Origin of the sequence: Bradyrhizobium sp. BR13661 (assembly GCF_029892425.1) — a bacterium.
Classification (GTDB): Bacteria; Pseudomonadota; Alphaproteobacteria; order Rhizobiales; family Xanthobacteraceae; genus Bradyrhizobium.
In genome coordinates, this window is record NZ_JARXWB010000046.1 from 1 (window position 1) to 50169 (window position 50169).

The following is a 50169-nucleotide window of genomic DNA, read 5'->3' on the forward strand; positions in this document are numbered from 1 at the left end:
GCTCGCAAGCTTCTCACCATCCTCAACGCCATGCTCAGGGACCAAAAACCATGGCAACCCGCTTGACAAAGAACACAGTCGCTGAGGAGACCGCGGAGCGGTCGTCTCGAAGGACGAGGCGTGCGCGCAGGTCGCTCAAAATCCTCACATGCGATAGCCCTGCCCGCACGGGGGAAGGGAACGCAGCGGAGCTCGTGGCTGCATTCGTGCGAACGGCGAAGTCGTAAAGCCACGTGAGCCATCTCACATCGCGTGTCTCCCGCCGCCACTAACGTCATCCGCACGTCATCATGGAGACGTGCCATGGCCACCATCGCCGCCGCGAAAAAGTCCCGCTTGCGCAACGCGCTCGAAGGCTTTGCGCTGACCGTGATCCTGCAGAGCTTTCCGACCTTCGCCGCCGCGGCGTTGCTGCTCAAGCTATGCGGCAACCACGACCTCGTCGGCGACCCCGGCGTCGCCATCTTCGTCGCCCTCGCCGCGCTGGCTCACGCGACCGTTGCGGTCACGCTCGGGCCGAGCATTCCGGCGCTCTTCAAGACGCTGTACGAGCCGACATTCTTCGATTGTACCCTGTCGCTCCCCGACAAGATCATGGAATGGCGCACCCACCCCGCCGCCTCGCTGCAACTGCTCGCGATCGTGCTGATGCTGTCGGTGATGGCCGTGGTGACGGCGAGCGTGGGGTGAGGGGGCCATCGCTGACAGAAGCTTCGGCCGGCCCGCGCTGCAATGCGAAAGCCCGCGGACGGGACCAAGGACAAGGACGTCAACTTCTGATAGAATGAGGGAATTGCAAGATTTCCATTTGAGAGGTTGCCATGGCCGCGACCGATTTGACGATTGGCTGGAAGCTGACCAAGCAATTTGAACCGGAGTACTGGTTGAAGCCCGATGCCGCCCCGGGACAGCATTCGCCCGGGAACGTCATCCGCGCCTCGGCCGCAGCGATGGCCAATCACATGGTGATCGTGGCCCAGTCCGGCTCCGGAAAATCCTTCTTTCTCGGCCGCGTTCTCGAAGAGCTTCTGCTCAAGACCCGATCGCGCGTCGTGGTCTTCGATCCCAACTCCGACTTCCGCAAGGTCGCCAAGACCGTGTCGGCTAGGTTCTGGACCGGGAGGCCCAGCCCGACGGAGAAGGAGGGGTACGGCTACGATCGGGACCTGCGCCGCGGCTTTCTTCCGGACGAAGCGTCACGCGAGAGCTTCGCCGAAAAGTGGGACAACATCGAGAAGCTGATCTTCTCCATGCACCCGGACTCCGGTCCGCAACACAAGAAACTCCAGATCGATTGGCCCAACATCTCCATCGACATACTCATGGACGAGATGGACACCACGGTGCAGACAGAGGCCAAGCATTGCCACAACTTCGTGCAGATGGTCAGCGAGCTGATCATCCTGACGAAACCGGAGGCGGTGAAAAAAGCGCAGGACTTCCTCGATATCGCCAAGGAGCTTTGTCAGGCGACGCGAGGTCGAACGGAAATGGAGGTAGGTTATCATCTCAAGGAGAGATTTCCGGTCGATCGCGCGCAAAATAAGGCTCTGCCCAATGTGAAGTGGCTCAAGGTTCTGTTTGAGATGGCTGCGGTTCAATCATCCGCCGGCAGGCAGAATCGCGTCGAGGAGCTGCATCACAGAGCTGCTGTGCATCGGAGCTTCGTCTCCGACGCCACGGAGCGCTTCTATTTCAGCACGGCCTACGCGGTCCAGCAATCCGGCCTGCTGCCCGATAAGATTTCCGAGGCCGCGGATGTGCCCGATGCGCGTCTCCAGGTGATCGACCTGCCGTCCATCGAGGATCCCCGCTTCAGGGATCTGACCGTCGACGCGTTGATCGAGCTCGAATGGAAGCGTGCGCGGCGCAACTGGCACGACGCCTTAAGAAAGGCTTCGAAGGACGACGACCGGGTGCCGACCTTCATCGTCGTCGATGAGGCCCACAATCTGCTTCCGTCCCATGCGGAGACGCCCACCCAGAAGTGGCTTCGCGAGCGCTTCCGGCGCGTGGCGGCGGAGGGCAGGAAGTTCGGCCTGTTCCTGATCCTTGTTAGCCAGCGACCAGACAAGCTGGACGCGATGGTGGTCTCGGAATGCGAGAACAAGGCCGTCATGAAGATCGGGACTCAATCGGTCCTGGACACGACCGTCGCAATTCTCGGTCTCGGTGATATTGCGAACAAAGCCAAGGAGTGTCTCGAGTTCGATGTCGGGCGCGCGCTCATCGTCGGGCCATGGGCCGGCGAGCCGGCCTACGTGTACGGCGGCGCGCGCCGCACCGAGGAGGGCGGACGCAATTTACAGTCAGACTTCTGGGCCAGGGCGCCTGAGCCACCCGCAAAGCCAGCGCCGCCTCCACCAGCTCCGGCCGCAAAGACGCCAGCCAAACCGGCAAGCAGCAAGCCGTCCGCTCCTCCGCCGCCCCCAAAGGACGGCAAGAATTCGTCGCCGCCTAAGGAAGGGCTGTAGGTCGATGCCGGGCTGGCGGGTTTGGCCTTACGCGCCGGAGGGCCTGTATCGCTGAGTACGAAGTCGCCGGCGCTCTCGAGACTATCTGCAAGCCGAGCTTCTTCGACACCACGCTGCCGCTCTCCGACGAGATTGCCTGCTGGCGCACCGGCCCGATCCCTCACTGCACCTCGTGCCGATCGTGCTGCTGCCGTCGATAATGATGGGAGATGACGGCTAGGGTGGGCTGCGCGCACGCTGGCAGCTCTCTCAAACCATATCCTTGAGCCACCTTTCACCCGGTCAACCACGCCGCAAATCCCGTCACAAGTCCCGCGCCGGCAAAGCGTCGGGCGCGCCACAGCAGAGCTCCCACGATGGCACCGATCAGAGCGCAGGCTCGATCAGGCTGACGGAGTCGTTGAGAATGCCGATGTCCACGGCTACGCTACCTCTTCTTCCACCCCCCGCGCCGCCCCGGCATCCCGCCCGTCGACTTCGGCGCTGGTCCGAACTCCGGCCCCGACTGCCGCGAGTCCGTCGGCTGGATGATCCGGCTGTTTCCGCCGAACGGTTTTGACGGCAGCGTCTGGTTCGCGCGATAGGGCAGTGACTCCGGGCCGTGCATCTCGTCGAGATGCGGCTTGTGCACTTTCGAGCCGCTGCCGCCGCCGCTCGCCTTCAGCGCGGAGCTCACGGTCTTTTTCTTCATCGCACTGACGGGCAAATTGGCGGCATCGCCGTATTTCCTGGTGCCGGCATAGGCGCCGGCCTTGCCCGCCACGATGCGCTGCTTGGCGGTGGGATCGTCGACCACCGCGAGCTCGGTGGCGCGCAGGCGTTTGACTTCGTCGCGCAGGCGCGCGGCTTCCTCGAAGTTCAGGTCGGCTGCGGCCTCGCGCATGCGGGTCTCCAGATCGGCGAGCACGGCTTCGAAATTGTGGCCGATCGAGATGACGTCCTCGGTCATGTCATGGCCACCGACCTCGACCAGCACGTGGTCGCGCTCGTAGACGGAGTTGAGGATGTCGCCGATCTGCTTCTTCACGCTCTCCGGCGTAATGCCGTTGGCATTGTTGTACTCGACCTGCTTCTCGCGGCGCCGGTTGGTCTCGGCGATGGCGCGCTCCATCGAGCCGGTCATCTGGTCGGCATAAAGGATCACCTTGCCGTCGACGTTGCGCGCGGCGCGGCCGATGGTCTGGATCAGCGAGGTCTCGCTGCGCAAAAAGCCTTCCTTGTCGGCGTCGAGAATGGCGACCAGCGCGCATTCGGGAATGTCGAGGCCTTCGCGCAACAGGTTGATGCCGACCAACGCGTCGAAGGCGCCCAAACGAAGATCGCGGATGATCTCGATACGCTCGATGGTGTCGATGTCGCTATGCATGTAGCGGACACGAATGCCCTGCTCATGCAGATATTCGGTGAGGTCCTCCGCCATGCGTTTCGTGAGCACCGTGATCAGCGAACGATAGCCGGCTTGAGCTGTGGCGCGCACCTCGCCGACGAGATCGTCGACCTGGGTGCGGGCCGGCCTGATATCGACGGGCGGATCGATCAAGCCTGTCGGGCGGATGACCTGCTCGACGAACACGCCGCCGCTTTCATTCAGCTCCCAGCTGCCTGGAGTCGCCGACACCGCGACCGTCTGTGGCCGCATCATGTCCCATTCCTCGAAGCGCAGCGGGCGATTGTCCATGCAGGACGGCAGGCGGAAGCCGTATTCGGCCAGCGTCGCCTTGCGGCGGAAGTCGCCGCGGAACATGCCGCCGATCTGCGGCACCGTGACGTGGCTTTCGTCGGCGAACACCAGCGCGTTGTCGGGGACGTATTCGAACAGCGTCGGCGGCGGCTCGCCGGGCAGGCGGCCGGTGAGGTAACGCGAATAATTCTCGATGCCGGCGCAGCTTCCCGTCGCCTCCATCATCTCGAGATCGAAGGTGGTGCGCTGCTCCAGCCGCTGTGCTTCCAGCAGGCGCCCCTGGTTGTTGAGCTGGTCGAGCCGCATCTTCAACTCGGACTTGATCGACTTGATCGCCTGCACCAGCGTCGGACGCGGCGTCACATAGTGCGAGTTGGCGTACATCTTGATGAATTCGAGCTCGTCCTGCTTGTGGCCGGTGAGCGGATCGAACTCCTCGATGGTCTCGATGGTGTCGCCGAACAGGTTCACGCGCCAGGCGCGGTCTTCATAGTGCGCCGGGAAGATGTCGATGACGTCGCCGCGGACACGGAACGTGCCGCGGGTGAAATCGGCCTGCGTGCGCTTGTACTGGAGCGCGACCAGGTCGGCGATCAGCTGGCGCTGGTCGATGCGCTCGCCCTTCTTCAGCGCGAACGTCATCGCGGTGTAGGTCTCGACCGAGCCGATACCATAGATGCAGGACACCGAGGCGACGATGATGACGTCGTCGCGTTCGAGCAGCGCGCGCGTTGCCGAATGGCGCATGCGGTCGATCTGCTCGTTGATCGACGAGTCCTTCTCGATATAGGTGTCGGTGCGCGGAACGTAGGCTTCCGGCTGGTAATAGTCGTAGTACGAGACGAAATACTCGACCGCGTTATCAGGAAAGAAGCTTTTGAACTCGCCATAGAGCTGGGCAGCCAGCGTCTTGTTCGGCGCCAGGATGATGGCGGGCCGCTGCGTCTTCTCGATCACCTGCGCCATGGTGTAGGTCTTGCCCGAGCCGGTGACGCCGAGCAGCACCTGCGAGCGGTCGTTGCGCTGGATGCCCTCGACCAGCTCGGCGATCGCGGTCGGCTGGTCGCCCCGCGGCTCATAATGGGACTTAAGCTCGAACCGCACACCGCCTTCGGACTTTTCCGGGCGCGGGGGCCGGTGCGGGGTCCACACCTTGGTGGAGCCGTCGTCCTTGCGGAACTCCGGGCGGCCCTCGCGGATCAGCGATTCCAGCGCGTCGGCGGTGGCCTTGACGCCGAGCGCTTCCATCTTGGTGCGGGGCGGACGTGCCAGCGCCTCGGCATCGTCCTTCTCCGTGGGAAGGCCGAGCTGGCGGGCCAGTTCCGGATCGAGCGTCGGGATCGTGGCCGCAGTTCCGTAATTGGCCTGCGGCGCCTCGTCGAAGCCGCCCTCCGTCAATGCGCGTGCCCCCGCCGGCTGCGGATTGGGCCGCAGCGGCATCGGCCGCGTCTGATCCTGCGGAAACTCCTTCGGCGTCGAGGCGCGCGCCCGATGCGCGGCGGCCTCGCCTCCGGCACGGCGATCGCGCGAATTGTCCGGTGGCGGCTGCAGCCCGGTTCCCGATCCCAGCCCGGCATCGCCGCGATTGATCGCGGGATTGAGCAATTCGGCCAGCGCCGGCCCGATCGGCTGCACATCGGGCCGATGTGCCTTCGAGTTCGGTGCCTTGGTTTTAGGGGATTTTGGGGGAGCAGGTTTCTTCGCCATGAAGCGAATATGGGACGAGTCCGCCCTTCAGAAAAGGGCGAATACCTGTCCCTGCGCAGGCTGCTGACAGCAGGTTGGCAGCAGCCTGAAGGTTCGCCCCGCGTTCGGTCCTAGTTAGCGACCATGGCGTGATCGGCGAGGTTCACAGTCACCATATCATAGCGAGACTGAGCCAGCGTGCGCACGCCGACCTGGTGGAAGCCGATCTTCAGCTCCTCCTTGTCGACGTGAACGCGCAGATAGCCGTAATTCTGGTCGTCGTATTTCTCGAGCAGGAGCTGCTTGGCCCATGATGGCCGATGCCTGCCCTCGAGATATCCCACATCCGTGCCGGCGTTCGGCTCCTGCGCCGGTTGGCCACGCGAGGCCCGCACCAGCGGGTTGACGTTGTGACCGCCGTCGCCGCACACGATGAACGGGACGTCGATCTCCTTGCCGCCGAACTCGACGATCCTTGTATAGCGCTGGTAGTTGTGGGCGTGGGCCGCCAGGAAGGCGTGCGGATAGACGCCTTCGTCGTGGCAGACCTTGTCGATCTGCTGCAGCATCACCGTGCTGGACCCGTGGTTGCCGCCGGTTCCGCCGCCGGTGGCCGGCGGAGAGTAGCTGAATGGCGGGTGATGCGTGGCGAGCAGAACCGCGCCCTTGTAGCTTTCGGCCTTGATCTTCTTCAGCTGCGCGCGGAGGAAGTCGATCTGGACGTTGGATACGGTCGGCCACTTCCCGTCGAGATTCGAGATCACGCCGGGGTCTTCCAGCGCGTTGCTGAATAAGCCGATGATGCGGACGAAGGGAGCGTCGAGGGTGAAATAGACCCCGGGCTGGAGCATCCCGGTGCGATGCAGCGACCGCGCCTCCGCGGTGATGCCGAACTTCTGCGCGCAGAAATTGCGCTGGAAGATCGCCAGCGGCTCTTCCCCTTCCGGCGTATTCGGCACCACGAAGGAGTCGTGATTGCCGGGGATCGCGAAGATCGGGGCGGGATAATTGCGGAACGGCTCGTAGAACTGATCGTAATAATATTGCGCCTCGCCGAAATCGTAGACGACGTCGCCGAGATGGAACAGGAAGGCCGGCCGGTTGCCGCCCGTCGACGAGGCGGCATCGAGCGTCACCTGGTCGGAGACATGCAACTCGTTGGAATATTTGCGGACGTTCGATGCGCCGGAATCGCCGAGCGCGTGAAAGATGATCTTGCCGGCATCCTCGATCAGCTTGGTGACCGCGGGGCCGTGGCTCCCATAGGCGACGGCAAGCGGAACGACGGCATCGACGGCCGCGCGCGATGGCGGAACCGCAACGACGTCCTTGGTCAGGAGGTCACCGATCTCCTTGTACAATTGCCCATCGCTCGGATGCGCTGTCGCGAAGCCGTTCGGATCCGGCAGCTTGTCGGTTTCGCCGAAAATGGGTTCGTGAAAAATCGGGTCGGGAAGGTGGGTGTGAGAGTGTCTGGCCATTGCAGGATCTCCATGTCCGACAGGTCAGAAGCGTATTTTATGATTGTTACAACCTTGAGAAGACCGCCATAGAATCGTCCGGTGCCGGCATCAGCCGGCTACCGCCGCGGTCGCGGCCGGGAGCATTACGCCGCCGGCAGCGGCCCGTCGCCGTCCACGACGGTCACATGCGGCTCGAGGATGTCGAGATGGATGCTGCTGCAATCGGTGCAGCGCATGGCCCAGTATTCGCACCCGGCTCGGCCGCCGATCACGCGGAGCACCGCGAGATCGCCGTCGCATTCCGGGCATATGGCCAGCACCTTGCGGGAATAAATTCTCGGCTGCGAAGGGTCTTCGTATTCGATGACTGACATGAACCGGCTTCCCCTAATGTCCTTCAGCCTTGTTGCGATCTCGCCTGCCTATTCGTCGTCGGCCTCGTCGGCGTGCCGGCGGAAGCGGTCGATGTGATGCTTGGCGTCGGCGATGGCCGCATCCCGATCGGGCCAGGCGAAGCCGACTTCCATGGTCGGAAACAGCACGCCGTCGATGGCAACCGGGCTGAAATCGGCACGGCGGATCCGCGCGTGCCACAGTCCCTTGCCAGCTTCGAAGGATTCGATGTCAAAGCCGTCGTAAAGGGTCGTCATGTGTAGTCCCCAAATGCTCAGATGTCGTCGGAGGGTTAGAGGACCACGATTGCCGATTTCGATGTGTGAAGCGGTTCACAAGCGGCCGGCTTTTTCAGCCGTATCTAGCCCCGTCCGGCGGCGCGTCCGGACCGCCGCGGGCGCGCTGCGGGTTCTGCCGCCGCCCGCATGATCCAGCGGCGAAACGCGGCAAAATCGCGCTGTTCGGTCTGAAAGCTGCGGTAAAGCAGGTACCAGCGCATGCCTTTTGGCACCGAGAGGTCGAACGGCGCGACCAGCCGCCCGGCCGCGAGGTCGTCGTCGATATAGGGCCGGATGCCCATGGCGATGCCGAGCCCGTCGGCGGCGGCCTGCAGCGCCTGGCCGTAAAACTGGAACTCGGGCCCGCGCGGACTGATGCGGGCGAGGTTCGCGGCCTTGAGCCAGATCGGCCAGTCCTCGGGCGAATGTTCGACGCGGATCAGGCTGGGGCCCCTCAGATCGGCCGGCCGCTTCAGGCTGGCGGCGAGGCGGGGCACGCAGACCGGCGTCAGGTCGCCGGCGAACAAGGGTTCGGCGACGAGCCCCGGCCAGTCGCCGGTGCCGAGCTTGATGCCGCAGCTCCAGTCCTCGCCGAACGGCACCGACGCGCCGCCGGTGGTGAAGCGCACTTCGATGTCGGGTTCTTCGTTGCGGAACTCCGACAGCCGCGGGATCAGCCAGCGCATCGCAAAGGTGTGGCCGACGCCGATCGTGAGCACGCGCAGGCTTGAGGGCGCCGTCACCTGCGCGGTGAGGCTGGCGAGCGCATCGAAGATCGGCGTCAGCCCGCTCTGATAGGCGCGGCCTGCCTGCGTCAGCACGAGCTTGTTGGCCTTGCGCTCGAACAGCGCGACGCCGAGCCGCTCTTCGAGCAGATGCACCATGCGGCTGACGGCAGCCGCCGACACGCTCAGCTCGAGGCCGGCGGCAGCAAAGCTGCCGGTCCGCGCCGCCGCCTCGAATGCCTTGATGCCGTTGAGAAAGAGCAGTCGCCGCAAATGCAAGGCCCTTATACAAGACCCTCAGGAAAGCTGAGGCCAGGCCAAGATAACTCAGTTTGCGAGAACAGGGCAAGCGAGGCACAAATATCCTCGTAATTCATGCTGATTTGTTTCTTCGCCTCTCCCCGCAAGCGGGGCGAGGGGGAATGAGCAGTTTGCGTCCCTTACTCGCTGACAGGAGCTTTTCCTCGTGACGCCCATCATGATCGCTGCCCTCGGATTGCTGATGGTCGCCACCGCGTTCCTGTCGGGGCTGTTCGGCATGGCGGGCGGCCTGATCCTGATCGGCGTGTTGCTGGCCCTGATGCCGCTGCCGACCGCGATGGTGCTGCATGCGATCACGCAGATGGCCTCGAACGGCTGGCGCGCTTTGTTGTGGCGCAAGCATATCCGCTGGCGGCCGGTCGCGAACTACATGGTCGGCGCTGCCATCGCGCTCGCGGCCTGGTCGCTGACCCGTTACGTGCCCGACAAGCCGATGGCGCTGCTGATGTTGGGTGCCACGCCGTTCATGGCGCGGCTGCTGCCTGCGAATATCAAGCCCGATCCTGACAGGCTCTGGCAGGGCACCGTCTATGGCACGATCTGCATGGGCCTGATGCTGATGACGGGCGTGTCGGGCCCGCTGCTCGACACCTTCTTCCTCGGTGGCGATTTCGGCCGCCGCGAGAAGGTGGCGACGAAGGCGATGTGCCAGCTCGTCAGCCACTTCACCAAGCTGATCTATTTCGGCGGCATCATCGACCAGGCCGCGAGCCTCGATCCCGTGCTCGCCGGCGTCGCAATTCTCGCGTCGATGCTCGGCACCACGCTGGCCCGCCGCATCCTCGAAGCCATGACCGACCAGCAATTCGTCGCCTGGTCGAACAAGCTGATCACCACCATCGCCTGCTATTACATCGCCTATGGCGGCTGGCTGCTGGTTCGCACGCCGGTGCTGGCTGCCTTTACCAAGGGAGGTTTGCAATGAGCTGTAGCGCCGACCCGCTGGTGCTGGACTTCGTCGAATGGATCGCACGCGAGCCGCGCGCCTATGCCGAGGTGATCTCGACCTGGAAAACCTCGTGCCCGCGCCTCACCATCTGGGAGGACGCCGCCGATCGCGGCTTCGTCGCACGCGAGACGCTGCCCGGCCTCGGCCTGGTCATCGCGGTGACGGAAGACGGCGAGCGGCTGCTGCGAACCAATGGGCGGTAGGGTCTCTCCACAACATCATTGCGAGCGCAAGCGAAGCAATCCAGAATGGGAAACCCTCACCCTGAGGAGCGCGCATCTTGCGCGCGTCTCGAAGGGCGAGGCCGAGATCGGGCCTTCATCCTTCGAGACGCGCGTTTCGCGCTCCTCAGGATGAGGATCTGGCAGGGCAAGGATCTTCCATGTCGCTCAAACTCTACGAACTCGTCGGCACCGATGCCGCGCGCCCGTTCAGCCCCTATTGCTGGCGCACGCGGATGGCGCTGGCGCATAAGGGGCTGACGGCGGAATCGCTGCCCTGGCGCTTCACCGAGAAGAGCGCGATCGCGCCGCACGGTTCGGAGAAAGTGCCGGTGCTGCTGCATCACGACAAGCCCGTGGTCGATTCCTGGGCGATCGCCAATTACCTCGAAGACAATTTTCCCGACAGACCGTCGCTGTTCGGCGGCGAGGGCGGGCGCGCCATGGCACGCCTGATCAATGCGTGGGGCGACATCGCCATCGTCGGCGGCATCTTTCCGCTTGTTATCGCCGACATCCCGAACAATCTGGCCGAGGTCGATGCCGCCTATTTCCGAAGGTCGCGCGAGGCACGCTTCGGCGGCAAGACGCTGGAAGAGATCATGTCGAGCCGCGATACCGCCGTCGTCGCATTCCGCAAATCGCTGGAGATCATGCGGCAGACCTTCAAGACGCAGCCCTATCTCGGCGGCGCTGCGCCGAACTATGCCGACTACATCGTGTTCGGCGGTTTTCAGTGGGCGCGCGTGACCAGCCCCTTCAAGCTGCTTGAGTCCGATGATGCCGTCTACGCCTGGCGCGAAAAGCTGCTGGATGCGTTCGACGGCATGGCGCGGAAGTCGCCGGGGCATGCGGTGTAATTGTCGCGCACACTCTCTCCTCGATGTCGTCCCGGCGAAGGCCGGGACCCATACCGCGTGATCTGTCGGACGTGATCGGTAGGAGTACCGAACGGTGAGTCCTCGCCAAACCTCTGCCTGTGGTTATGGATCCCGGCCTTCGCCGGGACGACACCGAGGATGTGGTCGTCCTCTCGCATCTATCTAGCAGCGCTCGCCTCCGCCGCCGCCTTCCGCAAACAGTCCCGGCACAGGCAATCCTCGCCCTTGAGCGGCATCGGCAGCTTGGCCGTCTCCTCCGCGCACCAACAATTGCCCGACACATCGCAGCCGAACTCGGTGCCGCAGCGGGAGCAGTTAAGGCGGCGCGGGACCAGTTGCGGAATCGTGATTTCTTTCGGATTTGTCATGATTTACGTCGAAGCTTCGCCGTCATTTTCATGTCGGGTTCATCTCTCGTCACGGTATATTAGGCGCCGCGCTGAGGCTCGGAAAGCTGTTCATGACGGCGCGGAGGACAAATCGATGGCCCGCGATTCGCAAGCCGCTCTCGTCGCGCTCAACCGTTTCGGCTTCGGCCCCCGTGGCGGCGCATCCGGCGATCTCGTCAATGCGGCCTCCGATCCCCGCGGATTCGTGAAGGCGGAGCTGGCGCGCCCCTCGGGTGTGCTGCTGGAGGCGCCCGGCCTGCAATCGACGCCGCAGCTCGGACAGGCCGTGTTCGCCTATCAGGACCAGGTCAAGCAGGCGCGCGAGGCGGCCAAGGAAACAGCCAAGGCCGCCACGCCGACCGAGGCGCCGGCGCCGCAGTCGCCCGCTGATCCGAAGCCCGACAACCAGTTGCGGCGCAATCTCTCGCTCAACACGGTCGCGAGCGAGATCGCCGGTCAGCAGATGGCTGACGCGAAGCAGGCCGACACCGCGATGAAGCCTGACGGTGCGCAAGCCAATGCTGCCGCGCCGGCTGCTGCCAAACCGGCGCAGCCGCTCAACGTGATCCAGAAAACGTTTCGTGCCGAGGCGCTGGCACGGCTGCAGCGCGCGATGCTGGTCGATTGCGGCTTCACCGAGCGCCTCGTGGTGTTCTGGTCGAACCATTTCTGCATCTCCGCGAGCAAGGGCGAGCTGGCGCGGATGTGGGCCGGCGCGTTCGAGCGCGAAGCGATCCGCCCGCATGTGCTCGGGCGCTTCGCCGATATGCTGAGGGCGGTCGAGCAGCATCCGGCGATGCTGTTCTTCCTCGACAACCAGCAATCGCTCGGACCGGATTCGCGCGCGGGCCAGAACCGCAAGCGCGGACTGAACGAAAATCTCGCGCGCGAGATCATGGAGCTGCATACGCTGGGCGTCGGCGGCGGTTACACGCAGGAGGATGTCACCTCGCTCGCGCGCATCATCACCGGCTGGACCTTTGCCGGCCGGCAGGGGCAGTTAGGGGCGCCCGGCTCCTTCGTGTTCAACGCCAATGCGCATCAGCCCGGGCCGCAACAACTGCTCGGCAAGACCTACGAGCCAAACGGCCTTGCGCAGGGCGAGGCCGCGCTCGCCGACATCGCGCGTCATCCCTCGACCGCGAATTTCATCGCCACCAAATTTATCAGGCACTTCGTCGCCGACGATCCGCCGCCGGCGCTGGTGGCGCGGCTCCGCGACGTCTTCGTCAAGACCGACGGCGACCTCAAGGCGCTTGCGACGGCGCTCGTCGATTCCGACGAGGCGTGGAAGGCGCCGCTGACCAAGATGCGCTCGCCTTACGATTTCCTGGTCGCGAGCGGCCGGCTGCTCGCGCGCGTGCCGGAGGATCCCGGCGGATATCTCGGCAATCTGAACCTGCTCGGCCAGCCGCTGTGGACACCGGCCGGCCCCAACGGCTTTCCCGACACGGCTGCGGCCTGGGCCGCGCCCGAGGGCATGAAGCTGCGGCTCGACATCGCTTCGCAGATGGGGGCGCGGCTCGGGCCCAACATCGATCCGCTCGACCTCCTGGAATTCGCAGCTGCGGACGCGGCCTCGGTCGAAACGCGCAAAACCATCGAGCGTGCGGAATCGCGCCAGCAGGCGCTGGCGCTGCTCTTGATGTCGCCGGAACTGCAGAGGAGATGATCATGATCGACTGCGTCGAAAACCGGCTTCTCACCTCGCGCCGCGGCCTGCTGCTCGGCGGCGCCGCCTTTGCGGCCTGGGCTTATTTGCCGAAATTCGCGCGCGCCGCCGACGGACGCGACCCGCGGCTGGTCGTCGTGATCCTGCGCGGCGCGCTCGATGGGCTCGCTACCGTCGCGCCGATCGGCGATCCTGACTATGCCGGCCTGCACGGTTCGATCGCGCTCACCGCGGATGGCGCGCATCCCGCGTTGATGCTCGACAGCTTCTTCGGTCTGCATCCGTCGATGCCGGAATTCGCGCGGATGTACCGCGCCCAGCATGCCGCCGTGATCCACGCCGTCTCGACGCCTTATCGCGATCGTTCGCATTTCGACGGCCAGGACGTGCTCGAAAGCGGCTATGCCGGCCCGGGCCGCGTGCAATCCGGCTGGCTCAACCGCGCGCTCGAAGCGCTGCCGCGCGGCGAGCGCGTGTCGAGCGGTCTTGCGATCGGCCCCACCACGCCGCTGGTGTTGCGCGGCAATGCGCCCACCGTCGGCTGGGCGCCGGTCGCGCTGCCGCAGGCCGATGACGACACTGCGATGCGCCTCGTCGATCTCTACCGTCATCGCGATCCCGCGCTGGCGTCGGCGCTGACGCAGGGCCTGCAGCTGGAGAAGGCTGCGAGTGGCGACGACATGAAACCGAAGCCCGGCAATCAGGTGGCGCAGATGCGCCAGGTCGCGCGCGGCGCCGCGAAACTGATGGCCGCCGATGACGGTCCGCGCATCGCCGCGCTCGCTTTCGACGGCTGGGACACGCATGCCAATGAAGGCGGTCCGGTCGGGCGGCTCGCCTTCCTGCTCGGCGGTCTCGACGGCGCGCTGGCCGAATTCGAAAGTGGTTTGGGCGAGCGCTGGCGCGACACCGTCGTCGTGGTCGCCACCGAGTTCGGCCGCACCGCGCGCATCAACGGCACCGATGGCACCGACCATGGCACCGGCACCATCGCGCTGCTGGCCGGCGGCGCCGTGAAGGGCGGTCGCGTCATCTCCGACTGGCCCGGCCTCAAGCTCGCCAACCTCTTTGAGGCCCGCGACCTCAAGCCCACCACGGACCTGCGCTCGGTGATCAAGGGCGTGCTGCAGGGCCAGTTCGGCCTCTCGGACCAGGTGCTGGCGCAGACGGTGTTTCCGGATAGCGCCAGCGCAAGGCCAATGAAGGGGCTGGTTGCCTAATCCGGAGCCGTCATTCCGGGGCGCGCGTAAGCGCGAACTATGGTGCGCAATTGCGCACCTGAGAATCCATCCCTCGATACGTTCCGCTGCAAAACGGATTGCGGGCCCGCGCCTTGCGGTGCGTCCCGGAATGACGACATGATGAGCCGAACACGAGGAGATCACCCCCAATGTACATCGCCATGAACCGCTTCCGCGTCGCCAAGGGCTCCGAGTCCGCCTTCGAGCAGGTCTGGGCGTCGCGCGACACGCATCTCGACAAGGTGCCGGGATTCATCGAATTTCATCTGCTGCGCGGTCCGGAGCTTGAGGACCACACGCTTTACGCCTCACATACCGTGTGGGCCAATCACGCCGCGTTCGAGGCCTGGACCAAGTCGGAGGCGTTCCGCGCGGCACATGCCCGCGCCGGCGACAACAAGCCGCTCTATCTCGGCCATCCCCAGTTCGAAGGCTTTGAGGTGATGCAGACAGTCGGGCGCGGCGCCAAGTAACCGCGTCTTCGACCTCATCCCAGCGTGATCTTGTCGATCTCCGCCATCTCCTCGGCCGTGAGCTGCCAGGCGATCGCCTTGACGTTCTGCTCGACCTGCTCGGTGCGGGTCGCGCCGGCGATCACGCTCGACACCTGCGGACGCGCGGCGAGCCAGGAGAAGGCGAGCTCGAGCATCGAATGGCCGCGCGATGTCGCGAAGGCCTGCAGCTTCTCGACGATGTCCTCGTTGCGCGGCGTGACGTAGCGGTCGCGCAGCCGCGGTGTCTGGCCGAAGCGCGTATCGCCAGGCGCGGCCTCGCCCTTCCTGTACTTGCCGGTCAAAAGTCCGCTTGCGAGCGGGAAGAACGGCAGCAGGCCGAGCTTGTATTCCGTTGCTGCCGGCAGCAGGTCCTTCTCGATGTCGCGCACGACGAGGGAATATTCGTCCTGGCAGGAGACGAAGCGGCTGACATTCATCGCGCGTGCGACATATTCCGCCTCGGCGATCCGCCAGGCCGGAAAGTTCGAATTGCCGATGTAGCGCACCTTGCCCTGCCGGACGAGATCGTCCAGCGCGCGCAGGCTCTCCTCGATCGGCGTCAGCGGGTCGTAATCGTGCTGCTGGTAGAGATCGATGTAGTCGGTCTTCAGCCGCTTCAGGCTCGCTTCCACCGCGTCCATGATGTAGCGGCGCGAGGCGCCCTGCTTGGTTCCGTCCTCGGTCATTGGTTTCGAGTATTTCGTCGCCAGCACGATGTCCTTGCGGCGGTCCCCCAGCACGGCGCCGAGCACGTTTTCCGAGCCGCCTCTGTTCGAGTAAATGTCGGCGGTGTCGAACAGCGTGATGCCGAGATCGAGCGCGCGGTGGATCACCTTGCGCGAGGCTTCGAGGTCGATGCGCTGGCCGAAATTGTTGCAGCCGAGCCCGACCGCGGACACGCGCAGGCCGGAGCCGCCGAGATTACGAATTTCCATGGGAGATCCTGTCAAAGAAAGCAGACGGCCATTGTGACCGCAGTGCGACGCAGCGGCAAGCGCCTGCCTGCGTTGCAGCCATGCTGCCGAAGACTTGCGCGCAAAAAAATGCGGCCCCTGTCAGACGCGGCGACTGACGGGGACCGCTTGGGGCGCTTGATCGGTGACGGGGGGCCTGATCAGACGCACGTGCAAGATAGTCCCGGTGTGTTACGCGCCGGTGACATCAAGAGTTATCCACAGGGCATCCGGCCCCGCGGGCCGTCAGAAGATCTTGCGATAGACGATGAAGCCGGAGCGCTCCGCGACCTTGTCGTACAGGCTCTGCGCCGTGGTGTTGGTCTCATGCGTCTGCCAGTAGACCCGCGGCGAGCCCGCGAGTTTCGCACGTTCATACACGCCATGGATCAGCGCCGAGCCGACGCCCTTGCCGCGTGCGGCCTCGTTCGTGAACAGGTCCTGCAGATAGCACGACGGCTCGATCGCGGTGGTGCTGCGATGGAACAAATAGTGCGTGAGCCCGAGCAGCTTGCCATCGCTCTCGGCGACCAGCGCATGCACCGGTTCATAGGCATCGAAGAAGCGCTGCCACGTCATTTCAGTGATCTCGGGCGCGAGCGCGGTCGGACCGGAGCGGCCGTAGAAGGCGTTGTAGCCGTCCCACAGCGGCAGCCATTGATCGTAGTCCTGCCGGGTGACGGGGCGAATGGTGAGCGACATCTGGGAAATCCGCGGGTCGAAGTACCGATGAGGCATCCTTCATACGGGATGATCGCGGTGCGGATCAATCGTGCCGTCGCGCATCACTCCGCGACGCGCAAGTGGCGGATCAGCTTCCGCGCCGTGGGATCGCGCAGCGAGCGATAATAGTCGGCGCGATCAGGCGCGTCGGTGTGGCGCACGAGGTCGGTCACCGGCGTGGTGCTCAGCATGCGGCCGCCGTCGGGCAATGCGGTGCAGACGAAACGCAGCACCTCGCCGTTGCGCAAGGCGATATTGATCGGTGTGGCATCGCCGATCCGAACCATCTCCATGCGCTGCGCGATGAACAGGCCCAGCTCATCCTCCGGCAGATCGAAGGCGTCGGTATCGCGGCCGTGATACATCAGCGCGATGAACGGCGGCTTGTCGTCGGCCTTTTCGTCCGGCAGCGCGAAATAGTCGCGGAAGGCGCGGTTGATGAACTCGGCCCGCGTCTCGGCATCGAGCAGCACGATGCCGATATCGACCTCGTCGAGTGCCGCCGACAGCCGTACGGCAAGGGCGTGGCTCTGGCGCTCGGCCGCAAAGTTGTCGAGCAGCCGCTGGCGTATGAGGCCGGTGATGCCTGCGGTGCCGAACGCCGTCACGGCGAGGAGCCCGACCAGATCGGCGGCGGCATGGAACGGCATGGCACGGTGGCCGAAGAAGAACAGCGCTGCACCCGCCACGGCGATGGCTGCGCTGGTCATGGCGGAGGCGAAGCCCGACAGCGCGCCGGCAATCGCGACGACACAGACGAACAATGGCGCTGGCGAGGGAAGGGGAGCGAAGCGATCGAGCAGGATTAACAGCAGCGCGATCGCTGCAGTCAGCAAGGGACCTGAGATGGCACGCCATCCGAACCGCATGGGCCTCGCTCATTCCTCCCTGAACGAGATAAGGCCGTCAGACTGACCGATGGTTGTGCGAGCGCAAGGCGATTTCGCACGGCGCGCTTAAGCGGCGCTTGCGGGCCTGCCCAAAGCTTTCAGATGATTTTAGACCAAATGCGTGTGTTCGACGCGCTGTTGCCAAGTCTGTTTATTCGAAGTCGGCTTATTCGAAATCGGCTCATTCCAGGTCGGCGCATTCCATGTCGACGTCCCCGGGCTCTTGCGGGTGCCGACGAAAATCAACAGCGATGCCGCGACCAGAATGGCCGCAGTCAATGTGATTGCAACGATGAACACTGGCGATTTCATCGATGTCCCGTCGCGATGCCATCAGGCGCGGGGCCGCGCGGCACCTTGAAGGCCAGTCAGGATGAAACGGGGATCAGACCGGCAGGCCCATCGCCATGGTTGCCTTGGTCGACAGCACTGTGAGGGTGACGATCAGGCACAGCGAGATGGCGGCGACGGCGAGCGAAGCCGCGACCGCGTTGGTCAGCCGGGAAGACGAGACCGTATCGGTATGGCCCTGAAAGCCGACCGCGCCGGACGCCCGAATCATGGGTCTAAATCCTTCAACGTGCGAGCGAATCACCCGCGACGCCTGACAACTTCACAATTTCAACCGGCAATATTGCGGCGGCGATTGCACCGAACATGGCGGGATTGGGGCAAAGGTTAACGCAACCCCCGCTATTTCTTAACGGTGCACCTGATTTCAGGCACCGGCGGCGATGCTGGCGGAATCGTCGATGTCGGCAGGACGCCAGTCCATCGCCACGAAGCCCGGCGCAGCCTCGACGCGTTTCAGCCAGTCCCGGATTGCCGGGAACGGCGCGAGGTCGAAATCGCAGCGCTCGGCGAGGTGCGTGTAGCCGTACAGCGCGATGTCGGCGACCGTGAGCTGGCGCGCTGCGAAGTAGTCGCAGGTCTTGAGGTGGTTCTCCATCACCTGGAGCGCGCCGTAGCCGCGCTCCATCCAGTCTTCCAGCGCGTGGGTCTGCAGGTCGCGGCCGCCCTTGACCAGCGACAGCCAGAAATAGGCCGCGCCGATATTCGGCTCGAGCGCATGCTGCTCGAAGAACATCCACTGCAGCGCCTCGGCGCGATCGATCCGGTTCTCCGGCGCGAGTGGCGTGCCGACGGCGACGTACCAGAGGATGGCGTTGGACTCCGCGAGAAAGCGGTTGTCGCCGACCTCGAGCAGAGGCACCTGGCCCGACGGATTCTTCGCCAGGAAGTCCGGTGTCTTGCTCTCGCCGCGCAGAATGTCCACCTCGATCGGTTCGTAGGGCACGTTCAACAGCGCCAGCGCAAGGCGGACCTTGTAGCTGTTGCCTGAGCGTTGCATCGAATAGAGCTTGTACATTCTGGGAGTTCGATTCCGAGGGACGAGAAGGTGCGGCGCTTGTCGCCCCGCACCGCGGCTAAACAATGATGCCGATGCGATTTCGCCGCAAGGGCTCCGCAATAGAAAAACTCGAAAACCCTACCGCACTGCAACGCCGGGAAAGATCATGTTCGCGCGACGCTGCAATTCAGATCACGCTTGCGTCAGCATGCACGACTCATCTTTTGCAACGTCAGCTGATCGTCAGTTTCGCGGCGCCTCGACGGCGCAAAATTGCTCCGAGGACAAGCCTTCGCGGATATGAGCGATTTCGAGCGCAAAGTTGCCGATTATTGCGAGAATCGCGCCTGGAAACGCTCCAAACCCGTAAACTTTTCCGGGATCGGGCCGAAGTTTCTTGCGGTGCAGCGGCACACGTTTTAGGGTGGCACCATTCCCACAATCAGAGTCGTGACGACCCAGTTCACGATGCTTGGGTTCACGACACTTGTCAGGAGATGACGATGGCCTTCCTTGCTGCTGCGCTCGACCGTGTGAAGCCGTCCGCGACCATCGCGGTCACGGACAAAGCACGCGCGCTGAAGGCGGCGGGCCGCAACGTCATCGGTCTTGGCGCCGGTGAGCCCGACTTCGACACGCCTGCCAACATCAAGCTGGCGGCGATCCACGCCATCGAGTCCGGCAAGACCAAGTATACCGCTGTCGACGGCATCCCCGAGCTGAAGGACGCGATCATCGCGAAGTTTCAGCGCGAGAACGGCGTCGCCTACAAGCCGAACCAGATCATCGTCGGCACCGGCGGCAAGCAAGTGCTCTACAACGCGCTGATGGCGACCATCAATCCGGGCGACGAGGTGATCATCCCGGCGCCCTATTGGGTCAGCTATCCCGAAATGGTGGCGCTCGCCGGCGGCGAGCCGGTGCCGGTGGTCTGCACCGCAGCTCACGGCTTCAAGCTGCAGGCCGAGGCGCTCGATCGCGCGATCACGCCGAAGACCAAATGGGTGATCCTGTGCTCGCCGTCGAACCCGACCGGCGCGGCCTATACGCGCGCCGAGCTCAAGGCGCTCACCGACGTGCTGGTCAAGCATCCGCATGTGTGGGTGATGACCGACGACATGTACGAGCATCTCGTCTATGACGACTTCCAGTTCACCACCGTCGCGCAGGTCGAGCCGAGACTTTACGACCGCACGCTCACCGTGAACGGCGTGTCGAAGGCCTATTGCATGACCGGCTGGCGCATTGGCTATGCCGGCGGTCCCGCACAGCTGATCAAGGCGATGTCGACCATCCAGTCGCAGTCGACATCGAACCCGTGCTCGATCTCGCAGTGGGCGTCGGTGGAAGCGCTGAACGGTCCGCAGGACTTCATCGCTGCCAACAACAAGGTGTTCAAGGAGCGTCGCGATCTCGTCGTCTCCATGCTCAACCAGGCCAATGGCATCGAGTGCCCGCGCCCCGAGGGTGCGTTCTACGTTTATCCGTCCTGTGCCGGCACGATCGGCAAGAAGGCGCCGTCGGGCAATGTGATCTCGAATGACGAGCAGTTCGTCACCGAGCTGCTGGAGACCGAAGGCGTTGCCGTGGTGCAGGGTTCGGCCTTCGGCCTCGGCCCGGCATTCCGCATCTCCTACGCAACCAAGACCTCCGACCTCGAAGACGCCTGCAAGCGCATCCAGCGCTTCTGCGGCAATCTGCGGTAAGCTCGCAGGTACGATCCGGTATGAAAGGGCCCGCGCAATGCGGGCCCTTTTTCTTTCACGTCTGCGCGATCTGGCAAGCCTACAACTATTGTGGCATAGAACGCCCAGCGGCGTCCCGCCGTGCCCTCTCTGCTCGCATCACATTCATCGCCGGAGACATTTCATGCGCCGCTCACTCGTCCTCGCCGGGATCACCGCTATCAGCCTCGTTGCTTCCGTCGCGGGCGCCAGCGCGCAGTCGTCGCGGATGGTGCAAATCGGCGTGCTCGAATGCCGCGGCGGCGCCAGTGTCGGCTTCATCGTGGGATCGGTGACCAATCTCGGCTGCGTGCTGCGCGCCGACGGTCTGCCCGAGGACCGCTACGTCGCGACGATCCGTAAAGTGGGTATCGACCTGGGCATCACTCAGGAGACGGCGCTGGCCTGGGGCGTGTTTGCGCCGGTCAACCGGCTCGGCCCCGGCGATCTCGCCGGCAATTATGCCGGTGCGCAGGGGAGTGCCTCGGTCGGTGTCGGCTTAGGGGGCAACGTGCTGGTCGGCGGCTCCAACAATTCGATCGCGCTTCAGCCGCTCAGCGTGCAAGGCCAGGTCGGCCTCAACGTTGCGGCTGGCCTTGAGAGCCTGGAACTTCGACCGGGTCGTTGACGTACGACAGACGAGGCTCCCTCTACACCTCTCCTTACCGGGGAGAGGTGGAACACCACGGGGCCATGACCCGACCCGATCTGATCAGGCATTATAAGACTTGGCCTAACTGCCGATGCACCGCAGCGACGTTTGATGCTTGCCAAATCTCGGGGACGGGCAGAGCATCTACGTTTGCCGACCCAATCATGGGCCGAGCTCCAAAACAGGAGGCGGCGAAATGGGACAAGACGTCAGAAGTCCCCGAGGTCCACGGTGCATCGCGCTGGTGGGCCCTTTCCAATCAGGTAAAACCACACTTCTCGAAGCGATCCTGGCGCGCACGGGCGCAATCCCGCGCGCCGGCAGCGTCGACGCCGGAACGTCCGTGGGCGACGCCACGCCTGAGGCCCGTCATCACAAGATGACTGTCGGGCTGACTGCCGCCACCACGAGTTTCATGGGCGACAGCTATACCTTCCTGGATTGTCCCGGTTCCGTCGAGTTCGCCCACGACATGCGCGCCGCGCTTCCCGCGGTCGACGCCGCCATCGTGGTCTGCGAGGCCGACGAGAAGAAGCTGCCGCAGCTTCAGATCATCCTGCGCGAGCTGGAGGAGCTGAAGATCCCGCGTTTCCTGTTCCTCAACAAGATCGACCGCGCCAACAAGCGCATCCGCGAGACGCTCGCGATGCTGCAGCCCGCCTCGCGCGTGCCGCTGGTGCTGCGCCAGATCCCGATCTGGAAGGGCGAGCTGATCGAGGGCTTTGTCGATCTCGCGCTGGAACGTGCGTTCATCTATCGCGAGCACAAGGCGTCCGAAGTGGTCGCGCTCGACGGCGGCAATCTCGATCGCGAGAAGGAGGCCCGCTTCTCGATGCTGGAGAAGCTCGCCGATCACGACGACGCGCTGATGGAGCAATTGCTGGAAGACATCCAGCCGCCGCGCGATGCCGTGTTCGACGACCTCGCCCGCGAATTGCGCGAAGGGCTGATCTGCCCCGTGCTGCTCGGCGCTGCCGCGCGCGAAAACGGCGTGCTGCGTCTGATGAAGGCGCTGCGCCATGAGGCGCCCGGTATCGAGGAAACTGCAAAGCGTCTCGGTGCACCGGCGAGCAAGGATGCGCTCGGCTTCGTCTTCAAGACGCTGCATTCGCAGCACGGCGGAAAGCTGTCGCTGACGCGGCTGCTCGCCGGCCATCTCGACGACGGTGCCACGCTGCAATCCTCCTCCGGCGGCGTGAGCCGCATCTCCGGCATCCTCGCCGTCAGCGGCGCTTACGACAGCAAGCGTGCCGCGGCCGAAGCCGGCGACACCGTGGCGCTCGCCAAGCTCGATGCGGTCAAGACCGGCGACACGGTCTCGAGCGGCAAGACCGCACCGGCTGCGCTCGCAGCGTCGGAGCCGACGCCGCCGGTGCTTGCTGTGTCCGTTGCGGCCACCGACCGCAAGGACGACGTCAAGCTCGGCCAGGCTTTGATGCGACTGCACGAGGAGGATCCTTCCCTCGTCGTCGTGCAGAACGCCCAGACCCACGACACCGTGCTGTGGGGACAGGGCGAGATGCATCTGCGTGTCGCAAACGAGCGGCTGAGCGATCGCTTCGGCGTCAAGATCTCCTCGCATCCGCCCGCGATCGGCTATCAGGAGACCATCCGCAAGCCGATCACGCAGCGCGGCCGCCACAAGAAACAGTCCGGCGGTCACGGCCAGTTCGGCGATGTCGTGCTCGACATCAAGCCGCTGCCGCGCGGCGAAGGCTTCAAGTTCGCCGAGAAGGTCGTCGGCGGCGCGGTACCGCGCAACTATATCGGCGCTGTGGAAGAGGGGGTCGTCGACGGGCTGGCGCGCGGCCCGCTCGGCTTTCCCGTGACCGACCTTGAGGTGACGCTGACCGACGGTTCCTATCACAGCGTCGACTCCTCCGACCTTGCCTTCCGCACGGCAGCGAGGGTCGGACTCAACGAAGGCCTGCCGCAATGCCAGTCGGTGTTGCTGGAGCCGATCCACGTGGTCGAGATCGTCTGTCCGACCGATGCCACCGCCAAGATCAACGCAATCCTGTCGGCGCGGCGCGGCCAGATCCTCGGCTTCGACACCCGCGACGGCTGGAGCGGCTGGGACTGCGTCCGCGCCATGATGCCGGAAGCGGAGATCGGCGAGCTGATCGTCGAGCTGCGTTCGGCCACCGCCGGTGCCGGCAGCTTCACCCGTCAGTTCGACCACATGGCCGAAGTCACGGGACGTGCCGCCGACCAGATCATCGCCGCGCATCAGCACGCGGCGTGATCCTGTAAGACACCGCGCTCTCACTCCCTCTCCCGCACTCACGGGAGAGGGAGATACGAGGCGATGCCGTCTCCACACGCCATTGCGAGTGCCTCGCCCGCGGTCCCCCCGGCGCCGCCGAATCCGCGGACCAACTTTCGCCTGCTTGACAGGACCGGCCGGACGCGAAATGGATCGCCCTCGAAACACGACCCGAGGGAAGGATGACCACGCCCAAACCGCCCGCAGCCTGTTTGATCGGATGGCCGGCCGCGCATTCGCGCTCGCCGCTGATCCATCATTACTGGCTGCGCACGCTCGGCATCGCAGGCGGTTATGTCATCGAGGCTGTTCCGCCGGATGATTTGCGCGACTTCGTGCTGCGGCTGTCGCTGCGCGGCTTCGTCGGCGCCAATGTCACCATCCCGCACAAGGAAGCCGTGCTCGACCTGTCGGCGCCCGATGCGCGCGCCAGGGCCGTGGGTGCGGCGAATACGCTGTGGTTCGAAGACGGCGAGCTGCGCGCGACCAATACCGACGTCGAAGGCTTTCTCGACAATCTCGACGCCAGCGCGCCCGGCTGGGACAAGGCCGAGGAGGCGCTGGTGCTCGGTGCCGGCGGCGCCTCGCGCGCGGTCGTGTTCGGGCTACTCGAACGCGGCTTCAAGCGCATCAATCTTGCCAATCGCACGCTGGCACGGGCCGAGGCGCTGGCGGCGCAGTTCGGGCCGAACGTGCATCCGCTCGCCTGGGACGGGATCAACGATGTCCTGCCGCGGGCAAGACTTCTCGTGAACACGACCTCGCTCGGCATGCACGGCCAGGGCGCGCTCGAGGTCGACGTGGCACGCCTGCCGCCGGAGGCCGTCGTCGCCGACCTCGTCTATGTCCCCCTCGTGACGCCGCTGCTCGCGGCCGCCAGGGCGCGCGGGCTGAGGACCGCCGACGGGCTCGGCATGCTGCTGCACCAGGCCGTGCGCGGCTTCGAGCTGTGGTTCGGCCGGAGGCCCGAGGTGACCGCAGAGCTGCGCGCGCTGGTCGAGGCCGATCTCACAAAGACTTGAGAGAATAGCCGGGTGCCTCCGGAGTTCTATCCCCGTGGGGACAATCGGAGACATCAATGACGATCCAACGTGCCAATTTCACGCGTCCGCTCATCGCTGTTGCGATGGTGGCGGCTTCCACCTTCGCCGCCGTCGCGCAACAGGCACCGGTGCCGACCCGCGTGCGCGGCACGATCGAGAGCGTCGATGGCGACACCATGCTGGTCAAGTCGCGCAGCGGTGAGGACGTCAAGCTCCATATCACCTCCGACGCGCGCGTCGTCGGCGTCACCAAGATCTCGCTCGCCGATATCAAGGTCGGCTCCTTTGTCGGCGCCACCACCGTGCCCGGGCCTGATGGCGGCAACAACGCCGTCGAGGTGCACGTGTTTCCAGAGAGCATGCGCGGCACCGGCGAGGGCTCGCGGCCCTACGATCTCAAGCCCAATTCCAGCATGACCAATGCCACGGTCTCGGACAGCGTGGTCGGCAATGACGGCCACACGCTGCTGGTGAAGTACAAGGACGGCGAGAAGAAAGTCTTCGTCTCCGATATGACACCGGTCGTGACCTTCGTTCCCGGCGACAAGTCGGAGCTCAAGGCCGGTGCCAAGGTCATCGCCTTCATGAAGCCATTGCCTGACGGTTCGTTCGAGACCAATCGCGTCAGCGTTGGCCGCGAAGGGCTGACGCCGCCGATGTGATCAGGCGTCCGCGGAATAGCGGCGGTCGCATGGGGTTTGCTGTGATTGATCGCCGTAAACCCTGAAGGGGACAATCATGCCAAACCTGAACAGCTGGCTGCCGCGCATCATCGCGGCAGCCTTCGTCGCCTGCATCGTGACATCGTCCGTCTCGGCGCAGCAGGCGCCGACCGTCCGCATCCGCGGCACCATCGAAAGCGTCGACGGCAGCACACTCGGCATCAAGACGCGCGAAGGCAGCGACGTGAAGGTGCGCATGACCGACAACGTCGCCGTCTTCGCCGTGGTGAAGACGGAACTCGCCGAGATCAAGGCAGGCTCCTATATCGGCGTCACCGCGATGCCCGAGCCCGACGGCACGCAGAAGGCCATTGCCGTGCACATCTTCCCGGAGAACCAGCGCGGCGCCGCCGAAGGTTTCCGTCCCTGGGATGCCCGCGCCAATTCGACCATGACCAACGCCACTGTCGCGCAGACGGTCGGGGGCACCGACGGCCAGCACATCACGGTCAAATACAAGGACGGCGAGAAGAACGTCGTGGTGCCGCCGGACACTCCGATCGTCACCTTCGTCGCCAGCGACAAGTCGGAAGTGAAGCCCGGCGCCAAGCTGATCATTTTCGGCGCGGCGAAGAAGGATGACGGCACGCTCGAAGCGAACCGGGTGAATGTCGGCAGGGATGGAATTACGCCGCCGATGTGACGAGGGCTGATATAGAGCGCAGTTGCCGCGACAACCTCCGCTGTCGTCCCGGATCGGCGCGCGCTTGTGGCGCGCTTGTCCGGGACGACGGTTGTTATTGCAAGGACACCATCGTCGCGGCCTCACACCGCGATAATATGATCGTCGATCTCGTCGATCCGGTTGACGCCGCACAGGCCCATCGTGGTCAGCAGCTCTTTCTGGATGATGTCGATCGCCTTGGCAACGCCGGCCTGGCCGCCGGCTCCCAAGCCATAGGCATAAGCGCGGCCGATCATGCAGGACTTGGCGCCGAGCGCGAGCGCGCGCATCACGTCCTGGCCGGAGCGGATGCCGCCGTCGAACATGATCTCCATCTTGGAGCCGACGGCGTCGACGATCTCCGGCAGCACCTCGATCGAGGATGGCGCGCCGTCGAGCTGACGGCCACCATGGTTCGACACCACCATCGCCTGCGCGCCGGTCTTGGCGGCTTCCTCGGCGTCCTCGACGTCCAGAATGCCCTTGATGATGAGCTTGCCCGGCCAGATGCTCCGGATCCACTCGACATCCTTCCAGTTCAGCGAGGTGTCGAACTGCGAGGCGGTCCACTCCGCGAGGCGGTTGAGGTCCTCTGTGTTCTTCACGTGCCCTGCGATGTTACCGAAGGTGCGGCGCTTGCCCTGCAGCACGCCGGAGACCCAGGCCGGCTTGGTCGCGAAGTCGATGAATTTCGACAGCGTCCACTCGGGGGGGATCGTCATGCCGTTCTTGATGTCGGCATGGCGCTGGCCGATCACCTGCAAGTCGACGGTCAGCACCAGCGCGCTGCACTTGGCGGCGATGGCGCGCTGGACCAGTTCCTTGATGAAGCCGCGGTCCTTCATCACGTAGAGCTGGAACCAGAACGGCTTGTCGACGGCGGCCGCGATATCCTCGATCGAGCAGATCGACATGGTCGACTGCGTGAACGGGATGCCGGCAGCCTGCGCCGCGCGGCAGGCGTGAATCTCGCCGTCGCCATGCTGCATGCCGAGCAGGCCGACCGGCGCCAGCATCAGCGGCATGGTCGATTTCTCGCCGAGGATCGTGGTCGAGGTGTCCCGCTTGGAGACGTCGACCAGGATGCGCTGGCGGAACTTGATTGCTTGCATGTCCTCGCGATTGGCGCGCAGCGTTTCCTCGGCATAGGAGCCGCGGTCGCAATAGTCGAAGAACGCCTTCGGCACGCGGCGCTTATGCAGCGCGCGAAGATCATCGATACAGGTGATGTGCTTCATGAACGTTCCCCGCCAAGTCTTGTCTTAAAGGCGTCTTGTCTTAAGGAGTCTTGTCTCAAGGAGTCTTGCACCGGAAGGTTTAGGGGTCATCTAGCATGGTTGGATGCACAGCCAAATCGTTTGCGAGAGGGGTGCCATGACCAAGCCGCGCACTGGGCCTTCGCCGGAAGAGATCAAGCAGAAGCAGGACCTCGACGACGCGCTGGAGGAGGGGCTGGAGGAGACCTTTCCGGGCTCCGACCCCGTCAACGTCACTCAGCCGGCGCCGAGCCGCGAGGACGGCCATGTCAAGCGAAAGGCCTGAAGCCGGTTCCGGCTTAAATCGGTATCGAAAAGCGGAAATATAATGTTAACAATAGGTTACCGGAGCGTCGGCAGGTCCGGTTCCGTAATGATTCATCATATTTTTTGAAGCCAATTTAGCGGTGCAAGGCTTATAAGGCCTTAGCAAATCAGGGATGCGGGTCCCGTCAGGGCACCCGGAGGTTGTTTTGGGGATCCCTGGTTGTTGCGTGGGGGACGATGATGAGTCGCAAATATTTCGGGACGGACGGGATCCGGGGCCGCGCCAACGGACTGATCACGCCGGAGCTCGCGCTCAAGGTCGGCCAGGCCGCAGGCCTCGCGTTTCAGCGCGGTGACCACCGCCACCGGGTCGTGATCGGCAAGGACACGCGGCTATCAGGCTACATGATCGAATACGCGATGGTCGCAGGCTTCACCTCGGTCGGCATGGACGTGCTGCTGGTCGGCCCAATGCCGACGCCGGCTGTCGCGATGCTCACCAAGTCGATGCGCGCCGATCTCGGCGTCATGATCTCGGCCTCGCACAATCTGTTCGAGGACAACGGCATCAAGCTGTTCGGCCCGCAGGGCTTCAAGCTGTCCGACGATGTCGAGAAGCAGATCGAGCTGCTGCTCGATGAGCCCATCGAGAAGCGGCTGGCCCAAAGCGCGAGCCTCGGTCGCGCCCGCCGGATCGACGGCGTGCATGACCGCTACATCGAATTCGCCAAGCGCACACTGCCGCGCGATCTTTCGCTCGAGGGCCTGCGCGTCGTGATCGATTGCGCCAATGGCGCCGCCTACAAGGTGGTGCCGGAAGCGCTGTGGGAATTGGGCGCCGACGTGGTGCCGATCGGCGTCGAGCCCGACGGCTTCAACATCAACAAGGATTGCGGCTCGACCTCGCCGGAAGCACTGTCGAAGAAGGTGCGCGAGATGCGCGCCGATATCGGCATTGCGCTGGACGGCGACGCCGATCGCGTCATCCTGGTCGACGAGCGCGGCCACGTCGTCGACGGCGACCAGCTGCTCGCCGTGATCGCGCAGAGCTGGAAGGAAGACGGACGCCTCTCGCGTCCCGGCATCGTCGCGACCGTGATGTCCAATCTCGGCCTCGAGCGTTTCCTGAAAGGGCAGGGGCTCGATCTGGTGCGCACGCCGGTCGGCGACCGCTACGTGCTCGAGCAGATGCTGAACGGCGGCTACAATCTCGGCGGCGAGCAGTCCGGCCATATCATCCTATCCGACTATGCCACCACCGGCGACGGTTTCGTCGCCGCGCTGCAGGTGCTGGCCGTGGTGCAGAAGCTGCGCCGGCCGGTCTCCGAGGTCTGCCATCGCTTCGATCCGCTGCCGCAGATCCTCAAGAACGTCCGCCACAAGGGCGGCAAGCCGCTCGACGATACCGATGTGAAGTCGGCGATCTCCGATGGCGAGAAGCGCCTCAACGGCCATGGCCGTCTGCTGATCCGCTCCTCCGGCACCGAGCCCGTGATCCGCGTCATGGGCGAGGGCGAAGACCGCATCCTGGTCGAGGACGTCGTCGACACCATCGTCTCGGCACTGGGGCAGGCGGCGGCCTGAGTCTTTTCTTACCCTCCCCCTCCAGGGGAGGGTAAGTGACGAGAGCACCCGCGCATCCCAGCCATTTGCGATTGGCGGTGGTTCCGCAGCCATTAGCATCGTACCCAACGAGTTGCGGCCATCTGCCGCCCCCGCCGGGATGCTCCAGTGAACAAGCCTGTCGTCGTCTCAGAGGAAACGCTGACCGAGCCCGTCGTCGTCAGCGACGTTGCACCCTCCGCTGCGAAAGCGGCCGCGGGACCGGCCTATATCGTGCTCGCCGGAATCAGCTTCTCGCACTTCCTCAACGACACCATGCAGTCGCTGATCGCCTCGGTGTATCCGATCCTGAAGGACACCTATGCGCTCGACTTCGCGCAGATCGGCATGATCACGCTGGCGTTCCAGTTCACGGCCTCGCTGCTGCAGCCGGTGGTCGGCCACTACACCGACAAGAAGGCGCAGCCTTACTCGCTGTCCATCGGCATGGCGTCGACCTTTTTCGGCCTGCTGCTGCTCAGCGCCGCGCACCAATATCTCGTCATCCTGGTTGCGGCCGCGCTGGTCGGTCTCGGCTCGGCGGTGTTTCACCCGGAATCGGCGCGCATCGCGCGGCTCGCCTCGGGCGGCCGCTACGGCTTTGCGCAATCGGTGTTTCAGCTCGGCGGCAGTTTCGGCACCTCGATGGGGCCGGTGCTCGCAGCGCTCATCGTCGTGCCGTTCGGGCAGGGCAGCATCGCCTGGTTCTCCTCGATCGCGGGCCTCGCGATTCTCATCCTCTGGCGCATCGGCCGCTGGTACGAACCGCAGATCACGACGAAGAAGATGGCCCCGGTTCATGCGCAGGCGGGCGGGCCGAGCTCGCGCCGCGTCGCGGTCGCGCTGCTCGTGCTGGTGGCGCTGCTGTTCTCGAAGCAGCTCTACGTCTCGAGCCTGTCGAGCTACTACATCTTCTATCTGATCGATCGTTTCGGCGTGTCGACGCAGACAGCGCAGATCTACCTCTTCATCTTCCTGGCCGCGAACGCCGTCGGCGCGTTCTTCGGCGGACCGCTCGGTGATCGCTTCGGCCGCAAGATCGTGATCTGGATCTCGATCCTCGGCGCGCTGCCGTTCACGCTGGCGCTGCCTTATGCCGGGCTGTACGCAAGCGCGGTGCTGTCCGTCGTCATCGGCCTGATCATCTCCTCGACGACGTCGTCGATCATCGTGTTCGCGCAGGAGCTGGTGCCGCATCGCTTCGGCATGATCTCCGGCGTGTTCTTCGGCGTCGCCTTCGGCATCGGTGGCCTGGGGGCCGCGGTGCTCGGCAAGCTCGCCGACCACACCTCGATCGCGTTCGTCTATCAGGTCTGCGCCTATCTGCCGGCGATCGGGCTGCTTGCGGTGTTCCTGCCCAGGCTGCCGCAGCACAAGCGTTAACGGATCCTGCCTCGCCGCATTGCGGCTTCACCAATCATTAGCAATTGCGGCGTGTGAGGCGTCTTCCAGCGAATGGGCTGCCGCATTTTTGCAACGCTTGCGCCGCATCCGCGTGTGCAGTCAGAAAAAATCAACCTTAAAAATTAGGGTTAAGTGGCGCTTAAACATTTGGTGCGATCGTCCGGCTCGTGAGTTTCCAGAACGTGAGGCGCTCGTATTCAGCCTCACCGGCCAATAAGGACGAAGCCAATGCGTAGCGTTAAGTCTCTCCTTGCCGCGGGTGCGGCATCACTGATCTCGTCGATGGCGTTTGCCGCCGATATGCCGATCGCGGCTCCGCCCCCCATGTACGCGCCGCCCGCCCCGCCCGCCGATTTCGGTGGCTGGTATCTGCGCGGCGATATCGGGATGACCAATCAGAACGCCAAGAGCATCGACAGCGCGACCTCGGCGACGTTCCCGACCACGACGGCGGGGCTCGGCTTCGACTCCTCGCCGCTGTTCGACGTCGGTGTCGGCTATCGCTTCAACAACTGGTTCCGGGCCGACGTGACCGGACAGTATCGCGGCAAAGCCAATCTGCACGGTTCGCAGAGCGTCCGCCTCGGCCCGACCGACGTCGAAGCCAACACCTACACCGGCAGCAAGTCCGAGTGGGTCGTCATGGCCAACGCCTATGTCGATCTCGGCACCTGGTGGTGCATCACGCCGTTCATCGGCGCCGGCCTCGGTGGCGCCTACAACCAGCTCTCGAGCTTCCAGGACAGCGGCGTCCGCTACACCAACGGCGCGCTGTCCAACAGCGTCACCTATTTCGACACCAACGGTAAGTGGAACTTCGCATGGGCCGCCCATGCCGGTCTCGCCTACAAGGTCAATCCCGGGTTCACCGTCGAACTGGCCTACAGCTACATGAATCTCGGCGACGCTTCGCCAGGCAACTTCCGTGCGTTTGACGGCAGCATCTCCGGACCCACGACCATCAAGGTCAAGAGCATCACGTCGAACGACGTGAAGCTGGGCGTGCGCTGGGAGCTCAACTCTCCGCCGGCCTACGTGCCGCCGCCGCTCGTCACCAAGGGCTGATCGCAAGCCTTATCGCTTCAAGCCTCATCGCTTAACATCTCTTAACGGCGCGGGATCATCCCGCGCCGTTTTGCTTTGCATATTTTTCATGGCTGATAGTGACGAAAAGGTCAGACGCAACCATTGGTTAAGGTTAACGAGCCATGATCACGCTGAAGAGTTCGAGTTCGATGGAGCGTTGCGATGCGTGGGCTTTTGTTGGCGGCGGCGATGTTGGGGACGGTGTCAGCCGCGCATGCGGCCGATATGCCTGATCTGCCCGTCCTGCGCGGCGGCTTCACCGACGGTCTGTCCAGCGGGCGGCCGAACTGGCAGGGCTATTACGTTGGCGGCCAGGGCGATTTCGGCACGATCACGTCGAAGATCTCGCCGACGATCAACGCCGGCCTGCAATCGGGTTTCGTGACGCCGGGTCCCGGCTATAACTGGCAGCCGCTCGGCTATGCGACGAGCACGTCGGCCGGCTACGGCGCCTTTGCCGGTTACAACGGGCAATGGGACGACGTCGTCATGGGCATCGAGGCGAACTACATTCACGGCGGCTTCAAGTCGACATCGCGCTCGCGCGGGGTGACTTACAACAACAGCAATGTCGTCATCGCCAGCACCGATTCGTCGGCGGTGGTCGGTGTGTCCGATTTCGGCTCGCTGCGGGTTCGCGCGGGCTACGCCTGGGGATGCTTCCTGCCTTACGCTTTCATCGGCGGCGGCTTCGGCAGCCAGTCGGTCGACAGGTTCGTATCGTCCTCTCCACCCCCGGTGCTGTCGACGCCGTCCAGCGCGTCCAAGACCACGCTGGTCTATGGTTATTCCGCAGGCATCGGCTTCGATGCCATGCTGGTCGGCGGCCTGTTCGCCCGCGCCGAATATGAATATCAGCGTGTGACCTCGAACATCGAAACCAACATCAATACGGTCCGCCTCGGCCTCGGCTACAAGTTCTGACGCCGCTTCGCCGCACTGCGGTTGACAGGTCAGTCACGTCCTGATGCTCTGTCGTCTCACATGGGGCGGCAGCGATGCAGATTTACGGCGACAGCAATTCCGGCAATTGTCTGAAGGTGAAATGGGTGTGCGATCATCTCGCATTGCCCTATCGCTGGATCGAGATCGACACGCGCAAGGGCGAGACGCGCACGCCGCAATTCCTCAGGATGAACGGCGCCGGCCAGGTGCCGACCGTCGCCTTCGACGACGGCCGGACGCTGGCGCAGTCCAACGCCATCATTCGCTATCTCGCCCGCGACAGCGCGCTGATTCCGCGCGACGCGTTTGCTGCCGCCAAGATGGACGAATGGCTGTTCTGGGAACAATACAGCCACGAGCCCTATATCGCGGTGTGCCGCTTCCAGATGGTCTATCTCGGCAAGGCTGCCTCCGAGCTCGATCCTGACAAGGTCAAGCGCGGCTATGCTGCGCTCGATCGCATGGAGGCGCATCTCGCCGCGAGCCGCTTCTTTGCCGGCGATGCGGTCTCGCTCGCGGACGTCTCGCTGCTCGCCTATACGCGTGTGGCGCATGAAGGCGGCTTCGAACTCGGCCGTTACGCGGCCATCCGCCGCTGGATTGGTGAGGCAGAGGCCTATCTCGGTCTTCCGCCCGCGCGCTGAGTCTGGAGTGCTCGTCGATGAATGATAAGTCCGTTTCCATCCGTCCCGCGCGCCGCGAGGACGTCCCTGCGATCGTGGCGATGCTTGCCGACGATCATCTCGGCCGCGCCCGCGAGCGCGTCGAGGATCCGTTGTCTGCGGTCTATTACGCGGCATTCGAACGCGTCGAGCGCGACCAAAATCTCACACTCGTGGTTGCCGAGAGCGAGAGCAGGGTGGTTGGCTGCCTGCAATTGGCGGTGCTCGCAGGCATCAGCTCGCAAGGCGGCATCCGAGGCTTGCTCGAGGATGTTCGCGTTGCCAGCGATTGCCGCAACCGCGGCATCGGCGAGCAATTGGTGCAGTGGGCGATTACGGAAGCAAAAGCTCGCGGCTGCAATCTGGTCGAATTGCTGACGCATTCGAGTCGCGTTGACGCGCAGCGCTTCTACGAGCGTCTCGGATTTGCGTTGAGTCATGCCGGCATGACTGTGCGCTTTTGAAGCAGCACGCATTGGGCATTGGGCGATCAGCGAAATCGGATCGCACGCTCGTTCATCTTAACAGCTGATAAACTACCCGTTCGGCGTTCACGTGGATCGAGGAACGAACGGTGCTACGGCTGCGTCTGAAACCGGGCTTGGTCGGTTCGGGGATTTCAAATGACAAGCTATTCGATGATCAAGGTCGGCAACGATTACGTTGTGCAGGCCAATGACAAATGCATTTTGAAAGTCGGCAGCCGCCGTCGCGCCGCGCAATTGATCAGCGATGCCACGGACTTGCTGAACGCGCTGGCGTCCGTCGAGGCCCCCGGCATCGCCCCGGACGCGCCATCACTCCAGCGTGAGACGCCGGAACTTCCTTGACTGGCCTTCCCGATTCCCGTATCAGCCGCGGCGGGACACCTCCCCCCAACGGGAGGCTTACTATCTGGAAGGGTAGATCATGACTGTAGCGAAGCCCGCTTCGCGGCCCAACGTGCCGCATTTCTCTTCCGGCCCCTGCGCCAAGCGCCCCGGCTGGAACGCCCAAAATCTCAAGGACGCAGCGCTCGGCCGCTCGCATCGCGCGAAGGTCGGCAAGACCAAGCTCAAGCTCGCGATCGATCTGACGCGCGAAGTGCTTGAAGTGCCGGCCGATTATCGCATCGGCATCGTGCCGGCCTCCGATACCGGCGCGGTCGAGATGGCGCTGTGGTCGCTGCTCGGTGCACGGCCTGTCACCACGCTCGCCTGGGAATCCTTCGGCGAGGGCTGGGTCAGCGACATCGTCAAGGAACTGAAGCTCAAGGACGTCACCAAGCTCAACGCGGCCTATGGTGAGATCCCCGACCTCTCCAAGGTCGATCCGAAGTCCGACGTTATCTTCACCTGGAACGGCACCACGTCAGGCGTGCGCGTGCCGAACGCCGACTGGATCAAAGCGGACCGCGAGGGTCTGACGATCTGCGACGCAACCTCGGCAGCATTCGCGCAGCCGCTCGATTTTGCAAAACTGGATGTCGTCACCTTCTCCTGGCAGAAGGCGCTCGGCGGCGAAGCCGCGCACGGCATGCTGATCCTGTCGCCCCGCGCGGTGGAACGGCTCGAGACTTACAAGCCGGCCTGGCCGCTGCCGAAAATCTTCCGCATGACCAAGGGCGGCAAGATCAACGAAGGCATCTTCGTCGGCGAGACCATCAACACGCCGTCGATGCTCTGCGTCGAAGATTATCTCGACGCGCTGAACTGGGCCAAGTCCATCGGCGGTCTCAAGGCACTGATCGCGCGCGCCGACGCCAACACCAAGGTGCTGGCCGACTGGAAGGCGAAGACGCCGTGGATCGACTTCCTGGCCAAGGACGCCGCGATCCGCTCCAACACCTCGGTGTGTCTGAAGTTCGTCGATCCGGCGATCACCTCGCTCTCGGACGACGCGCAGGCGGAGTTCTCCAAGAAGCTGGTCGCACTGATTGAGAAGGAAGGCGCCGGTTACGACTTCGCCTACTACCGCGATGCGCCGGCAGGCCTGCGCATCTGGTGCGGCGCCACCGTCGAGGCCAAGGACGTCGAGATCCTGACGCAGTGGATCGACTGGGCCTTCGCCGAGACCAAGGCCACGCTAGCCAAGGCGGCTTAAGCTCTTACCCTCCCCTGGAGGGGGAGGGTCGACGCACCGTCAGGTGCGGCGGGGTGGGGTGATCTCTCCACACGGCGCACCGGCGATTTTCTTTTTGCGGCTTCACCCCACCCCGGCGCTCCGCGCCGACCCTCCCCCTCCAGGGGAGGGTGTGAAGGACACATATCCATGACCAAACCCAAAGTTCTCATTTCCGACGCGCTCTCGCCCGCTGCCGTGCAGATCTTCAAAGATCGCGGCGTCGAGGTCGACTTCCAGCCCAATCTCGGCAAGGACAAGGACAAGCTCGCCGAGATCATCGGCAATTACGATGGCCTCGCCATCCGCTCCGCGACCAAGGCGACCGCAAAGATCCTGGAGAAGGCGACCAAGCTCAAGGTGATCGGCCGCGCCGGCATCGGCGTCGACAATGTCGAGATCCCGGCCGCCACCGCCAAGGGCATCATCGTGATGAACACGCCGTTCGGCAATTCGATCACGACCGCCGAGCATGCGATCACGCTCATGCTGGCGCTGGCCCGCGAGATCCCGCAGGCCGACGCCTCGACCCAGGCCGGCAAGTGGGAGAAGAACCGCTTCATGGGCGTCGAGATCACCGGCAAGGTGCTGGGCGTCGTCGGCTGCGGCAACATCGGCTCGATCGTCGCCGACCGCGCGCTCGGCCTGCGCATGAAGGTCGTCGCGTTCGATCCGTTCCTGTCGCCGGAGCGCGCCAAGGACATCGGCGTCGAGAAGGTCGAGCTCGATGACCTCTTGAAGCGTGCCGACTTCATCACGCTGCACACGCCGCTCACCGAGAAGACGAAGAACATCATCGACGCCGCGGCGATCGCCAAGATGAAGAAGGGCGTACGTCTCATCAATTGCGCCCGCGGCGGTCTCGTCGACGAGCAGGCCGTGGTCGATGCGCTCAACGCCAAGCACATTGCGGGCGCCGCCTTCGACGTGTTCGTCGAGGAGCCCGCGAACACGAACGTGCTGTTCGGCCATCCCAACGTGATCTGCACGCCGCATCTCGGCGCCTCCACCACGGAGGCGCAGGAGAACGTCGCGCTACAGGTCGCCGAGCAGATGTCGGACTATCTGCTGTCAGGCGCGATCTCGAACGCGGTCAACTTCCCCTCGATCACCGCGGAAGAAGCGCCGAAGCTCAAGCCCTTCATCGCGCTTGCCGAGAAGCTCGGCTCGTTCGCCGGCCAGCTCACCGAGTCCGGCATTCTCAAGGTCGAGATCACCTATGAGGGCCACGTCGCCGAGATGAAGATCAAGGCGATCACGTCAGCCGTGCTGTCGGGCCTGCTGCGACCGATGCTGGGCGAGATCAACGTGGTCTCCGCGCCTGTGATCGCCAAGGAGCGTGGCATGGTGGTGGACGAGATCGTCCGCGCCGCCCAGAGCGACTATGAGAGCCTGATCACCGTCACGGTGGCGACGGAGCGCCAGGAGCGCTCGGTCTCCGGCACCGTCTACCATGACGGCAAGCCGCGGCTGGTCGACGTCAAGGGCATCCGCGTCGACGCCGAGTTCGGCAAGTCGATGATCTACATCACCAACGAGGACAAGCCGGGCTTTATCGGCCAGTTCGCGAGCCTGCTGGGCGATGCCAAGATCAACATCGCCACCTTCCATCTCGGCCGCGCCGCGCCCGGCAGCGACGCCATCGCGCTGGTGGAGGTCGACGGCGCCGTGCCGGCCGACCTGCTCGCCAAGGTGCAGGCCCTGCCGCAGGTCAAGCAGGCCAAGGCGTTGACGTTCTAGCCGAGCGATCGTCACTTGCCGTCATGGCCGGGCTTGTCCCGGCCATCCACGAACTTCCTTGCGTCAAGACGTGGATGCCCGGGCCTTCGCCGCGCCGAAGCGGCTTCGGCCGCGCAGGCGGGTCAAGCCCGGGCATGACGAGTGGATAGGGCCGCGCGCCCCACGGAATGACGTCCATCATATATTCCGACATGCGGAACAACGCCGCCCTTCTTTCGAGGGGCGGCGTTTTTGTTGATGCAGCGCGGCGCTTTATGTCTCCCGCGCTCCCCAAACTTTGTGTACCAATGGCACCCAGAACGCCTCCGTACCATCGTTCAAAAGGGAGAAAACAATGCGTGAAGCCGTCATCGTTTCCTACGCGCGCACGGGCCTTGCCAAGTCCGGCCGTGGTGGGTTCAACATCACACCGCCGATGTCGCTCGCGGCCCACGCCATTCACCACGCGGTCGACCGCGCCGGCGTCGACAAGGACTATGTCGAGGATTGCTATCTCGGCAATTGCGCCCATGGCGCGCCGAATATCGGCCGTCAGGCCGCGCTGCTTGCCGGCCTGCCGAAATCGACCGGCGGCGTCTCGGTGAACCGCTTCTGCTCCTCAGGGCTTCAGACCATCGCGATGGCCGCCAACTCGATTCGCTCCGACGGCGCCGACTGCATCGTTGCCGGCGGCACCGAGAGCATCTCGATCCCCGGCGGCGGCACGCCGAAGGAATCGGTCGATCCCGAGCTGCTCAAGACCGCGCCAGACATCTTCATGGCGATGATCGACACCGCCGACATCGTCGCCGAGCGCTACAAGCTCAGCCGCGAATACCAGGACGAATATTCGCTGGAATCGCAGCGCCGCATGGCGGCCGCCCAGCAGGCCGGCAAGTTCAAGGACGAAATCGTCCCGATGAAGACCAAGATGAAAGTGGTCGACAAGGCGACCAAGGCGGAGAGCATCGTCGACTACGTGGTCGATCGCGACGAATGCAATCGCCCCGAGACCACGCTCGAAGGACTGGCAAAACTCGAGCCGGTGAAGGGCCCAGGCAAGTTCGTCACCGCCGGCAATGCCAGCCAGCTCTCGGACGGCGCCGCCGCCGTGGTGCTGATGGAAGCCAAGGATGCCGAGAAGCGCGGCCTCAAGCCGCTCGGCCGCTTCGTCGCTTGGGCAGCCGCTGGCTGCGAGCCGGACGAGATGGGCATCGGCCCGATCTTCGCTGTGCCGAAGCTGTTGAAGCGTCATGGCCTCAAGATCGACGACATCGATCTCTGGGAGCTCAACGAGGCCTTCGCCAGCCAGTGCCTCTATTCGCGCGACAAGCTCGGCATCGACCCCGACAAGTACAACGTCAACGGCGGCTCGATCGCGATCGGCCATCCCTTCGGCATGACCGGCGCCCGTCTGACCGGCCATCTGCTGCAGGAAGGCGCCCGCCGCAAGGCCAAGTGGGGCGTCGTCACCATGTGCATCGGCGGCGGCCAGGGCGGCGCCGGCCTGTTCGAGATCTACAGCTGAACTGAACGCCTGGACTCAAGAAAGGCGCGGCGCCGAATGCGCCGCGCCCTTTTTTATTGCGCGACCGGCTGAAGTTCGAGGTCGGCAAGTTCCTGGATACGGTGCGTGCGGCCTAAGCCCGCGCCGCCACCGGCGCGAACGTCACCTCGATCAGCGTGCCCTGGCCTGCGCTCTTGATGTTGAACCGGGCGCGGTTGGCTTCGACCAGCGCCTTGGTCAGCGACAGGCTCAGCGCGGAATTATCGGAGGCATCGCCGGGCGGCGGGGTGCGGAACGGCTCCATCGCGGCGGCGACTTCCTTTTCGCTGAGGCCATGACCGGTGTCGCGGATGCGAAGCGCCACCTCGCCGCGGTCGGACAGCGCGGTCGAGACGATGACCTGGCCGCCGGCGCTGGCGAGCCTGATCGAGTTCGAGATCAGATTCATCGTCACCTGCCGCAGCGCGCGCGCATCGGCCGTCACCTGCGGCAGCGCATGGGCGAGCGAGGTGCGGATGATGATGCGCTCGCGATTGGCCTGCGGCTGCATCACGGTGACGCAGGCCTCGACGAGGTCGTTGAGATTGAGGTTGGCGAAGGCAAGGTCGAGCTTGCCGGTCTCGATCCGCGACAACTCGAGCAGATCGTCGATGATGGTGATCACGCGCTCGCCGGAGGCGCGGATGTCCTTCATGTATTCGCCGTAGCGCTCATTGCCGAGCGCGCCGAAACGCTCCGAGATCATCACCTCGGCAAAGCCGATGATGGCGTTGAGCGGCGTGCGGATCTCGTGGCTGATCCGCGCCAGCATGTCGGCCTTGGCGTTGGCGGCGCCGTCGACCAGGCGCCGCGCCTGCGTCAGCTCGCTCTCGTCCTTCTTGGCGTGCGAGAGGTCGCGGAACACGGCGAAGAAATTCGGGCCGTCAGGCCGCGTGCGGCCCATGATCATGGCGAGCGGCAGCACGCCGCCCTTCTTCTCGCGGCCGAGCACCTCGCGGCCGTGATCGAGCAGGCTCGCAATGTCCTGGCTCTTCAGGCTCTGGAGATAGTCGAGCACGATCTGCTGGCTCTCCGGCGCGAACAGCGTCAGCAGGTTCAGCTGCAGCAGCGCCTCGCCGTCATAGCCGAACAGCGCCTCCGCGCTGCGGTTGCAGGCGTGGATGTTGCCTTCGGCATCGAACATCACGATGCCCTCGGCGGTGGTATCGAGGATCGCGGCGAGATCTTCCGCGTCGGCTTCGCCCACCTCCGGCTCGAGGTCCGGCGCATAAGGGAAGGTTTCGGGCACGATTGTCTCGGTGACGACAAGCGGCGCGGCCATGACAGGTTCTGCAGGCGGCAGCGCGCAGATCAGCGCATGCGCGCTGGCGCCGTCCCAGTCGATCGTGTGTAGATGCGCTTCCGTCGTCGCCAGCTTCTGCTCGCCATTGGCGATGGCAGAGGAGATCGTCACCGGCGTGCCGGATTGCGACGTGCTGCTCGCGCCCGAGACGCCGGGCTCGACGTAGAGCGCGTCCAGCCCGCCGGCATCTTCCAGCGCGGAGAGGCTCGCATAGCCGATGCGCGCGAGGAAAGCGGGGTTGGCGTAGAGCAGGCGATCGAGCCGGTAGATCAGCATGCCTGATGGCACCAGATCGAGCAGCGCGCGGTCGCGCGTGCTGTGGCCCTGCGCGGGCGGCGCGGGCTCGGTCAGCCATTCGGCCGCGGCCGGCGGCGCCTCGAGCTCCGAGAGCGCGGGCTCTGTGATGAGAGGCTCTTGCGGCGTCGTCGGTTCAGGCGTGTCCGCCGGCGGCTCGACTGCTGCGGAGGCAATCGCCTCGCGTTCGCGTTCGAGCCGCTCGGACAATTGCCGCGCGAGCTCGTTGAACGCGCTGTTCTCGACCGGCGTCAGCGTCGGCGAAGGTGACCTGAGGTCACCGGGAGCGCGGAATGGCACGACATTCGGAGGCGTTTCCACGGATGTTTCCAATTCGGCTTGGTGTGAATTCGCTTCGGGTGTGAGTGCAGGCGGTTCAGGTTCGGTTGCAGTCTCGGATGCGGTGGGCGCTTCAGGTTCAGGCTCAGGCGGCGGCTCGGCCGGAGGCGGCGCTTCCTGCGCCTGCGGTTCGACGAACAGCTCGTAGCGGCGCAGCGCATCCAGACGGTTCAGCCCGTCGAGGTCGCGGCAGACGCCAAAACCCTTGAAGCCCGCAAAGTTGCGCTCGCGGTCGTAGACGGGAAGGCCGGCAAGCTCGACCGGCAGATGCTCGCCGCCGTCGGCCGGCCAGTTCACGGTGATGCCGGCCCAGGTGTCGTGGCTGGCGAGCGCCTGCGCGACGCGCCCGTCGGGATCGAGCGAAAATTCGTCGGCGATCTCGTGCCAGGGCCGGCCGAAGCGGGCCGCGGTGTGCGCGCCGATCAGGCGGATGAATTCGCTCGACGCCAGCACAAAGCGACCCTGCGCATCCATCTGCCACAGGAAGCGCAGCGGATGCTGGCGCGGTGTCTCCGCAGATGCGGACTGCGGCTTCGCATGTCCAGGCGGCTCGACCATGGTGCTCGTGATCGGCGCGGCTTGCGGCGGCACAATGGCTGCGGGCGGGTTTTCCTCAGGAGTTTCCGGCGCGGCCGCGATCGTCTCGTCCACCTCGGCGAACGGATCGAACATCGCGATCCCGGCCTCTGGCCCGTGCGCTGGCGTTTCGACAGAAGCTGGCGGCGCGGGCTCATCAGGCGCTTGCGGCGCTGGAGCCGGCATCGCTTCCGGCGCAGGCTCCGGCACGCTTTCGGCCGCAGGCGCAGCCTGCGCCGCCGCCGGCTCGATCATTGCGATCAGGCCGACATCGGCGCCAACGCCGACCCGCTGCAGCACCATGTTGCCGATGCCGACAGGCATCTCGACACGGCCCTTTTCCAGCGCATCGCAGCGCGCCTGCTCGAGGCCGGCTTCGCCAAGATCGCGAAAGCCGAGCAGGGGGCGCGCGGCCTCGCTGGCACCGGCGAACATGCCGTCGGGCGCGAACGCCGCCATCGGCACGGTTGCGCCGTCGACGAGACCATGCAGCCGCTCGACCAGCGGCATCGCGCGCGCGCCCGCATGCATCGCGGAGACGAGCACGCCTTCAGTGCCATCGGAAAAGGACAGCCGCGCGCAGGCGCAGGTCATCAGCGTGCCCAAGCCCGCGCCAAAGCCGCGCATCCGCTCCAGCCTGACGGCACTGTTGGCGGAGAGCCGGCGGCCGAGCTGCGCGACCTGGCGGCGATGGCTGTCGGCAGGTCCGAACGTTTTTTGCGCCAGCGCCGCCGCATTGGCCGCGCCGAAAAATCTTGCGCCGACCGCATTGGTCCACAGCACGCGCGAGCCGTCGAGCGACCAGAGCCAAGCCGGCAGGGGCGAGGTCGCATGCACGGACAGCCTGGGATCGCCGACGCCTCGTAACTGGAAATCCGAATTCGTCATCCGACCGGCTTGTATCTCGACGTCGCCAGGCCTGCCGGGAATGGCAGCCTTAAGAAAGAGTTAGTATCGCCCGTGGCCGCGGGCAGGTCCACGCCCCCGCCCGCACCATAGCGGTCTAAAGCCGCGATAACCTTAATCCGGCCGAACCCGCAAGGCGGCGCGTCGTTGCATCCGCAGGATTCGGTGTGAGCGGGGGAGGCGAGGGAAATCGGCGGGTCCATCGTACAAATCGTGCCGCGCCAAAGCTGCGTTCCCTCCCCCCTCTTGTCCGCCGAAGCCCGCCTTCGGGCGAAGGCGGATGCGGGGGAAGGCTAGGGAGGGGTAGCCCAGCAAACGGTGCCCATCCTCCCCTGGAGGGGGAGGATCGGTTCGCATGGAATGCGAACCGAGGTGGGGTGACAGTCTCTCCCCGGAGGTGCTGCCCGAGTGGAGAGATCACCCCACCCCGCTCGCGCTCCGCGCGATCGACCCTCCCCCTCGAGGGGAGGGTAAGAGCCCCCCAGAAAATGACGCACGCACCTCAACCCACGGTTCCCCTGCGCGGGAACCTCACCTTCTGGATTAAATTATCGCGACGCACCCCCGTGTCACATTGCGCCGCACAATGTTGACATGTTAGGCAGGGATACTACTGGGCGCTGGACGAGCCATCTCGCTGTTCTGCGTTTCCAGTCTTCGTACCCGCCATCGCGTAACAAGAAATGGCCCCGGTTGGCCGGCGGGCGCGCCAGAAGGCTCACTCCATTTTTCACTAGCGTGAGGGACCAACATGACAGGTGCGACTGATCCGTTTTCTGCCTCGATCATTCCGTTCGAGGTTCCCGAGCAGGTGCGCGCATTCGCCGAAAAGGGCGTTTCGCAGGCCCGCGAGACCTACGCCAAGTTCAAGGACGCGGCCGAGACCCACAACGGCACCATCGAGGCCGTGTTCGCCTCGGCCCAGAAGGGTGCCAACGAGTACACCGCCAAGCTGATGGAATTCGCCAAGGCCAACGCCACGGCCCATCTGGACTTCACCCAGGAGCTGCTCGGCATCAAGTCGCCGACCGACGCCTTCCAGCTCTGGAGCGGCCACGCCAAGACCCAGCTCGAGACCTTCCAGGCCCAGGCCAAGGAGCTGTTCGAGATCGCCCAGCGATCCGCCAGCGCCACCGCCGAGCCGATCAAGGCCTCCGCCTCGAAGCTCTACCCGCCCGCCGCCTGATCAAAACGGCGGATCGATCAAGTTAAGAAACCCGGGCCGAGCGGCCCGGGTTTTTTTCACCTCTCCCGGAGGGAGAGGTCGGATCCCACCGGCGATGCGAAGCATCGTCCGCCCGGCGATGCGAAGCATCGTCCGGACCGATCCGGGTGAGGGGATCAGGTCTCACGAGGTAAATCGCGGACACACGACCAAATCTGCGGATTTATCGCCCTGAAGAGGGGCAAATAACGGGTTTTGCGGCCTTGCAAAAAACGGCCGTTGCACCTAGTTTCCGCCCCGTTCAGCCCCCTCGGCGTCAGGCCTTTTCAGGCAGCCCCCAAGGCGCGGCTCGCAAGGATGCAGTTGTAGCTCAGTTGGTTAGAGCGCCTGTCTGTGGAACAGGAGGTCGGTGGTTCGAGCCCACCCAACTGTACCAAGTAAATCAAATATTTAGAGGAAATGCCGAGACCTGCTGCGCAATAATAGCTACCAAGTAGCTACTACCGTCGAGCCGGTTTATGTGCTCGCTAGGCGGTTCCGATGCGCTCAGTCTGACTTTCAAGGTACCCCTTGCGCGCCGCGCAACCACCTCAAGCAAGTTCGTGGTGGCATTCCATTAAGATGGGTGCCGATATTTTCCGGTCGCATCGGCGACGCTCAGGAAGAGCGCTGAGAGGCGCGCGCCTCTACTTGGGCCAGCCAGCGACTTGCGCACGATTTAAGGATCATGCTGGGTGGCTATGCGCTCTGCCGAGGATTCGGCTCGAAGCTATGGTTAGTTGATAAAAGGAATAAAGTAGCGCAATGCTCCTCTCGCCGAGAGCCGCTGTTCTTAGTGCTTTTCCTCGATGGCCTTGCTCAGGCGGTGCATTTCGATTTTCAAGTACATCTCGTCGTCTAGCGTGATGATGCGCGCGTGTGCGACCGAAATGCGGATGGGGAATAAACGGAAGAATGATTCTTGCACGCTTTCGCGGCGATTGAAGACGGCCGCGAAAACCCTTTTCCAGTTGTCGCTGCGTTCGATGATTTTGATGTAATCGGTGAAATCGGCATACGCGATCAGCGGCTCATCTTCGCCGCCCCGCGCCATCGCGGTCTCTTTTGCGTTCTTCCAACTATCAAGCATGCCGGACGGTGTTTGGCGCTTGGTCCATTCTGCGCCGAATTCGGCCGTCATCAGGCGATCGATGAATACGCGCAGCTGCCTCTCAAAGCGCTGCAACCGGTCGTGGGCGCGATTGGTGCGAACAAGGCCTGTTTCCTCATCATCCACGGTTTCGGAATAGTCCTCGGCATCGAGCCCGGCGATGGTTGTGGTTTCGTCAAAGGCCTCGGCGGTGAATTCGGTCAGGTCCGGATTGAAGCCGCGTGCGACGTAGAATGCCGAACGCGCCACGGCGTTGTCAAAGATCGCGGGTGGGAAGGACGGGATGTCTCGCCAATCGCCAAGCGAGAGGCGCAGGGTATCCGAGAGCGTGGCATCGAAGGGCGCGAAGTTTCGCAAGCCGTGGCCAATGGCCTGGATCTCTGCGAAGGCAAGGACGGATTGGGCGGCATTATCGCGCAAGAGCCACGGCGTATGCATCGACTGCACTGCGGAGGTAAGGGCCTTGCTTGCCGCTGCGGCATCTGCAAGGTGATGAGCTGCCGATCCGGCTCCAAGCGCGACCTTGGCGAGCCGGTCCATTTCGTCGTAGCCGGGCAAGCGAAAACGGTCGGCATACCCGGCATAGATATCTTTCATAGCCAGGATATCGGCTCGCAAGGATGCAAGCTCCGCGACGGAGCCAACATTGCGCAGATCGTCAAGCGGGCCCGCGAGCAGCTTGAGATGATCGCCGGCGCCGGCAGCGAGAGCGCCTATTCCGGCGATATCGAGATTGAGCGCTCCTGTAAGCCGCGCGGTGTCGAAGGTGTTAATGCCTTTGGCCGCATCCAATAGTTTCTGGTCGATGGCTCCCAAGCCGGCAATCTGGCGGCTTACCCGGTCGATGTCCGAAAATCGGTCCTGCATGCTGATCGCATCGAGAATGCTCCGATGCTGCCCGAGCGGATCCGCAACGCCGATCGCGCGCTGCATGGCGGCATTATCGGCGAGCATCCGTTTCATGTAGTCATCGACGCTCATGGCTCATAACCACAATGTTGCGCCCCAGGGGGTAAGCTAGCTGATTCATCAAAATCCCCCTCGCACGGTTGCGTAGAATTTTAGGATATTCTTAATCGTTCGAAGGGAATCATAACCCGTTCAATCGTGCTGATGAGAAGCACAGGGCAGGCGACGAATCCTTGCCCAAGTCGCCGGCTTGACGGAGCAGAAGCTCTCGCCGACGCAACTTGCCGCGCCAATGGATCGAGCCGGCTTGCCTTGAAAGGGCAAAACCAAACACACCAGCGCACAACGTCATTGTGAACCGTTGGGAAAAGCTTAGTCGCCGGTTGCGACTCAGCGTCCGGCGGACATAATTTAGAACAAATCGACAACGAAGTCGAAGCCGTTCAGGGAGGATCGCGTAAAATGAAAAGGAGTTTGAATGTCGGAAGAGATCGACATCCCGGCTTCGGCCTGGGAGATCAAGGCAATCTTTCCTACGCGGCCCGGTGACGACGTCATCGCGGAAATCAAAGCTTATATAAAAGCCTTCGGCACCCCCCATCTGTGGAGGGGCCACACGCACGCCCCTCCGCCTAAGGATGGGCCGGTTGTTTACCTCGACGAGATTCATCTTCCGTCGTCCCATTGCGGCGATCTGAACCGCCACAAATGGTCTCCATGCCCGATCTGCTCGCCGCGGCACCCAAAATTTTACAAGGCGGGCATGATTGCGTGGTTTCCCGATGAGCAGGCGATCAGGATCATTGGGCCGGAGTGCTTTGCCTCGTTCAACCTTGAAGGCCATTCGGCGGCTTATGCCGCATTCCGCCGCGAGCAGGACGAGAGGCGAACCGAGGCGTTCCTATTGTCTCACCTTGGGCAGGTGGGTGACGCCATCGCGGTCATTGAACACAACATGGAGACGATCAAGGAGATCGACCGGGTACGTGAAATCATCGCGCGGCGTATTCCGATCGTGATCGACTTCGATCTATGGCATCATATTCGCGCAGATCAGCGACTGCGAACCGAGCACGAACGACGTGCCGTCTCCAAGGATCGCTATGGCGAAGAACGGGAAGTCGTCGTCCGGGACAGCATCGTCTATGGTCCGGTCATCGGCCATATCATGCTGGAGCCGAAGGCAAAGCCGATCCAGGACCGCCTTAGCGTCTGCAAGACGCGCCTGCGGCTGGTCGACTTCGGTGAGACGTATGCACAGCATCTTGCGACCCTTCCTGCGGAAGAGAAGCGCAAGATGGCCAAGTTCCTGCAAAAGGAGGTTAGGAAGGCGCATGAACTCCTGGCTGAGGCCGCTGAAGTGAAGCGCTTTCTGTCGGCGGAGAACGTGGCTACCCTGCGTGGCTGGGGCAAGCACGAGGACTGCCCGACGAGGCTGTACATTGCGTTCGCGCCGGATGGCCGTCAATTGCGGCTCGGCAGGACCGACGAGCAGTATCAGACCATGACGGTGCGGCCCGCGTTCTGGGACAGCTTGCGCCAAATCACGATGCTGGCGGCGCAACGGAGTGCTGCGGAGTAGCACCTAAAATGCGACGGCCTGCGGCGCAAGGCCGTCGTACCCGCAAGGCCGGCGAAGGGAGCTGTGGAGGCGAGATCCCAGCTTCCGTCGTGTCTTGGCTTCGAAGGCGGGACCATGACATCTGAGATCAGGCCATGGATGCCCGGCGAATATTGATCGGAACTTTGGCGTGATCGAATGGCGCTTGTGCTACACCTGCGTCTTGAGGAAGGCGCCTAGCCGCGGGTAAACCAGATACACGAAGCTTTGCGGCTGGGCGATACGTCCCGGCCGCTGGTCTTTTTTGCAGCATCGGTCGATAGGATTGGTGCCTACCGGATATCCCGAGGGTGTCAGTCGCGGGCGCCTTGCAGAAAAGGCGTCGCCATTGTGCGGTCGCCGATGTCCTGGCTTTCGCTGCTCCCGTCATTTCTCCTATATATGGCTTGGCGCAGTTGCGATTGCGTGGTGCACGCGGGTGCGGCTGACAGGACGAGTTCGACCCAATTGACCGCAGAGTCCACGATGCAGGCAGCCCAAGCCATCCTTGCGACCATCGGTTCTTCCGTGATGGCCGATGAATGAACCATTCACCGTTCCCCAGATGAGGGAAGAGGTCTCTCCGTCCAGCGGCGGGCGATCGCTCGAAGGCTATGTCTATCAACTGGACGTCTCAATACTGGCGGCGCTTGATCTGGTTCTTGCCCGCAAGGTGGCTTCGGAGATCGTCCTTGAGCCGGCAAGCGAGGAAGACCTTGAGGCCGATGTTGGGGATGGGCCGAGTGCACTCTCGGAATCTGCGGCACTGGACGGTTATCGCTTGGTCCTGCAGTGCAAGCTGCGCAACACCGGTCCATGGAAGCACGAAGACTTAAGCCGGCTGCTTGCGCACGGTGAGAGGCGCCAGTCGGCTCGCGAACGGCTCACCGATCCTGGTGTCCGGTATCTTCTGGTTACCAGCGCCGATCTCGATGGGGTCGCCCGGCAGTTGAAGGTAGAGACCTTTGGGGTGTGGCCTCCTGAAAGCGGAATACCTGCCGGCATGGCAAAATCCCTCCCGGCGGATGCCGGCGGCCGCGTTGCCGTTCTTGGTGCAATGGATCAGGAAAAGGTCAACGGACGCACCGATCGTTTGTTGAGTCAGCGCTTTCGTGTGCCCCATTCCAATCTGGAGAGCTGCAGGCAGTTCTTGCGGAGCGAAGCCCTCCTGCGCATGCGGGGCGCCGCTCAGGGCTTGTGGCCCCGTGCCGAGCTTGAGCGTCTGATCATCGCGGCCGGTGGCTATGTTGGAGAATCGGCCGCTCTGGAAGGCTTCGTCCCTCCAACTAACTGGGACGAGTTGACGTCCGCTCTTGAGACAAGGCACGCGGTCGTCATCACCGGAGCATCAGGAACCGGAAAGACACGCGCGGCCAAGGCGCTCGTCGCTCACCTGCGCAACCGGATACCAGGAATCCAACATGTCGTCGTGCAGGGCGGCCCGGAAAAGATCACCGACGATCCGGATCCGCGGGGTGTGGTGTACGAGATTGAGGATCCTTGGGGGCGCTTTCGGCTAGAGCCGACTTCCGCGCCCTGGAACGGCGCGATTGCCGAGATTCTCCAGTCCGCCGCTCCCGGCAGGAAATTCGTGATCACGAGCCGATCAGATGTGCTGCATGAAAGCAGGCTACGGCTCAAAGGAAAGTGGATCGTCACGCTCGAAGACGAGAATTATGGTGAAGCCGAGCGAACCAGGCTTTTCGAAAATCGCCTGCCGGGCCTTCCGCCAAACCTTCAGCCTATCGTGCTCCGCTCTCGGAACGACGCGGTCGAGCGGCTCGCGACGCCGCTTGAGATGCATCGCTATTTCGCTGTCCTCGCCGACGGGTTAGAAAAGGACGAGAATGAAGGCCAATACATCGCCCGTTGCCTGTCCGATGCTCATCAGAGTTCGATAGAGGCCGCGCTCATACACAACGTCCGCCAACGCATGACATGGGCGTGGGCGGCCATTACCTGGGGCCTTTTCAAGTCGAGAGCACGTCAAACGTTCAATGTGCTGCCCGACATCCAGGCGGGTTTGACCAAACGTCAGCGTGACCTCGAGGACGGTCTTGAGCCTTTCCTGAACTTTTTGATCGCGGGCCGAAATTTGCGGCAGGCCGGGCCAACGTTGACCTACCAGCATCCGCGCGTCGAACTCGGTCTCGAAGAAGCTCTCAAGGAAAAGCCGGGTTTGGCGGCCCGGGTTTTGGCCTATCTTGTCGCAGTCTTGATCGATCTGGACAAGCCTGCAGATTCGGATTGGGGGCGGGAGGGTGCCGCGCATCTGGTCCAGGCTGTAAGGCAACGTTCGATCATTCTACTTGATCTTCCGCTTAAAAGGCAGGCGCAACTGGATGCCTGGATCGATGAAAGATTGGCGGCAACCGGACCTGATTTCAGGGAGGACCTCAAGCTTGCCGTATCCGTAGGCTCTGAAGATTCGATCCCTGCGGAAGTCGCTCGATGGCTTACGCATCAGGACAGGACGAAGGAACATTGGTTCTTCAGTAGCTGGATGGCGCCGGAGAGGTCCCCGGAGTGGTTTCGAAAGGTCGCGGCCGATCACAGGACACGGGCAATTTGCGTTGCGTTCATCACGCGCGAATTGCCTCACCACAACCCGTCCTACCCCGCTCAATTTGCGGAGCAGGTTGGGCAGCTGTGCCCGGGCCTGACACAAGCGTTCATGGATGCGGCGCTGTCCATCGTTCGTGACGGCTATAATCCGAATACCAATCCCATTGCCGTAGGCGCACTTCCCGATCTCGGCGGATTTGAGGCTGTTGTAACCCGGGCCGTTTCCTATCGACAGGAACTCGCCGGCAAGCCTGACGACGATTTCAAGCTCAAATTGGCAAACGGCGAGTGCGACGGTGATGCCGAAGATCGCTATTACGAGAGTATCGCCGAAGATGGACAGACGGCGTACGACTTCCTCGAATGCTATCTCGCGGAGAGACGGGAGAAGGACGGCTGGACCGCCATTCGCGATCATGCGCATGCCTTGGACCTAACGTATCTTTGGATACGGCTCGCCGAGCGCGCGGCCAATGTCACGGACGCAGAATGGCGTGCGATTGCGCAAGCGGTTCTGGATAAGCCGGAAGAGGCGGATTTCTGGCAAGCCATGCGGAAATCCTTGCGCTCCGATTTTTTGGACGCGCTGAAGGAACGGATTGTCGCCGGCAGTGCGATCCGGGAGGTTAGGCTGGAGGCGCTCGGAACGGCGGTTCAGGCGGCGCCTGACGTGCTTTTCGCCGCGGTCCATCTTCTTGCATCACGCAACCAGGTGCGTCGGCTGCTTGAGCTTGCGTTCGACCTTGCCGCTGAGAAGAAGGCCAACGCGAGGGAGAGCCGGATTGATTTCGACATCATCGGTGTTCGGATTCTGGCAGCTTTGCCTGTCATTCGGCTTGCAATATTGACCCCCTAAGCCGGGGGATCGGCGTCCAAAATTGACCCCCTACAGATAGGTCTGTTGCGCTGCCTGCTTTGG

At 63.8% G+C, this 50169-nt stretch carries 43 protein-coding genes and 1 tRNA gene; 29 read left to right on the top strand and 15 right to left on the bottom strand.

Features of this window, described 5'->3' with window-relative positions; all coding sequences use genetic code 11:
- The first annotated feature begins 303 nt into the window (after window positions 1-303).
- On the top strand, window positions 304-690 hold the full coding sequence (locus tag M2427_RS39200) for a hypothetical protein (RefSeq protein WP_280712108.1): 387 nt from the start codon (window positions 304-306) through the stop codon (window positions 688-690).
- Window positions 691-821: 131 nt separating this feature from the next.
- Window positions 822-2474: an ATP-binding protein gene (locus M2427_RS39205; RefSeq protein ID WP_280712109.1), complete on the top strand. Its 1653-nt coding sequence runs from the start codon at window positions 822-824 to the stop codon at window positions 2472-2474.
- A gap of 427 nt (window positions 2475-2901) precedes the next feature.
- On the opposite strand, the gene uvrB is transcribed toward M2427_RS39205, so the two are convergent.
- The 5 genes from uvrB to M2427_RS39230 all read right to left on the bottom strand — a co-directional run bounded on the left by uvrB (window position 2902) and on the right by M2427_RS39230 (window position 8973).
- Window positions 2902-5862 carry an excinuclease ABC subunit UvrB gene (gene uvrB / locus M2427_RS39210; protein ID WP_280712110.1) on the bottom strand — a complete coding sequence of 987 codons (2961 nt, stop codon included), beginning with the start codon at window positions 5860-5862 and terminating at the stop codon, window positions 2902-2904.
- Between the two features lie 110 nt (window positions 5863-5972).
- Window positions 5973-7322 (bottom strand): metallophosphoesterase, encoded by a 1350-nt coding sequence (locus tag M2427_RS39215; RefSeq protein ID WP_280712111.1) that lies wholly within the window; start codon window positions 7320-7322, stop codon window positions 5973-5975.
- A 125-nt stretch (window positions 7323-7447) separates the two neighbouring features.
- A complete protein-coding gene (locus M2427_RS39220; RefSeq protein ID WP_280712112.1) occupies window positions 7448-7678 on the bottom strand; it encodes a hypothetical protein in 231 nt (76 codons plus the stop codon).
- 48 nt (window positions 7679-7726) lie between these two features.
- Window positions 7727-7954: a hypothetical protein gene (locus M2427_RS39225; RefSeq protein WP_280712113.1), complete on the bottom strand. Its 228-nt coding sequence runs from the start codon at window positions 7952-7954 to the stop codon at window positions 7727-7729.
- A gap of 104 nt (window positions 7955-8058) precedes the next feature.
- Entirely contained in the window at window positions 8059-8973 is a 915-nt protein-coding gene (locus tag M2427_RS39230) for a LysR substrate-binding domain-containing protein (RefSeq protein WP_280712114.1), read from the bottom strand.
- A gap of 193 nt (window positions 8974-9166) precedes the next feature.
- Here M2427_RS39230 and M2427_RS39235 point away from each other — a divergent pair, with 193 nt between their 5' ends.
- The 3 genes from M2427_RS39235 to M2427_RS39245 all read left to right on the top strand — a co-directional run bounded on the left by M2427_RS39235 (window position 9167) and on the right by M2427_RS39245 (window position 11051).
- Window positions 9167-9946 carry a sulfite exporter TauE/SafE family protein gene (locus tag M2427_RS39235; RefSeq protein ID WP_280712115.1) on the top strand — a complete coding sequence of 260 codons (780 nt, stop codon included), beginning with the start codon at window positions 9167-9169 and terminating at the stop codon, window positions 9944-9946.
- A complete protein-coding gene (locus tag M2427_RS39240; protein WP_280712116.1) occupies window positions 9943-10173 on the top strand; it encodes a hypothetical protein in 231 nt (76 codons plus the stop codon). The genes M2427_RS39235 and M2427_RS39240 overlap by 4 nt, the downstream gene beginning before the upstream one ends.
- Before the next feature lie 179 nt (window positions 10174-10352).
- Entirely contained in the window at window positions 10353-11051 is a 699-nt protein-coding gene (locus M2427_RS39245) for a glutathione S-transferase family protein (RefSeq protein ID WP_280712117.1), read from the top strand.
- A 179-nt stretch (window positions 11052-11230) separates the two neighbouring features.
- On the opposite strand, the gene M2427_RS39250 is transcribed toward M2427_RS39245, so the two are convergent.
- Window positions 11231-11440, bottom strand: coding sequence for a cysteine-rich CWC family protein (locus tag M2427_RS39250; protein ID WP_280712118.1), 210 nt, complete (start codon window positions 11438-11440; stop codon window positions 11231-11233).
- Window positions 11441-11555: 115 nt separating this feature from the next.
- Between M2427_RS39250 and M2427_RS39255 the strand changes: the two genes are divergently transcribed.
- The 3 genes from M2427_RS39255 to M2427_RS39265 all read left to right on the top strand — a co-directional run bounded on the left by M2427_RS39255 (window position 11556) and on the right by M2427_RS39265 (window position 14847).
- Window positions 11556-13133 (top strand): DUF1800 family protein, encoded by a 1578-nt coding sequence (locus M2427_RS39255; RefSeq protein ID WP_280712119.1) that lies wholly within the window; start codon window positions 11556-11558, stop codon window positions 13131-13133.
- A 2-nt stretch (window positions 13134-13135) separates the two neighbouring features.
- Window positions 13136-14353, top strand: a complete 1218-nt coding sequence (locus M2427_RS39260) for a DUF1501 domain-containing protein (protein ID WP_280712120.1) — start codon at window positions 13136-13138, stop codon at window positions 14351-14353.
- Window positions 14354-14523: 170 nt separating this feature from the next.
- Complete coding sequence (locus tag M2427_RS39265) at window positions 14524-14847, top strand: antibiotic biosynthesis monooxygenase (protein ID WP_280712121.1); 324 nt, start codon at window positions 14524-14526, stop codon at window positions 14845-14847.
- A 14-nt stretch (window positions 14848-14861) separates the two neighbouring features.
- On the opposite strand, the gene M2427_RS39270 is transcribed toward M2427_RS39265, so the two are convergent.
- The 6 genes from M2427_RS39270 to M2427_RS39295 all read right to left on the bottom strand — a co-directional run bounded on the left by M2427_RS39270 (window position 14862) and on the right by M2427_RS39295 (window position 18803).
- The gene (locus tag M2427_RS39270; RefSeq protein WP_280712122.1) at window positions 14862-15803 is read right to left on the bottom strand and encodes an aldo/keto reductase; all 942 of its coding nucleotides are present in this window, start codon (window positions 15801-15803) and stop codon (window positions 14862-14864) included.
- Window positions 15804-16067: 264 nt separating this feature from the next.
- Complete coding sequence (locus M2427_RS39275) at window positions 16068-16523, bottom strand: GNAT family N-acetyltransferase (RefSeq protein WP_280712123.1); 456 nt, start codon at window positions 16521-16523, stop codon at window positions 16068-16070.
- Between the two features lie 83 nt (window positions 16524-16606).
- The gene (locus tag M2427_RS39280) at window positions 16607-17413 is read right to left on the bottom strand and encodes a PAS-domain containing protein (protein WP_280712124.1); all 807 of its coding nucleotides are present in this window, start codon (window positions 17411-17413) and stop codon (window positions 16607-16609) included.
- Window positions 17414-17542: 129 nt separating this feature from the next.
- Window positions 17543-17746, bottom strand: coding sequence for a hypothetical protein (locus M2427_RS39285; RefSeq protein WP_280712125.1), 204 nt, complete (start codon window positions 17744-17746; stop codon window positions 17543-17545).
- A gap of 73 nt (window positions 17747-17819) precedes the next feature.
- A complete protein-coding gene (locus M2427_RS39290) occupies window positions 17820-17996 on the bottom strand; it encodes a hypothetical protein (RefSeq protein WP_280712126.1) in 177 nt (58 codons plus the stop codon).
- A 156-nt stretch (window positions 17997-18152) separates the two neighbouring features.
- Window positions 18153-18803 carry a glutathione S-transferase family protein gene (locus tag M2427_RS39295; RefSeq protein ID WP_280712127.1) on the bottom strand — a complete coding sequence of 217 codons (651 nt, stop codon included), beginning with the start codon at window positions 18801-18803 and terminating at the stop codon, window positions 18153-18155.
- A gap of 485 nt (window positions 18804-19288) precedes the next feature.
- On the opposite strand from M2427_RS39295, the gene M2427_RS39300 reads away from it, so the two are divergent.
- The 6 genes from M2427_RS39300 (at window position 19289) to M2427_RS39325 (ending at window position 25835) form a co-directional block, all read left to right on the top strand.
- The gene (locus M2427_RS39300) at window positions 19289-20491 is read left to right on the top strand and encodes a pyridoxal phosphate-dependent aminotransferase (RefSeq protein ID WP_280712128.1); all 1203 of its coding nucleotides are present in this window, start codon (window positions 19289-19291) and stop codon (window positions 20489-20491) included.
- A gap of 163 nt (window positions 20492-20654) precedes the next feature.
- A complete protein-coding gene (locus M2427_RS39305) occupies window positions 20655-21137 on the top strand; it encodes a DUF992 domain-containing protein (protein ID WP_280712129.1) in 483 nt (160 codons plus the stop codon).
- A gap of 220 nt (window positions 21138-21357) precedes the next feature.
- On the top strand, window positions 21358-23406 hold the full coding sequence (locus M2427_RS39310; RefSeq protein ID WP_280712130.1) for an elongation factor G: 2049 nt from the start codon (window positions 21358-21360) through the stop codon (window positions 23404-23406).
- Between the two features lie 203 nt (window positions 23407-23609).
- Entirely contained in the window at window positions 23610-24449 is an 840-nt protein-coding gene (locus M2427_RS39315) for a shikimate dehydrogenase (RefSeq protein ID WP_280712131.1), read from the top strand.
- A gap of 56 nt (window positions 24450-24505) precedes the next feature.
- Window positions 24506-25132, top strand: coding sequence for a hypothetical protein (locus M2427_RS39320; protein ID WP_280712132.1), 627 nt, complete (start codon window positions 24506-24508; stop codon window positions 25130-25132).
- A 76-nt stretch (window positions 25133-25208) separates the two neighbouring features.
- Window positions 25209-25835: a hypothetical protein gene (locus M2427_RS39325; protein ID WP_280712133.1), complete on the top strand. Its 627-nt coding sequence runs from the start codon at window positions 25209-25211 to the stop codon at window positions 25833-25835.
- Between the two features lie 122 nt (window positions 25836-25957).
- Here M2427_RS39325 and M2427_RS39330 read toward each other — a convergent pair whose 3' ends face one another.
- Window positions 25958-27094 carry an alpha-hydroxy acid oxidase gene (locus M2427_RS39330; protein ID WP_280712134.1) on the bottom strand — a complete coding sequence of 379 codons (1137 nt, stop codon included), beginning with the start codon at window positions 27092-27094 and terminating at the stop codon, window positions 25958-25960.
- Between the two features lie 136 nt (window positions 27095-27230).
- Here M2427_RS39330 and M2427_RS39335 point away from each other — a divergent pair, with 136 nt between their 5' ends.
- The 11 genes from M2427_RS39335 (at window position 27231) to M2427_RS39385 (ending at window position 38425) form a co-directional block, all read left to right on the top strand.
- The gene (locus tag M2427_RS39335) at window positions 27231-27398 is read left to right on the top strand and encodes a hypothetical protein (RefSeq protein WP_280712135.1); all 168 of its coding nucleotides are present in this window, start codon (window positions 27231-27233) and stop codon (window positions 27396-27398) included.
- A 221-nt stretch (window positions 27399-27619) separates the two neighbouring features.
- Complete coding sequence (gene glmM, locus M2427_RS39340) at window positions 27620-28963, top strand: phosphoglucosamine mutase (protein ID WP_280712136.1); 1344 nt, start codon at window positions 27620-27622, stop codon at window positions 28961-28963.
- Between the two features lie 147 nt (window positions 28964-29110).
- Window positions 29111-30364, top strand: coding sequence for an MFS transporter (locus M2427_RS39345; protein ID WP_280712137.1), 1254 nt, complete (start codon window positions 29111-29113; stop codon window positions 30362-30364).
- A 249-nt stretch (window positions 30365-30613) separates the two neighbouring features.
- A complete protein-coding gene (locus M2427_RS39350; RefSeq protein ID WP_280712138.1) occupies window positions 30614-31450 on the top strand; it encodes an outer membrane beta-barrel protein in 837 nt (278 codons plus the stop codon).
- Between the two features lie 183 nt (window positions 31451-31633).
- Entirely contained in the window at window positions 31634-32395 is a 762-nt protein-coding gene (locus M2427_RS39355) for an outer membrane beta-barrel protein (protein WP_280712139.1), read from the top strand.
- Between the two features lie 74 nt (window positions 32396-32469).
- Window positions 32470-33060, top strand: a complete 591-nt coding sequence (locus M2427_RS39360; RefSeq protein WP_280712140.1) for a glutathione S-transferase family protein — start codon at window positions 32470-32472, stop codon at window positions 33058-33060.
- A gap of 17 nt (window positions 33061-33077) precedes the next feature.
- Window positions 33078-33542 (top strand): GNAT family N-acetyltransferase, encoded by a 465-nt coding sequence (locus M2427_RS39365; protein ID WP_280712141.1) that lies wholly within the window; start codon window positions 33078-33080, stop codon window positions 33540-33542.
- A gap of 174 nt (window positions 33543-33716) precedes the next feature.
- On the top strand, window positions 33717-33908 hold the full coding sequence (locus M2427_RS39370) for a hypothetical protein (protein WP_280712142.1): 192 nt from the start codon (window positions 33717-33719) through the stop codon (window positions 33906-33908).
- Between the two features lie 79 nt (window positions 33909-33987).
- Window positions 33988-35160 (top strand): phosphoserine transaminase, encoded by a 1173-nt coding sequence (locus tag M2427_RS39375; RefSeq protein ID WP_280712143.1) that lies wholly within the window; start codon window positions 33988-33990, stop codon window positions 35158-35160.
- A gap of 168 nt (window positions 35161-35328) precedes the next feature.
- Window positions 35329-36918, top strand: coding sequence for a phosphoglycerate dehydrogenase (serA, locus tag M2427_RS39380; protein ID WP_280712144.1), 1590 nt, complete (start codon window positions 35329-35331; stop codon window positions 36916-36918).
- A 334-nt stretch (window positions 36919-37252) separates the two neighbouring features.
- The gene (locus M2427_RS39385) at window positions 37253-38425 is read left to right on the top strand and encodes an acetyl-CoA C-acyltransferase (protein ID WP_280712145.1); all 1173 of its coding nucleotides are present in this window, start codon (window positions 37253-37255) and stop codon (window positions 38423-38425) included.
- 112 nt (window positions 38426-38537) lie between these two features.
- Here the strand turns inward: M2427_RS39385 and M2427_RS39390 are convergent, their stop codons facing one another.
- Entirely contained in the window at window positions 38538-41843 is a 3306-nt protein-coding gene (locus M2427_RS39390) for a PAS domain S-box protein (protein WP_280712146.1), read from the bottom strand.
- Window positions 41844-42612: 769 nt separating this feature from the next.
- On the opposite strand from M2427_RS39390, the gene M2427_RS39395 reads away from it, so the two are divergent.
- Window positions 42613-43047: a phasin gene (locus M2427_RS39395; protein WP_280712147.1), complete on the top strand. Its 435-nt coding sequence runs from the start codon at window positions 42613-42615 to the stop codon at window positions 43045-43047.
- Between the two features lie 338 nt (window positions 43048-43385).
- Window positions 43386-43462, top strand: a tRNA-His gene (locus M2427_RS39400).
- A 396-nt stretch (window positions 43463-43858) separates the two neighbouring features.
- On the opposite strand, the gene M2427_RS39405 is transcribed toward M2427_RS39400, so the two are convergent.
- Entirely contained in the window at window positions 43859-45157 is a 1299-nt protein-coding gene (locus tag M2427_RS39405) for a Swt1 family HEPN domain-containing protein (protein ID WP_280712148.1), read from the bottom strand.
- A gap of 406 nt (window positions 45158-45563) precedes the next feature.
- Here M2427_RS39405 and M2427_RS39410 point away from each other — a divergent pair, with 406 nt between their 5' ends.
- On the top strand, window positions 45564-46667 hold the full coding sequence (locus M2427_RS39410) for a hypothetical protein (RefSeq protein ID WP_280712149.1): 1104 nt from the start codon (window positions 45564-45566) through the stop codon (window positions 46665-46667).
- A gap of 556 nt (window positions 46668-47223) precedes the next feature.
- A complete protein-coding gene (locus tag M2427_RS39415; protein ID WP_280712150.1) occupies window positions 47224-50106 on the top strand; it encodes a hypothetical protein in 2883 nt (960 codons plus the stop codon).
- The last annotated feature ends 63 nt before the right edge of the window (window positions 50107-50169 follow it).

What these genes read in the sequence shown, in the direction of transcription:
- M2427_RS39200 (WP_280712108.1), top strand. Translation starts at nt 304, where the DNA reads ATGGCCACCATCGCCGCCGCGAAAAAGTCCCGCTTGCGCAACGCGCTC.
- M2427_RS39205 (WP_280712109.1), top strand. Translation starts at nt 822, where the DNA reads ATGGCCGCGACCGATTTGACGATTGGCTGGAAGCTGACCAAGCAATTT.
- uvrB (WP_280712110.1), bottom strand. Translation starts at nt 5,862, where the DNA reads ATGGCGAAGAAACCTGCTCCCCCAAAATCCCCTAAAACCAAGGCACCG.
- M2427_RS39215 (WP_280712111.1), bottom strand. Translation starts at nt 7,322, where the DNA reads ATGGCCAGACACTCTCACACCCACCTTCCCGACCCGATTTTTCACGAA.
- M2427_RS39220 (WP_280712112.1), bottom strand. Translation starts at nt 7,678, where the DNA reads ATGTCAGTCATCGAATACGAAGACCCTTCGCAGCCGAGAATTTATTCC.
- M2427_RS39225 (WP_280712113.1), bottom strand. Translation starts at nt 7,954, where the DNA reads ATGACGACCCTTTACGACGGCTTTGACATCGAATCCTTCGAAGCTGGC.
- M2427_RS39240 (WP_280712116.1), top strand. Translation starts at nt 9,943, where the DNA reads ATGAGCTGTAGCGCCGACCCGCTGGTGCTGGACTTCGTCGAATGGATC.
- M2427_RS39245 (WP_280712117.1), top strand. Translation starts at nt 10,353, where the DNA reads ATGTCGCTCAAACTCTACGAACTCGTCGGCACCGATGCCGCGCGCCCG.
- M2427_RS39250 (WP_280712118.1), bottom strand. Translation starts at nt 11,440, where the DNA reads ATGACAAATCCGAAAGAAATCACGATTCCGCAACTGGTCCCGCGCCGC.
- M2427_RS39255 (WP_280712119.1), top strand. Translation starts at nt 11,556, where the DNA reads ATGGCCCGCGATTCGCAAGCCGCTCTCGTCGCGCTCAACCGTTTCGGC.
- M2427_RS39260 (WP_280712120.1), top strand. Translation starts at nt 13,136, where the DNA reads ATGATCGACTGCGTCGAAAACCGGCTTCTCACCTCGCGCCGCGGCCTG.
- M2427_RS39265 (WP_280712121.1), top strand. Translation starts at nt 14,524, where the DNA reads ATGTACATCGCCATGAACCGCTTCCGCGTCGCCAAGGGCTCCGAGTCC.
- M2427_RS39270 (WP_280712122.1), bottom strand. Translation starts at nt 15,803, where the DNA reads ATGGAAATTCGTAATCTCGGCGGCTCCGGCCTGCGCGTGTCCGCGGTC.
- M2427_RS39275 (WP_280712123.1), bottom strand. Translation starts at nt 16,523, where the DNA reads ATGTCGCTCACCATTCGCCCCGTCACCCGGCAGGACTACGATCAATGG.
- M2427_RS39280 (WP_280712124.1), bottom strand. Translation starts at nt 17,413, where the DNA reads ATGCGGTTCGGATGGCGTGCCATCTCAGGTCCCTTGCTGACTGCAGCG.
- M2427_RS39285 (WP_280712125.1), bottom strand. Translation starts at nt 17,746, where the DNA reads ATGAAATCGCCAGTGTTCATCGTTGCAATCACATTGACTGCGGCCATT.
- M2427_RS39290 (WP_280712126.1), bottom strand. Translation starts at nt 17,996, where the DNA reads ATGATTCGGGCGTCCGGCGCGGTCGGCTTTCAGGGCCATACCGATACG.
- M2427_RS39295 (WP_280712127.1), bottom strand. Translation starts at nt 18,803, where the DNA reads ATGTACAAGCTCTATTCGATGCAACGCTCAGGCAACAGCTACAAGGTC.
- M2427_RS39300 (WP_280712128.1), top strand. Translation starts at nt 19,289, where the DNA reads ATGGCCTTCCTTGCTGCTGCGCTCGACCGTGTGAAGCCGTCCGCGACC.
- M2427_RS39305 (WP_280712129.1), top strand. Translation starts at nt 20,655, where the DNA reads ATGCGCCGCTCACTCGTCCTCGCCGGGATCACCGCTATCAGCCTCGTT.
- M2427_RS39310 (WP_280712130.1), top strand. Translation starts at nt 21,358, where the DNA reads ATGGGACAAGACGTCAGAAGTCCCCGAGGTCCACGGTGCATCGCGCTG.
- M2427_RS39315 (WP_280712131.1), top strand. Translation starts at nt 23,610, where the DNA reads ATGACCACGCCCAAACCGCCCGCAGCCTGTTTGATCGGATGGCCGGCC.
- M2427_RS39320 (WP_280712132.1), top strand. Translation starts at nt 24,506, where the DNA reads ATGACGATCCAACGTGCCAATTTCACGCGTCCGCTCATCGCTGTTGCG.
- M2427_RS39325 (WP_280712133.1), top strand. Translation starts at nt 25,209, where the DNA reads ATGCCAAACCTGAACAGCTGGCTGCCGCGCATCATCGCGGCAGCCTTC.
- M2427_RS39330 (WP_280712134.1), bottom strand. Translation starts at nt 27,094, where the DNA reads ATGAAGCACATCACCTGTATCGATGATCTTCGCGCGCTGCATAAGCGC.
- M2427_RS39335 (WP_280712135.1), top strand. Translation starts at nt 27,231, where the DNA reads ATGACCAAGCCGCGCACTGGGCCTTCGCCGGAAGAGATCAAGCAGAAG.
- glmM (WP_280712136.1), top strand. Translation starts at nt 27,620, where the DNA reads ATGAGTCGCAAATATTTCGGGACGGACGGGATCCGGGGCCGCGCCAAC.
- M2427_RS39350 (WP_280712138.1), top strand. Translation starts at nt 30,614, where the DNA reads ATGCGTAGCGTTAAGTCTCTCCTTGCCGCGGGTGCGGCATCACTGATC.
- M2427_RS39355 (WP_280712139.1), top strand. Translation starts at nt 31,634, where the DNA reads ATGCGTGGGCTTTTGTTGGCGGCGGCGATGTTGGGGACGGTGTCAGCC.
- M2427_RS39360 (WP_280712140.1), top strand. Translation starts at nt 32,470, where the DNA reads ATGCAGATTTACGGCGACAGCAATTCCGGCAATTGTCTGAAGGTGAAA.
- M2427_RS39365 (WP_280712141.1), top strand. Translation starts at nt 33,078, where the DNA reads ATGAATGATAAGTCCGTTTCCATCCGTCCCGCGCGCCGCGAGGACGTC.
- M2427_RS39370 (WP_280712142.1), top strand. Translation starts at nt 33,717, where the DNA reads ATGATCAAGGTCGGCAACGATTACGTTGTGCAGGCCAATGACAAATGC.
- M2427_RS39375 (WP_280712143.1), top strand. Translation starts at nt 33,988, where the DNA reads ATGACTGTAGCGAAGCCCGCTTCGCGGCCCAACGTGCCGCATTTCTCT.
- serA (WP_280712144.1), top strand. Translation starts at nt 35,329, where the DNA reads ATGACCAAACCCAAAGTTCTCATTTCCGACGCGCTCTCGCCCGCTGCC.
- M2427_RS39385 (WP_280712145.1), top strand. Translation starts at nt 37,253, where the DNA reads ATGCGTGAAGCCGTCATCGTTTCCTACGCGCGCACGGGCCTTGCCAAG.
- M2427_RS39390 (WP_280712146.1), bottom strand. Translation starts at nt 41,843, where the DNA reads ATGACGAATTCGGATTTCCAGTTACGAGGCGTCGGCGATCCCAGGCTG.
- M2427_RS39395 (WP_280712147.1), top strand. Translation starts at nt 42,613, where the DNA reads ATGACAGGTGCGACTGATCCGTTTTCTGCCTCGATCATTCCGTTCGAG.
- M2427_RS39405 (WP_280712148.1), bottom strand. Translation starts at nt 45,157, where the DNA reads ATGAGCGTCGATGACTACATGAAACGGATGCTCGCCGATAATGCCGCC.
- M2427_RS39410 (WP_280712149.1), top strand. Translation starts at nt 45,564, where the DNA reads ATGTCGGAAGAGATCGACATCCCGGCTTCGGCCTGGGAGATCAAGGCA.
- M2427_RS39415 (WP_280712150.1), top strand. Translation starts at nt 47,224, where the DNA reads ATGAATGAACCATTCACCGTTCCCCAGATGAGGGAAGAGGTCTCTCCG.